Origin of the sequence: Bradyrhizobium sp. 137 (assembly GCF_023074095.1) — a bacterium.
Classification (GTDB): Bacteria; Pseudomonadota; Alphaproteobacteria; order Rhizobiales; family Xanthobacteraceae; genus Bradyrhizobium.
In genome coordinates this window covers 1-57,108 of sequence record NZ_JADPKU010000068.1, presented here as the reverse complement: position 1 = coordinate 57,108, position 57,108 = coordinate 1, and the positions used below count along the sequence as shown (strand labels likewise).

Genomic DNA, 57,108 nt, shown 5'->3' with positions numbered 1-57,108 from the left:
CGGATTGAAGCCCTTGTCGAGATTTGGCCGCGACGCCTGCTGGACGGGCGCGCGATCTGTTACGGCGCGGTCGAATGCTACATCGGTCATCTCTGGACGCCCCTTAACCTTCAGGTAAGGGTATTGTCCGCGATGGATTTGAAGGCTGGATGACAACCAAGGCGTGAAAGCCGCCTTCCTGCCAGTATTTAAGCAGCCCGTGCAGCCTTCTTCTGCAAGCCGGCCGCGATCTTCAAATCTTCGACAAAGCGCTGATATTCCAGCACCTTGGCCTCGGGATCGGGCAGCCGCAGCAGATAAGACGGATGCACCGTCACCAAAGCCTTGCGCCCGTCGGGAAGGTCGATCAACCGGCCTCGGTTTTTGCCGATGGGCGTGATCTTGCCGAACACGCTTTGCGCGGCGGTGGCGCCCATCGCGACGACGAGATCGGGCTGAACGGCCGCCAGCTCCCGCTCATACCATTGCCGGCACGCCCGGATCTCCGGCGTATTCGGCTTCTGGTGCAGGCGGATCTTGCCGCGCGGCACGAATTTGAAGTGCTTGACGGCATTGGTGACATAGACCTTCTTGCGATCGACGCCGGCTTCCTCGAGCGCGCGATCGAGCATCTGGCCGGCCGGGCCGACAAAGGGATGGCCGGCGAGGTCTTCCTTGTCGCCGGGCTGCTCGCCGACCAGCATGATGTTGGCGGACTTCGGGCCCTCGCCGAACACCGTCTGGGTCGCGTCCTTGTAGAGATGGCAGGCGCGGCAATGCGCGGCCTCCTCGCGAAGCGCGTCGAGATCGTCGGTTGTGGTTTTGCGTTTCATCGGAGCCTCCGGCCGCTTCTGAGGCTTGTGCGGATCGGTTGCGGCATTGGCGATCATGGCGCCGGTCATGCGCTCGGCGTCCTCGATCAAGGGCTTAATGATCGAAGCCTCGGGCAGGTTCCTCCAGTATTTTTTCGGCATCTCGGCCTGCATCGGCTTCACCTTGAGCCGGGCCGGATTGAAGATGCTGGCATAATAGCGCCGCCAGGTTTCCTCCAGACGGTCTTCGCCGGGCGCCTCGCTCTTGCTGACGCCCGGCGTGAACGAGAGTGCGTGGCCATCCCAATGCGCGCAGAGGTCGGGCGTCAGGATCGACCAGGGCATGTCGGCAAAGCGCTTGGCGAAAAATGGCGCGGCGAGCTCGACGATGTGATGTTCCGGCTCGAACCAGGCGACGTAATGCGCCTGGCGTTCCCTGCCGATTTCGCGGAAGCGCACGAAGGCATGCATCTTGTGCTCGTCGCGGTAGACTGCCTTCGCCATGGCCGTGACTTGCGCGACATCGGGATCGGTTGCGACCTCGATGAGATCGTGATTGTCCTTCAGCCGAAATAGCAGGCGATAGAGGATCGCAAAGCGTTCGCGGTCGCGGTGCAGGATTGCCGCTTTGGCGAGCTCGACGAATTTCGCGGAGACGTTGAAGGTGCTATCGCTGCCCTCCGGCAGCAGAGACGGCGAGGGCGGCGCGAACAGCTCCGCTTCGCCTCCCTGCACGGCCCAGGTGACATCGGCTGGCCTGACGCGGTGAAGCACGAGGCTACGTGCGGCTTTGCGCCAGCCTTCGAAATCGGTTTCATGATCGAGAGTGATGAATTGCATCAGAAGCCAAATCCCAGTTGCGTCGCCTTTGGCTTGAACCGCTCGATCAGCCGCGCCTCGTCGAGACAATGCGGTGAGGGGCGGTGATCGCTGAGGACGATGAACGGCAGCGCCTTGTGCCGGGGCACGTGCAGCCGCGCGAGATCGGCGAGGCGGATCATTGTCGTGCGCCGCGTCGCGATGATGCGTTCGACTGCTTTGGTGCCGAAGCCCGGCACGCGCAGCAATTCCTCGCGGCTGGCGCGGTTGACATCGAGCGGAAAGCGGTCGCGGTGGCGCAGTGCCCAGGCGAGCTTTGGATCGATGTCGAGCGGCAGCATCGCGCTGTCGTCGACGATCTCGCCGACGTCGAAGCCGTAGAACCGCATCAGCCAGTCGGCCTGATAGAGGCGGTGCTCGCGCAGCAAGGGCGGCGCGCGCAAGGGCAGGGCGCGGCTGGCGTCGGGGATCGGGCTGAACGCGGAATAATAGACGCGGCGCAGGCGGTAGGCGCCGTAGAGATTGGCGCTGGTGTGGAGAATGGTGTGATCGGAGGCCGTGTCGGCGCCGACGATCATCTGCGTGCTTTGCCCAGCCGGCGCAAAGCGCTGCGGCTTGGCCTTCGTTTTCGCGCTGCGGCCTTCCTCGGCTTCATCGAGCTTGAGCCGCAGCCGGCCCATGGTGCGGCGGATCGCGCGCACGTCCTTCTCCGGCGCGAATTGCTTGAGGCTCGTCTCCTGCGGCATCTCGATGTTGATGGAGAGACGGTCGGCATATTGGCCGGCTGCTGCGATCAGCGCATCGTCGGCTTCGGGAATCGTCTTGAGGTGGATGTAGCCGCGGAAGTGATGCTCCTCGCGCAGTTTTCGCGCGACGCTGACCACTTGCTCCATGGTGTAATCGGGACTGCGGATGATGCCGGAGGAGAGAAACAGGCCCTCGATGTAATTGCGCCGGTAGAAGTCGAGCGTCAGCTTGACGACCTCGTCGATGGTGAAGCGGGCGCGCGGCACGTTGGAGGAGGCGCGGTTGACGCAATAGAGGCAATCGTAATTGCAGGCATTGGTCAGCAGCACCTTGAGCAGGGAGATGCAGCGTCCATCCGGCGCGTAAGAATGGCAGATGCCCATGCCCGGCGCGGTCGAGCCCATGCCCTTGCCGTCGCTGGAATCCCGCTTCTCGGTGCCGCTGGAGGCGCAGGATGCGTCGTACTTGGCAGCATCCGCCAGGATTTCCAGCTTGCGTTGTACGTCCATGTTTGAATCTCTTTGATTCCACTCATGAATCCTAAAGCGCGCCAATTCGATTGACTCCCAGGGCGGCGTTAGCTTTATATTAGAACATATCATGAACAAATGAGCCAGCCGCTGGTTCTCTTTTTGAGAGCCACCGGCAATCACCCCTGAAGGAGCGGCGAGCATGAGCGGCGCACGCAGAAGCGCGCTTGCGACCTTGCGCAGCCAGATCGAGCGCATCGAGACGGCGGAGGTCGTGCATCAGCGCGATCGCGTCGCGCTCGGCCACAGCGAGGCGGACAGCGCGCTGAAGGGCGGGCTCGCACGTGCGGCGATCCATGAGGTGTTTTGTGAGGGCCGGCAGGGGACGGCCGCAACGGGCTTTGTCATGGGGCTTGCGGGCCGCGTTTCGGCGCGCCGGCCGCTGCTGTGGGTGCGGCAGGATTTTTCGGAAATCGAAACCGGCGCGCTGTCGATGAGCGGGCTCGCCGAGTTCGGTCTCGATCCGCGCCGCGTGGTGATGGTGCGCGCCGCTGATGTCGAGAGCGCACTGCGCAGCTCAGCCGACGCGCTTGCCTGCGATGCGCTGGGGGCCTTGGTGCTCGAGCTCTGGGGCGAGACCAGGCAGTTCGATCTCGTGGCGAGCCGCAAGCTGACGCTGGCCGCGCAAGCTTCCGGTGTCACCGGGCTCTTGCTGCGCATGGCGGCGCAGCCGCTGCCCTCGACCGCGGAAACACGATGGATGCTGCGCGCAGCGCATTCACCGCCGGGCCCGGTGTCGAGTGCCTGGGGCGCGCCGCGCTTCGATGCCGAGCTCTTGCGCAATCGTCATGGCCCATGTGGCCGGTGGACCATGGAATGGAAATGTGATGAGTGCCAGTTCAGTGAGCCGTCGACGTATTCTCAGCCTGTGGCTGCCACGCCTGCCCATCGACCGGATTCAGCGGTTCTTTGGGAACGTCGGACTGCATAAGAGCAATGATCCAAGCATCGTCGTCATCAAGGACAACAATGCGCTGGTGATCCATGCGCTCGACGAGGCCGCCGAGCGCCTCGGCCTGTATATAGGTCAGCCCTTGGCCAATGCGCGGGCGATGTGTCCGGACCTGAAAGTGTTCGACGCCGATATTGTGGCCGATGCGAAGACGCTGAGCGATGTCGCGGACTGGTGCGACCGCTTCACGCCGCTGGTGGCGCTCGATCCGCCGCACGGCCTGTTTCTGGACATCACCGGCTGCGCGCATCTATTCGGTGGTGAGGCCGCGTTGTTACGGACGTTGGTTCGCGCATTGGCCCGGCAGGGGTTTGCCATCAGCGCGGCGATCGCCGGCACCTCGATCTGCGCACGCACGCTGACGCGGCAGGCCACGGGCACCATCGTGGCCGATGGCGAGGAGGCGGAGGCGATCAGCCGATTTCCGATTTCCGCGCTCGGTGCAGGTGAAGTCATCACCACAGGCTTGCGTCGCGCCGGTTTGAAGACCATCGGCGACGTCGCCTCGCGCTCGCCGAGCGAGATCACGGCGCGGTTCGGCGCCCGGTTCTCCACGCTGCTGGCGCATGCGCTGGGGCAGGGCGATGCGCCGATCAACCCGCGAAAACCGCTGCCCGACTACATCGTGGAAAAACGTTTCGCCGAGCCGATCGCGACCGACACCATGATCGCGATGACGCTGTCGCGGCTTGCCGACACGTTGATCGCATCCATGGAGAAGCAGGGCAAGGGCGCGCGACGCCTGGAAGCCGCGTTCTTCCGCACCGACGGCGTGGTGCGCGCGATTACGGTCGAGACCGGGCGTCCGGTGACGCGCAGCGCGGTCATCGACCGGCTGTTTCGCGAGCGTCTCGATGCGCTCGCCGATCCGCTCGATCCTGGCTTCGGCTTCGACATGGTGCGGCTGTCGGCGAACCGTACAGAAATCGTGGTGCAGGAGCAGCGCGATCTCGATGCCCATGCCCACGACAATGACGAAATCGCCGCACTGATCGACCGCATTGCCGCGCGCATCGGCGGCAAGCGTGTCGTCGTGCACCTGCCGCAGGACACCCATATCCCTGAATGCGCGGTTGTAGCCGCGCCGGCGCAGCATCATCTCGCCGCCGCCATGCAGGCGGAATGGCCTGCGCGGGCCGAGAACGAGCCGCCGCTGCGTCCCTTGCGGCTGTTCGACAAGCCGGAGCCGATCAAGGTGCCATTTGCGACCGTGCCGGACGGCCCGCCGCATCAATTCACCTGGCGCCGCGCGCTGCATGCGGTGGTGCGGGTGGAAGGGCCCGAGCGCATCGCGATGGAATGGTGGCGGCAGGACGGCAAGCAGCTCACGCGGGACTATTTCCGCATCGAGGATGCCGAAGGCCTGCGCTTCTGGATCTTTCGCGACGGTCTTTATGAGGGGGAGGTGTTCGACGACGACGGCAAACCCGCTTCTCCCGGCTGGTATGTGCACGGTCTCTTCGCATGAATACGCCTGCCTATGCCGAGATCGGCATCACCACCAATTTTTCCTTCCTGCGCGGCGGCTCGGATCCGCGCGCCTATGTGCATCAGGCCAGCATCCTCGGCATTCCCGCGATCGGCATCGCCGATCACAACACGCTGGCCGGCGTGGTGCGCGCCTACAAGGAGCTCGACAATGCCGAGGTGCTGCACAAGCCGAAACTCCTGATCGGTGCGCGCATCGTCTTCATCGACGGCACGCCGGACATTCTGGTCTATCCGCGTGACCGCGGGGCCTATGGTCGGCTGTGCCAGCTTCTCACCAAGGGCAAGCGCGGCGACGACATCACGCGGATCGAGAAGGGCGAGTGTCGTCTCACCTTCGCCGACCTCATCGAGTTTTCAGAAGGCCAGCTCCTGGTCCTGACGCTGCCGCATCGTTTCGAACCCGCACAGGCGCTGGATGTTCTTGCAAAACTCAAGGACAGCCGCGCCGAGGGCGTGTGGCTGGCGGCGAGCCTGATCTATCGCGGCGACGACCGGCGCCGGCTGGCGCGGCTCGATGATCTCGCGGCAAAAGCAAGAGTGCCGTTGCTCGCGACCAACGAGGTGCTCTATCATCATCCCGCGCGCCGTCCTCTCCAGGACGTGCTGACCTGCATCCGGGAAAAGACCACGATCGAAGCGGTCGGACGGAAGCTGGAAGCCAATGCCGAGCGGTTCTTGAAGGCGCCGCAGGAGATGTCGCGGCTGTTCCGCGATTTCCCCGAGGCGATCGCGGAGACCATGCGCTTTGCCGATGCAATCGACTTCTCGCTCGATCAGCTCAAATACCAATATCCGGACGAGCCGGTGCCGCCGGGCAAGACCGCGCAAGGTCATCTTGAGGATCTGACCTGGGCCGGTGTCGACAAATATTTCGGCGGCATCACCAAAATCGACGAGAAACTGTACGCTACGCTGAAGAAAGAGCTCACGCTGATTGCCGAGCTGAGATACGCGCATTACTTCCTCACCGTGCACGACATCGTGCGCTACGCGCGCAGCCAGAATATCCTGTGCCAGGGGCGGGGATCGGCGGCGAACTCGGCCGTGTGCTACGTGCTTGGCATCACCTCGGTCGATCCGACCAAGGTCGATCTGTTGTTCGAGCGCTTCATCTCCAAGGAGCGGCTGGAGCCGCCCGATATCGATGTCGATTTCGAGCATTCGCGGCGCGAGGAGGTGATGCAATATGTCTATCGTCGCTACGGCCGCCACCGCGCCGCGATCATCGCCACCGTCATCCATTATCGCCCGCGCAGTGCCATTCGCGACGTGGGCAAGGCGCTGGGCCTGACCGAAGATGTCACTGCCGCGCTCGCCGACACCGTCTGGGGAAGCTGGGGCAAGGGTCTTAACGACATGCAAGTCAGGCAGGCCGGGCTCGATCCCAACAATCCCATGATCAACCTCGCGGTCGAGCTCGCAACCGAACTGATCGAATTCCCGCGCCATCTCTCCCAGCATGTGGGCGGTTATGTGCTGACGCAGGACCGGCTCGACACCTATGTGCCGATCGGCAACGCCGCGATGGACGATCGCACCTTCATCGAATGGGACAAGGACGACGTCGACGCGCTCAGCATGATGAAGGTCGACGTGCTGGCGCTGGGCATGCTGACCTGTATCCGCAAGTGTTTTGATTTGATCGCGGAGCATAAGGGCGAGCGCTGGGTGCTGGCGAGCGTCCCGCAGGACGACCCCAAAGTCTATGACATGCTTTGCGACGGGGAATCGCTCGGCGTGTTCCAGGTCGAAAGCCGCGCACAGATGAACATGCTGCCGCGGTTGAAGCCGCGGACGTTCTATGATCTCGTCATCGAAGTCGCGATCGTACGTCCGGGCCCGATCCAGGGCGATATGGTGCATCCTTACTTACGGCGGCGGAACGGCCTGGAAAAAGTGAGCTATCCCTCGCCATCGCCCGAGCATGGTCCCGCGGACGAGCTCTACAAGGTTCTGCATAAGACCAAGGGCGTCCCGCTGTTCCAAGAACAGGCGATGCGCATCGCGATCGAGGCGGCAAAATTCACCTCCGAGGAGGCCAATGGCCTGCGCCGCTCGATGGCGACCTTCCGCAATATCGGCACCATCGGCAAATACGAGGACAAGCTGATCGGCAACATGGTCGCGCGCGGCTACGATCCCGACTTTGCCCGAAGCTGCTTTGATCAGATCAAGGGTTTTGGCTCTTACGGCTTTCCGGAGAGCCATGCCGCGAGCTTTGCGCAGCTCGTCTACATTTCTTCATGGCTGAAGCATTACCACCCCGACGCCTTCTGCTGCGGCCTCTTGAACTCGCAGCCGATGGGCTTTTATGCCCCGGCGCAGATCGTCGGGGATGCTCGCAAGAACGGCGTCGAGGTGCGCGACATCGACGTGTCCTACAGTTTTGCGCAGAACACGTTGGAGCAGGGGAGAGGCAAATACTGCGCCGTGCGCCTCGGCTTCCGCCAGATCGACGGCTTTCACTGGTTGGACGAGGATGAGGAGAGGCTAAAGTGCTCTCAGTCGTCATTCCCCATTGCGCAATTGCGCAATGGGGACGCGCCACTTGGCGCGAGCCCGGAAGCCGTCGGGCCGCATACGCCTGACGTAATGGATTCCGGGCTCGACGCCGCCGCATCGCGCCGGAATGACAGGAGAGAGGACTGGGCCGACCGCATCGTCGCCGCCCGCAACCGCCGTCCCTTCACCTCGCTCGAAGATTTTGCGCGCGACACCGGCCTGCCCAAGCGCGCGCTGATCCTGCTGGCGGATGCCGATGCGTTCCGCTCGCTCGGGCTCGACCGCCGCGAGGCGCTATGGCAGGTGCGGCGGCTGCCCGACGACGTGCCGCTGCCGCTGTTCGAGGCGGCCACCGCGCGCGAGCAGCCGGACGAGCACGCAAGGCCGCTGCCAGTGATGCCGCGCGCCGAGCAAGTGGTCGCCGACTATCAGACCATCCGCCTGTCGCTGAAGGGCCACCCGATGGAATTCCTCCGCGAGATGTTCTCGCGCGAGCGCGTCATCGCCTGCAAGGATGTCAGCCATGAGAACGAGCGGCGCCGCGTCCGCTGCGCCGGCGTGGTCTTGGTGCGGCAGCGGCCGGGCAGCGCCAGCGGCGTCGTGTTCATGACGCTAGAGGACGAAACCGGCATCGCCAATGTCGTGGTGTGGCCCAAGATCATGGAGCAATACCGCAAGGAGGTGATGGGCGCGCGCCTCATCCTGGTTGAAGGCTACATCCAGAGCAGCCCTGAAAAGGTGACGCATCTCATCGCTCAGCGCATGATCGACCGCTCGCACGATCTGATAGGTCTCGCCAACGATGCCTTAAGCCGCAAGCATCCGGTGCCGGCAGGCACCGCCCTGGTCGAGCCGCTCAACGACGATCCCCGTGCTCACGCGGATAGCCCGGCGCAGAAAATCCGCCACCCCCGCAACGTCCGCACCCTGCCGCCATCGCGGGATTTTCATTGAGATGTGACGCGAGATGCCGCCACACGCTTACTGCCGTCGGGTGGCAAAGGCGCGTAAGCGCCGTGCCCACCTTCCAGCGGCTGTCGCGAAAGCGGTGGGCACGCTTCGCTTTGCCCTCCCTACGAGTTCTTCGATGATGATGCCGTGCCCTAAAAATTCACTCGGTTCGAAATCGCGCCGTCCACGACGAGATTGGACCCAGTGGTGAACCCTGACACCGGGCTTGCCAGAAACACCGCGGCGCTCGCGATCTCCTGCGGCGTCGCCATGCGGCCGGTCGGGTTGCGGCTCATCGCATCCTTGTAGCGCTCCGGCATGTTCTGCTCGATCATCTCCCAGACGCCGCCCTTGAAATAGACCGTGCCGGGCGAGACCACGTTGACCCGGATCTTCTTCTTGGCATATTGCCGCGCTAGTCCCTTGGCCATGTGGATCAGCGCCGCCTTGATCGGGCCGTAGGAGCTGGCGGTGTCCGCTTGCGCCGCGGAGATCGACGAGATGATGACGAAGGCGGCGTCGCCACTGCTGGCGCCGCCTGTCTCCAGGAACGGTCGCGCGGCATCGAAGGCATGCACCGCACCGAGCACGTCGAGCCGGAAATTCTGCTCCCAGGACGCGGGGTCGTGCCCTTGCGCCATCGCGCCGGCATTGGAGAACAGCATGTCGATGCCGCCGAGCTCCTTTGCGGCATTCTCGATCCAGGCTTTCAGCGCCGCGCCGTCGGTGACATCGACTGGACTGCCGGTCGCACGGATTCCGCTCGCCTTCAGCTCGGCCACGGTGGCCGCAACCTGATCGGCGTTGCGCGCGCAGATAGCGACATTGGCGCCTTCACCGGCAAGTGTCGCCGCGATCGCCCGCCCGATGCCGCGCGTGCCGCCGAGCACGATGGAGTTCTTTCCTTTGAGACCGAGATCCATTGTCTGGTTTTCCTTGTTGTTGGTGCCGGGAGTGTAGCTCTTTTGGGAGATATGCTGAACTCTCCAATTCGTCACTGCGAGCGCAGCGAAGCAATCCAAAAATGCATCCGCGGAAGCACTCTGGATTGCTTCGTCGCAAGGGCTCCTCGCAATGACGCGGAGAGAGGCGGGGCCCATTCACTCCAGCGCCGCTCCCACCGGCGGGCCGCCGGGCGGGCGGTGCAGGAAGGTCAGCGAGACGTAGGCGCCGACCCAGGAGCCGATCGCGGCGAACGCGACGTAGAAGGCGTTCTCGGTGTAGCTGATCACGGCGTAAGACGAGAGCAGGTACCAGATCGCGCTCCAGGTCGCGGCGGGCACGCGCTTGCGCGCGACCACGGCCGAGGTGAACATCACGTAGACCGCGTCCGTCGCCGCCGTCGCGACGAACACGGCACCCGCGGTGAGGGGATCGACGGCGGCCATTGCAATCCTTTCTGTGATCATGACATGGTCGCGAAAAGTACAGCAAACGAGCAGGGAGAGAAGCGGCCATGCAAAGCCCGGCCGATATTCTCAAGAGCATCTGGACCTCCGCAGGCGGCGAGGCCGCCGCGCTCGACCGCGTGCAGCTGACCGGTGAGGAGCCGCAGATCCCATCCTCCTTTCGCGTCGCCGTCGCCGGCCAGACGACGATCGCCGCCGCCGGCCTCGCCGCCGCGGAGATCTGGCGACTGCGCAGCGGTGAGGCGCAGGACGTCTCCGTCGACATGCGTCATGCGGTCGTCGAATGCCGATCCGAGCGCTATTTGCGCGTGGACGACAAGCCGCCGCCCCCGGCCTGGGACGCCATCGCCGGCGTCTACAGAACCGGCGACGGCCGCTTCGTCCGCTGCCACACCAATTTCCCGCATCACCGCGAGGCCGTCTGCAAGGTACTCGGCTGCGTGCCCGAGCGCGAGAAGGTGCAGGCGGCGCTCATGCAATGGAAAGGCGAGGATTTCGAGGCTGCGGCTTACGCCGCGGGCGGCGTCGTTGCCCTGATGCGCAGCTACGACGAATGGTCGGCGCTGCCGCAAGCGTGGGCGCTCGCCGAACTACCGCTGGTCTCGATCGAGAAGATCGGCGAGGCCCCGGCGAAACCGTGGCCCCTGGGATTGTCGAACAGCGATCGTCCGCTCGCGGGCCTGCGCGTGCTCGATCTCTCCCGCGTCATCGCGGGCCCTGTCGCAGGCCGCACGCTCGCTGCGCACGGCGCGGACGTGCTGCTCGTCTCAGGGCCCGAACTACCCGCCATCCCCTGGCTCACCATCGACACCGGCCGCGGCAAGCTTACCACCTTCGTCGAACTGAAAAGCGAGGCGGGCAGGGCGCAATTGCGCGCCCTGTTGCAAGACACCGACGTCTTCTCGCAAGGCTACCGCCCGCGCGCGCTCGCCGCCCTCGGCTTCGCGCCGGAGGACGCAGCGCAAACCAATCCCGGCATCGTCTATGTCACGCTGTCGGCCTATGGCCATGCCGGTCCGTGGGCAGAGCGGCGCGGCTTCGATTCACTGGTGCAGACCGCGACCGGCTTCAACCAGGCGGAGGGACAGGCCGCCGGCATCGACGGTCCCAAGGAATTGCCGGCTCAGATGCTCGACCACGCCACCGGTTATCTGATGGCGTTCGGCGCCATGATGGCCAAAGTGCGCCAGGCTCGCGAAGGTGGCAGCTGGCACGTCCGCGTGTCGCTGGCGCAGACCGGACGCTGGCTGTGGAATCTCGGCCGGCTTGACGGCGGACTGGACACCCCGGATCTTACGGGGGAGGCCATACATGCTGCGTTCATCGAGAGCATGCCATCTGGCTTCGGCATGTTGAAGGCGGTGCGCCATTCGGCGGTGCTATCGACGACGCCGGCACAATGGAGTCGTCCGGCGATGCCGCTCGGCAGTCATCCGGCACAGTGGCCGGCGCGAAGCTGACATGAAGCTGACACATCGCGAAATTTTAACGTCGACCAAGAGGCGCCCAGCGTTTTTTAGGTTGTTTGAAATCGGAATTCAGCACTATTAGCGCGACCGATAAGGCAGTCATTTGCCGAGATCGTCGCAAACACGACCGGGCTCAATGGTGGTTGAAAATACCAAGCGATTGCAGGTGCTTACAAAACAACGGATGATCACCTCCGTAGTTTTACTAGCGCTCGCCGGTGCCGGGGCCTACGGCTTCCTGTATTCGGGATCTAAGGAAAAGAAACACTCCGAAATCTCGAGCCAATCGCGCAGGAATGCGCAGACCTTCACACCGACGCCGTCCGAATGGGCGACGCTGACGATCGAGCCGGTCAAGGCCAAGAGCTTCCGGGCCGAGTATGTCACCGAGGGCAAAGTCGCGGTCGACGAGGACCGTTCGACGCCGGTGTTCTCGCCCTATGCGGGCCGGGTCACCAAGCTGCTCGCCAAACCGGGTGAGATGCTGAAGCAAGGCCAACCGCTGTTCACGATCGAGGCCGCCGACACTGTGCAGGCTCAGAACGATTTCGTCGCGGCCATGACCTCGCAGAACAAGGCAAGGTCGGCGCTTGAGCTCTCCGACATCCAGTTCAAGCGCGCTAAGGACCTCTATGAGGGCCATGCCATTCCGCTGAAGGACTATCAGCAGGCGGAGGCGACCCAGGTTCAGGCGCAGAACGACATGCGCTCCTCGATGACGGCGCTAGAAGCGGCGCGCAACAAGCTGCGCATCCTCGGCTTCACCGACGAGACCATCAAGGCGTTCCAGGAAAAGGGCGTCATTAATCCGGAAATCACGATCTATTCGCCGATCGCGGGCACGGTCGTGCAGCGCAAGATCGGCCCTGGCCAGTACGTCAGTTCCGGTGCCAGCGATCCGGTCTTCGTGATCGGCGACCTCTCCACGGTCTGGCTCACCGCCTTCGTGCGCGAGAGTGATGCGGCCGCGGTGTGCATCGGTCAGGACATCACCGTCAACGTGATGGCGCTGCCCGGGCGGCCGCTGACCGCCAGGATCAACTACGTCGCCGCCGCGATCGATCCCAACACCCGCCGCCTCCTGGTCCGAGCCACCATCGACAACAAGGACGGCTTGCTCAAGCCGGAGATGTTCGCCAACGTCACGATCTACTCGGCCGGCGACCGTGCCGCGCCGGCGGTGCCGAAGCAGGCTTTGATCTATGAAGCCGACAAGGTCCGCATCTGGGTCGCGCGCGAGGACAAATCGGTCGAGCTGCGCCAGATCAAGATCGGCCTCATCAACGGCAACCTCGTCGAGGTCACTAGCAATCTGAAACCTGGCGAGCAGATCGTCACCAGGGGCAGCCTGTTCATCGACCGCGCGGCGTCCGGCAGCTGATCGACGACCCAAGAAAACTGAAGACCTGATGGATCGTCTCGTTGCCCTTGCCGTCAATCGGCGCTTTCTGATGGTCGGCATGTTCGTCGCCGTCATGATCGGCGGTCTGATCGCGTTCAACCAGCTCAACATCGAAGCCTATCCCGATCCGACCCCGCCGATGGTCGACATCGTGACGCAGAGTCCGGGCCTCTCGGCAGAGGAGATCGAGCGCTACATCACGATTCCGATCGAGACACAGGTCGCGGGCCTGAAGAACCTCACGACTATCCGCACAATCTCGCTCTACGGCCTCTCCGACGTCAAACTCCAGTTCTCCTTCGCCTATACCTATGACGAGGCGCTGCAGCAGGTGCTGAACCGGCTGGCGCAACTCGCGCCGCTGCCCGGCAACGTGCAGCCGCAGATATCGCCACTCAGTCCGGTCGGCGAAATCTTCAGGTATCGTCTCGTCGGACCGCCGAACTACAGCGTGCTTGACCTAAAGACCATCCAGGACTGGATCCTGCAGCGCCGCTTCCGCGCCGTGCCGGGCGTCATCGACGTCACCGGCTGGGGCGGCAGGAGCAAGACCTACGAGCTCCAGGTCGATTTCAACAAGCTGGTCGCCAACGGCTTGACGCTGCCGCAATTGCTCCAAGCGGTCGGCAATTCCAACGTCAATGTCGGCGGCAACACCGTCAATATCGGCCAGCAATCGGCGGTGGTGCGCGGCGTCGGCCTGATCCGCTCGATCGATGATCTCGCCAACACCATGGTGGCGCAGTCCGGCGGCAATCCGGTGCTGGTCAAGGACGTCGCCACCGTAACCGTTGGCCAGAAGCCACGTCTGGGCATTGCCGGCATCGACGATTCCGATGACATCGTGCAGGGCATCGTCCTGATGCGCCGCGGCGAGCAGAGCTCGCCGACCATCAAGCGCGTCCACCAACTCGTTCAAACCATCAACAACTCCAGCATCCTGCCGCCAGGCGTGCGCATCGAGCGGATCTACGACCGCGGAGACCTGATTGAGCTCACCACCCACACCGTGCTGCACAACATGGTGGTCGGCATTCTGCTCATCGTGCTGTTGCAGTGGATGTTCCTCGGTGACTTGCGCAGCGCGCTGATCGTCGGCGCCACCATTCCGTTCGCGCTTTTCTTCGCCGTTATCATCCTGGTGCTCCGCGGAGAATCGGCGAACCTGCTGTCCGTCGGCGCCATTGATTTTGGCTTGATTGTCGATGCTACCGTCATCATGGTGGAGGCGATCTTTCGACGCCTGACCCAGACCACGCCGATGTCGGAAGCCGAGCAGATGTCGCATGAGACGCTGTTCGGCATGAAGAGCCATGCCATCCTCAGCGCTGCGGCCGACGTTTCGCGCTCGATCTTCTTTGCAGCGGCCATCATCATCGCGGCCTTCCTGCCGCTGTTCACGCTGTCAGGCGTCGAGGGCAATATCTTCGGGCCGATGGCGCGCACCTACGCATATGCGCTTGCGGGCGGGCTGCTTGCGACGTTCACCGTCACCCCGGCGCTATCGGCGATCATCCTGCCCGCCCATGTCGAGGAAACCGAGACCAGGATCATGCAGATCCTGCACAGGCTTTACTCGCCGCTGCTGCATTGGGCGGTCGCCAATCGAAACATCGTGCTCGGCGGCGCCGTCGGCCTCGTGCTGATGACGGTTGCGCTCGGCCGGCTGCTGGGTCTCGAATTTTTGCCCAAACTGGAAGAGGGCAATCTCTGGATCCGCGCCACGCTGCCGCCGACCATCTCGCTCCAGGAAGGCAATTCTTACGTCAACGAGATGCGCAAGGTGATCCGCGCCCGGCCCGAGGTCGAGTCCGTGGTGTCGCAGCACGGCCGTCCCGACGACGGCACCGACGCCGCCGGCTTCTTCAACGCCGAGTTCTTCGCGCCGCTCAAGCCCGCGAGCCAGTGGCCCGGCACGCGCGACAAGGAAGAGCTGACCGCGCAACTGTTCAAGCAGCTCGACGACCGCTTCCCCGGCGTCGAGTTCAACTTCTCGCAATATCTCCAGGACAATGTCTCCGAAGCCGTTTCCGGCGTGAAGGGCGAGAACTCGATCAAGCTGTTCGGCAGCGACCTCCAGGCGCTGACCGACACCGCCAACAAGATCAAGTCGGTGCTGGCCACCGTGCAGGGCGTCACCGATCTTGCGGTGTTCACCTCGCTCGGGCAGCCGACTATCCAGATCGACATCGATCGTGCCAAGGCTGCGCGCTATGGTCTCGCCCCCGGCGACATCAACGCCACGATCAAGGTCGCAATCGGCGGCGACACTGCGGGCGATCTCTATGAGCCTGGCAGCGACCGCCACTTCCCGATCATCGTGCGCCTCGCGCCGGAATACCGCAGAAGCGCGGAGGCGATCCAGAATTTGCGGATCGGCGCGCCGGGACCGAACGGCACCGTCACGCAGATCCCCCTGAGCGAGGTCGCCAACATCAGCCTCGTCTCCGGCGCCGCCTACATCTATCGCGAGCAGCAGGAGCGCTATCTGCCGATCAAGTTCTCGGTACGCGAACGCGACCTCGGCAGCGCGATCCGCGAGGCGCAGCAAAAGATCGCCGAGCAGGTGCAGCTGCCCCCCGGCTCGCGCATGGAGTGGGTCGGCGAGTTCGGCAACCTCCAGGATGCGATCCGGCGGCTGTCGATCGTGGTGCCGATCTCGCTGGCGCTGATCGGCGTCCTGCTCTGGTTCAATTTTGGCTCGATGACCGACACGCTGCTCGCGATGAGCGTGATCCCGATGGCGATCTTCGGCGGCGTGCTGGGCCTTTTGATTTCCGGCACGGCCTTCAGCGTCTCCGCGGCGATCGGCTTCATCGCGCTGTTCGGCATCGCCGTCATGGACGGCATCATCATCCTGTCGCAGTTCAACCAGCTCATCGAGGAAGGCATGGACCGCATGAGCGCGGTGGTGCGTACCGGCGAATTGCAGCTTCGGCCGGTGCTGATGACCTGCGTCGTCGCCGGCGTCGGCCTGTTGCCGGCGGCGCTGTCGGACGGCATCGGCTCGCAGGTGCAGAAGCCGCTCGCGGTCGTGGTCGTCACCGGCATGATGCTGGCGCCGGTCGTGATCCTCGTGACCTTGCCGGTCCTGATCTCCTTTTTCTCCCGCCCGCGCGCTGATCGTCAGAACCCGTAGAGACGCGCCGGATTGTCGACCAGGATCTTCTTGCGCACGTCCGCATCTGGCGCCCATACTGGCAGCTGATTGAGCAGACGTCCGTCGTCGATCTGATAGAGCGGCGCGATGTCGGTGGGCTTGCGTCCCTCGACGCGGCTGGAATCGGGATGCGGCCAGTCGGTGCCCCAGACGATGCGATCCGCGTTCGCCGCGATCAGCGCCTTCGCGAAGGGCACCATGTCCTGATAGTCGGGTGCGAGCTTTGATGACCGGTAGGCGGCCGAAATCTTGACATAGGCCTTGCCGGATTTCACCAGCGCGACGAGATCGGAAAAGCCCGGCTGCTCCAGGCCCCGCGAGGCTTCGAGACCGCCAAAATGGTCGAACACGACGGGCACCGGCGCCGTCTCGACGAGGTCCTTGATCGCCGAGATCATGGCGAGCGTGGTGTAGAGTTGCACGTGCCAGCCGCGCGCCTTCATCCGTTCGACGGCGGCAGTGAAGCGCGGTCGGCCGACATTGGGGTCATTGACGCCGCCGGTCGCAAGATTGAGGCGGATGCCGCGGAATCCGTCCTGATGCATCGTGTCGAGTTGGGCCTCGGTGGTCTTGTCGTCGATCACGGCCACTCCGCGCGCGGTCGCGCCGCGTGCTTTCATGCCGAACAAGGTCGATGAATTATCGGTGCCGTAGACGCTTGGTGTCACGATCACCACTCGCTCGATATGCAGCGCCTTGTGCAGCGCGGCCATTTCTTCGGGGCTCGCCGGCTCCGGCGTGTAGACGCGCCCTGCGAAGAACGGAAACTTTTCGACATCGCCATGGATGTGGGTGTGGCAGTCGCAGGCATGCGCCGGGACATCGAAATTGATCGGCGTCTCAGGCTGCGCCGCACGGGCGTTGGCTCTGTTGGTCATGGCTACTCCGGCGGCAAGCGAGGCGAACAGGACGCCGCGTCGGCTGAGCATGGTTTCTCTCCCTGTAATACGATCTTTGGCAATAGGGCTGGGACAGTATCACATCAGCCCGGAAGCCGCTCCACTTCGCTGCATAGCTGCTCAACAAGGTCCGCAAGCGGGCGTGAGCCGTCAACACGCACGACCGGGTACGTCAAGACGGGCGAGCAGGGCAGCGCGCTGGAGATCCTGCGTCGCCGGCTGCTACTGCCCCGACGGCGTGCGCAAGCCGTGCCAGGCGTCGCGGACCTGGTGGTAGTGCACCTCGGGCAGGTAATCCGGCGTGTTCAGGTTCAACGTCTTGACATCGAGATGGCCGACCGCGCTGAGCAGCGTGTAGGAGGCGATGACGCGGTCGCGGTTGGCGCTGATGAGGCGCGCCTTGGCCTGGATCAAGTCGGCTTGCGAGTTCAGCACGTCGACCGTCGTACGTTGTCCGCCGGCGGCCTCACGCTGCACGCCCTGGAGCGCGACGGTAGCCGCCTTCACTTCGGACTCCGAGGCCGAGACCGTGATCTTGGCGCCTTCATTGGCAACCCAGGCGCTGACTGCGGCCGTACGCGCCTGGTTGCGCACCTGGTCGAGCACGAGCCGGCTCTGCGCCGTGATCTCCTTGGCCTGCCGGGTCTGCGCCGCGGCCTGGCCGCCGTCGTAGATCGGGGCGGTGACGTTGGCGACAATCGAGGCCTGATCCTCGGCGAAGGTGCCGAGCGTCGGGTCGTTGTTGCGGCTCTTGCTGGCGCTGCCCTGGATGCTGGCGCTCGGCAGCAGCGTGCCTTCGGCGATGCGGATGTTGGTGGAGGCGACGTCGACGTCGAAGCTTGCGGCCGTCACCGCCGGATGCTGCCGGATCGCCATCGTCATGGCATCCTCGCGGCTCTTCGGCAGATAGCGGTCGACGGCTTCGGCGGGCCGAAGCTGCGACGGCGCGTTGCCGATCACTTGCGTATAGGTTGCCTGGCTCACGGCGAGCGCGACTTCCGCCGCGTTGAGATCGGCAAGGCCGCGGTTGAGGCGCGCCTCGGCCTGGGCGGTGTCGGTCGGTGTGACATCACCGGCATTGAGGCGGCGCTGGGTCACGGCGAGTGTTTCGCGCAGGAAGGCGACGTTGGAGCGCTGCGCTTCGACCAGCGACTGGTTGGCGAGCACGTTGGTGTAGGCGGTGACCGCGTCGAGCAGCACGCCCTGGCCGACATTACGCAGCGCCTCGCGGCCCGACTGCACCTGGAGTTCGGCGGCGCGCACGCTGTTGGCGGTGCGGAAGCCGTTGAACAGGGTCTGCGTCACGGTGACGCCGATGATCCAGGGTTTTAGATTGGCGGTCTGGATGGTGTTGTCGGGCAGCAGATTGCGCACCGATTGCAGGCCGGCGCTGAGGCTGGCCACGATCTGCGGTCGATAGCCGGCAAGTGCCTGCGGCACGTTCTCGTCGGTCGCACGCTGCCGTGCGCGCTCGGCATTGAGCTGGGGGTTGGTCTGGTAGGCCTTGGCGAGCGCCTCTGGCAGGGCCTCGGCCCACGCTGGGGAGGAAAGGACGCACGAGAGCGCCAGCATGGTCCATGTCGCAAGCACGGGAGCCACGCCCGATCGATGCCGCGTCATCACGCGACCAGCTCTGGCGGTACGCCCAATCATGTAATCCCGCAAAATCCTGGCTGTCCGCCCCCGCCGACGGGGCCCTCTTAACTGTTTAACCAGCGCAGGTCCCGCAGGCAAACTGCCGCGGGGAAAACCCCCATGAAATCCGTGCTTGTTGCAGCTTCGTCACAGGGTTTCGGCGAGAACGCGGCAGAGCCTTACACCAGCCTGATGGACTTGTCCCTCACCGGTTCTTGTTCACCGGCTTGCGCTTCTCGATGAACGCGGCCATGCCCTCGGAGCGGTCTTCCAGCGCGAAAGTCGCGTGGAACAGGTTGCGTTCGACGCTCATACCCTCGGCGAGCGTGGTCTCGAAGGCGCGGTTCACCGCTTCCTTGGCCATCGCGGCGGCAGGGCGCGACATGGCCACGATCTTCTCGGCTGCCGCCATCACCTCGTCCATCAGCTTGTCGGCCGGCACGATGCGGCTGACGAGGCCTCCGCGCTCAGCCTCCGCCGCATCCATCATGCGGCCGGTGAGGCAGAGGTCCATCGCCTTCGATTTGCCGATTGCGCGCGTCAGGCGCTGGGTGCCGCCGATGCCTGGAATGGTGCCGAGCGTGATCTCGGGCTGGCCGAACTTGGCGGTATCGGCGGCGATGATGAAGTCGCACATCATGGCGAGCTCGCAGCCGCCGCCGAGCGCATAACCCGCGACTGCCGCAATGGTCGGCTTGCGGCAGCGCGCGACGCGGTCGCCGCCGATCGCGGCAAAATCCTCGGAGAACATGTCGATGAAGCCTTTCGGCTGCATCTCCTTGATGTCTGCGCCGGCGGCAAAGGCCTTCTCGCTGCCGGTCACGACGATGCAGCCGATGGCCTCATCGGCCTCGAGATCGTCGACGGCGGCCGCAATCTCGCGGAAGACGCCGAAAGAGAGCGCGTTGAGCATCTTCGGCCGATTCAGCTTGATGATGCCGACCGCGCCTTTGCTTTCGACGATGATGTGTTCGAACGTGCTCATGGTCCACCCACGCTTCTGATTGGGTGGGCAATGTGCCCGCTGGCGCGGTGGGCTTCAAGGGGCCGGACGCAGGACTCGCGGGGCCGTGCGTCCTGGCGGAACTGACGGTCAGGCCATGAACATGCGCGCAGCTGAGGCCAGCGTCAGAAACGTGCCGACACCGATGAAGATCTTGCCGATCAGGGAGCTCTGGTCCCAGGCCGAGCTCTGCTGGCTGCTTGCCATCACCGGCGTGGGGCGCGGCTGCGCTTCGGTTGCAGCGACCACGGCCTTCTGCGCCGGCGGGTTGTCCTGTTGCACGGCGCGGTCGATGTCGTTGAGCTGATCGGGGGCCACCACCTGGGTCTCGGCCGCGGTGTTATTGGCGGTGTCATCGGCCGCCGCCGCCTGGACGTTGTCGTTGGCACGGCCCGTCATCGCAGTGGCCGCAGCAGCGGTCGGCATATCGGTGGCGGTGAGCTGCGCATGCGCGTTGGCGACTTCCGGCGGCATCTGGCTTGAGGCCCTCCCGTCGATGCCGGCCTTGGCCTCGGAGGTATTTGCCGCAGCGTCCTTCTTGTCGGTCTTTTGCGCCGTCTTGCTGCTGGCGCGGCGCGACTCATGGTGCCGCTGCTTGCTCGGCTTGGCCGCGTCGGCCTGATTGCCTGCGCTGTCGGATTTGCTGCTTTCGGCTGAGTTCGGCGCCGCCTGTGCAACGCCGCCAAACACCAAGAAAAGCCCGGCCACAAGGATCAGGGCCGCGCGCCCGCTGGCTTTGATCATGTTGACGATCTCCCCAATTCCGCCCGTCCCAAGAACGAACAGAGACCCTGGGGCGTGACGACAGCGGGGCAGAAAATGGGATTCTTCGGGCTCCACAGGGCGAAAACGGGGCAAACCGCCCCTCGCCGCCGGCCGCCGGATGCGGGCCGGATTGATAGGTGTTATGAGGCGTCGCGGGCTCTTACGGCCGCAGCGGAGAGGAGGCTCGGCGTCGATCACGAGTTCGTGATCACGCGGGCGCAGGGGTAACAAATTGAAAGAGCGGCCGAATTGCATGGTGAGGGGCGCGCGTGCGCGGACGTGAGGATGAATGGACCGGCCTGATGCGGTCGGCCATGGCGGGCGATAATGCGGCGTATCATCGCCTGTTGAAGGCGGTTACGCCGGTGCTGCGCGCTGCTGCAAGACGTGGGCTGGCGCGGGCAGGCCAGTCTCCCGACCAAGCCGAGGATATCGTGCAGGAGATTTTGTTGGCGGTGCATCTGAAGCGGCACACCTGGGATAGCGAAGCCCCCTTCGCGCCTTGGCTGTTCGCGATCGCCCGCAACAAGCTGATCGATACGCTGCGGCGGCGCGGCAGGCGCGTCTTCGTCAACATCGACGATTTCGCCGAGACGCTGCCGGGCGCGGCGCCGCAGGAGACGGCTTCGGTGGGCGAGGTCGCCGCCCAGCTGAGCACCCTGCCGCAGCGCCAGCGCGACGTTTTGCAGTCGATCGCGGTCGAGGCCGCCTCGATCAAGGATACGGCGGCAAAGTTTGCGATGAGCGAAGGTGCGGTGCGGGTTGCGCTGCATCGTGGACTTGCTGCACTGACTGCCAAACTGCGGGACCACTAGGCATGGATACCGATCAACTCATTCGCTCGCTCGCGGCCGACAACGTTCATCGCGCGCCGCGCGTCGGCACCGTCCTGACCATGGCACTGCTGGTGGCCGCGCCGCTGTCGATCCTGATCTTCGCGACGTTCCTCGGTGTGCGTCCGGACATGATGAGTGCGATGCGCAACCCGTTCTTCGACATGAAGTTCGCGGTGACGCTGTCGCTCGCGATTCCCGCCATCATCGTCAGCCTGCATCTGTCGCGTCCCGAAGCCCTGCTGCGCGGCTGGGGCTGGCTCTTGCTGCTTCCCGTCGGACTGCTTGCTGTGGCGATCGGCAGTGAGGCGATGATGGCGCCGGCCATGCCGATGACGATGCGCTTGATGGGCAAGAACTCCAGGGTGTGCCTGTTTGCGATCCCCGCGATGGCGCTGCCGCTGCTTGCGGGAGCGCTGTTCGGCCTGCGCCACGGTGCGCCGTCGCGCCCGGCGCTCGCCGGCGCGCTCGCCGGGCTGTTGTCTGCCGGGCTGGCCGCGACGCTCTACGCTTCGCACTGCACCGACGATTCTCCGCTGTTCGTCGCGACCTGGTACACGCTCGCGACCGCGGTGGTGACCGCGATCGGCGCGGCAGTGGGCTCGAAAGTCCTGCGGTACTAGCGCGCCGGGCTTCACGACGCCGGCGTCGTGCTCTGCTGCATGCGGTAAAACCGCAGTACCTGCTGCGCGGTCGATGAGCGCAGGGCCTCGTAGGTGTCGCGCCGCGTCAGCGTGTCAGTCTGCGAGCCGCCGGAGAGCTTCTCGCGCATGGCGATGATGGCGCGCACGCTCGACCATGACATGCCCGCGATCTTGGCGAGGATCATCACGCCCTCGGTCCGGCTGTCGATCATTATGGTCTCGGCGGTCTCGATCGCGACGCCCGCGAGTGCTGCGAGTCCCGCATTGGTCTCGTCGAACTTGCCCTGCTCGGCGAAAGTGCTGACCTGAAATTCGTTGAGGCGACCGTCCTCGTGCAGCGACTTCACCAGCGCGCGCGCCGTCTCGGTCTGCCTGGTCGTGGCGGCGGCGCGGACCCGCTGGGCGGCTTCCTGGACGACGCTCGACACTTCCTCCGCGAGCCCGGGGTGTGCGGCCTCTAACTTCTTGCGCACGCTCAAGGAAGCCTTTGCAATCAGCTTCAAATAGTGATGACGCGGCAGGTCGGGTCGCAGACCGATGCAGGTGGCGAGGTCATCGTCGCGTTCGGCGCGGTTGACGAGGTCGGTGAGACTTCCCTCCGACAGGCGCGCGCCCGGATTGCTGACGGTCGACTGCACCACGTCCTCGTTGCCGCGCGTCACCAACACGTCGGTCAACGCCTCCGATAGCACCCGCCGCAGCGAGATCGCCTTGAGATGCGCCTGGCCTCTGCTTCGCGCGATCTCGATCAGTGTCGCTTCGTCCAGCCGTTCCGATTTCGACAGCACGGGGCCGGAGACTTCGATCACCTCGTCGAGCGCGAGCGTACGGATGATCTTGGGCGGCGCGGACGCGATCGGTGCGAGGCGGTCAGCGAGCAGCGCCCTGGCCGAAACCTCGATCTGCTCGATCAGGCACTGGAACACGTCGTCGAACACGCGGACGTGGTCGTCGGAATAATCCACCGCGTTGCCCACGAAGAGATCGGTGACGCGGCGCAGCGTCTCGACCCGGCGCGCAACGGTGCCGTGGGAGAGCGCCGCCTGCAATTCCTCGAGCAGGTTCTCGGATGACGTTGCGGATTTCGATCTCATGGCCCTGTCCTGGAGCGTTCGGTCCGGCGCCGTCTTCTCACGCGTCGGAAAAAAATGAATTGGTCAGTCCGTTATAACGCGGTTGCGCCCTTGCGCCTTGGCGGAATAGAGCGCGCGGTCGGCGCGCACGAGAAACGTGTCGGCAGTATCGTTGTCGCGCAGCGTCACGACGCCCGCGGAAATGGTCACGCGCATGCCCGGAGAAAATGCATTCCAGTCGAGATCGGCGACGATTTGGCGCAAGCGGTCGAGCATGCGCGATGCCGCCCCGCCATCCGCTCCGGGCAGCAGCAGCAGAAATTCCTCGCCGCCGTAGCGGCCGAAGCAGTCGGCCGGGCCGATGTTGGCAAAAATGGTGATGGCGAAGGTGCGCAGCACCTCGTCGCCGATGGGATGGCCGTGGGCATCGTTGATGCGCTTGAACCAGTCGAGATCGATCAGCGCGATCGCGCAAGGCGTTGATGCGTGCCGTGACTCTTCGATCGCGGTGTCGAGAAGCCGCATGATGCAGCGGCGATTGTAGGAGCCAGTGAGTTCGTCGAGCTCGGCCAGCTCCTCGATGCGCTGATAGGCGGCCTTCAGCTCGATGCTGCGCCGGTACAGGATCTTGCGCAGCGTTGCGCCAAACAGGCCGAGGGTGGCGCACTGGCCGATCACCAGCACGAAGCACAGCATCGAGGCGGTCCGCTGCAACCGGGTCGTAACCGGCAGGCCGATCGGCAGGTCCGAGCCCAGAAAGACCACGACGAGCCCGCAGGTGGTAAGACCCCAGGTGACCATCGCCTGGCTCGACGTCATCCGCAGCGTACCAAACGCGAAGATCAGAAACAGCACGGCAAGGAAGGCGACCCCGACCGTCGGTACCGCGAGCAGGAACACCACTTGCAGCGCCGTATGCGCAGATATCTGGAAGACGGTGAGGTAATGATCTTCGAACCGATCACCGAAGCCGGCTTCCGACAGCACGGTGAACGTACCGATGATCAGGAGGCCGCCGAGCCAAAACAGCGACGGCACGCCCATGGAGATCGCGCCGTCATAGGCGTACAGCAGCAGGACCGAGGCCCCGAGCGAGTAGCTCGCGACCTGGCCGATATACATCTGGCGGCGCTGCCGGGCCCGGCGCGCCACGACTTCCGGAGCCGCCGCTTCGCGCGCGAAGACGAGATCCGCGACTTCAGCGGCATTCCTCTCCGGAAAGGACGTCGCGGCCGTGTTCATTATCCTGCCGATGGTGGATGTCAGCCCAAAAATCTACGTGGCAAGCCTTTAGGTTTGGTATCCTTCGGAACCGAATCCGTGTGGGGCGTTCCGGTCATGGAACATCGGTGGCAGGGACATCTGCCGGCGATGAGGCAGGGCGATGCGGTCGAGCCAAAACGGGGGGTCGTGAGACATATGGCGTGCAGAACTGCTATGGATCCAGACTTGGCCGCGCTGGCTGTGCTGGACCGGCTTTCTGCTGAGGACATATTTCAGTACTATGCTACCGATCTGGACCGAAATGGCCGACCGCCACGGGCGAATATGAAGAATGCACGTATGTGGGGTAGATCACACAGGCTCGCGTATGACTGCGGTAAGTTGAAGAATTTCGCCTTTTCGGTCGAACCGTCCGCCGCATCGACCCGACCAATCTTGCGAGACGGCCTTTGAGCGTGACACAGGCGGCTTCGGACGAGGTCCTCATCGCCAGGATCGCTCAAGGCGACCGGCTCGCCATGCAGGTGCTGTACGGGCGGCACCATGTCAGGGTTTACAGGTTCGGGCTCAGGCTCGTGCGGAACGAGCAGGCGGCGGAAGACCTCATCAGCGAGGTGTTTCTCGACGTCTGGCGTCAAGCCGGCAAGTTCGAGGGTCGATCCGCCGTTTCCACCTGGCTGCTGGCAATCACCCGATTCAAGGCCCTGTCTGCGCTTCGGCGCAGGAAGGATTTTGAGTTGGACGAAGAGGCCGCCAACGCGATCGAGGATACGTCCGACGATCCAGAAACGCTGGTGCAGAAGAAGGATACCAGTGAGGCGTTGCGGGAGTGTCTGACGGGTCTCTCGCCGGAACACCGGGAAATCGTCGATCTCGTCTACTACCACGAGAAGTCCGTGGAAGAAGTGGCCGAGATCGTCGGGATACCGGAGAACACTGTGAAGACGCGCTTGTTCTATGCGCGCAAGAAATTGGCCGAACTGCTGAAGGCAGCCGGCGTTGAGCGAGGCTGGCCATGATGGCGTTGAGCAAGAAGATGCTGGAGCAAGAGCCCAGTGAAATTGAACTGCTGCTGCCCTGGCACGCCGCCGGCACGCTGAACGCGCGCGATGCCCGCCGCGTCGAGGAAGCCCTGGCGCGCGATCCGGAGCTCGCGAAGCAATATGCCGCGATCCGCGGCGAGTACGAAGAGACCATCCATCTGAACGAGAGCCTGGGGGCTCCGTCCGCGCGCGCGCTGCAGAAGCTGTTCGCCGCGATCGATGCCGAGCCGGCGCGGGCGACCGGTTCGCTGCCGCTGTCGGCGCGCATTTCGACCTTCTTCGCGAGCTTGTCGCCGCGGACGCTGGCCTGGTCGGCGAGCCTCGGCGCCGTCGCGCTCGTGCTGCAAGCCGGAATCATCGGCGCCGTGCTGATCAAGAACCAGCCGGCGACCTTCCAGACGGCTTCGCTCTCGACCAGCGCGCCGATCACACGCGAGCTTGGAAGCACGGCCGCGCCGGCGCGTGCGCTGGTGCGCTTCACTCCCGAGGCGCGCATCGCCGACATCACCGCGCTGCTCGACAGCTTTCAGGCGTCGATCATCGACGGAGCCAAGGGCGGCATGTTCCGCCTCCAATTCAACAAGGCGATGAGCCAGGACGAGCTCGCCTCGCTGCTCGGCAAGATGCAGCGCGAGAAGTTCGTCAATCTGGCCGTCGCGACCCCCTGACCGCGCCGCTGAACCGATGACGCGCCAGTCGGAGAGCAGGGTACACGCCGGGGCCTACGTTTCGTCGGTCGGAGCCGCGCTGCTGCTCAACAGCCTGTCTCGGCGTCGAGGTTGCGCAGGCGCAGGCGATCATGCGTACGCCCACGATCAGCGTTCCCTCGCGCACGCCGACCATCTCTCCGAGCATTGCCCCGCGTGTAAGCCCCGGTGTCGCGGCGCGCGCGGTCAGCGTCGGCCGCGGCCCGCGGACGATCGCGGCCATCCCCCACACCACGTCGTCCCGCATACGGCCGACGCCGGTAATGCCCTATGCGCGCTATTCGCCGAACCTCTATCCGGCCTGCACCGCACCCTATCGCGATGCCGGGGGCGAATGCCTGGCGCAGCCGAACGCAGGCGGCGAGGGCGGTGGAAAATCAGTCAAGAAGAGCGCCGGCAAGGGGCGTGGCAACAGCACGCCGGCCGCGGTCACCTCGCGCAGCTTCGCCAAGGAGCTCATCGCCGAGATCGACGGTGCGCTCTCGCCGGCCGAGGCCGACGAACTCGCCCGTCGCCACGGCTTGACGCGCGTTGCCTCCGAGAATTTCCCGCTGATCGGCGCCACTTTCGGCCTGTTCCGCATCACCGATGGCCGGGCATACGAGACGGTGCGGCGCGAACTCGCGGCCGAGGGCAGTGTGCGCTCGCTTCAGCCGAACTTCCGTTATGTGCTCCAGGACCAGAAACCGTCGGGGCCGACCGAAGGCGATCCTGCGCAATATGCACTGACAAAGCTCCGCCTGCCGCAGGCGCATACGCTGGCGCACGGCGCCAACGTCACGGTTGCCGTGATCGATTCCGGGATCGACGCCAGCCATCCCGAACTCGCTGATTCCATCGCCGACAATTTCGATGCGCTCGGCACCACCGAGGGACCGCATGTTCACGGCACTGGCATCGCGGGTGCCATCGTCGCGCATGGCCGGCTGATGGGCAGCGCGCCCGAGGCGCGCATCATCGCGATCCGCGCCTTCGGCGGCCCTGCGGGCGGGGCCGAGAGCTCGTCCTACATCATCCTGCGCTCGCTGAACTATGCTGCCGAGCACGGCGCGCAGATCGTCAATATGAGCTTTGCGGGCCCCAAGGACGCCCTGATCGAGCGGGCCATCGCCGCGAGCGCCGCGCGTGGCCTCGTGCTGATCGCGGCCGCCGGCAATGCCGGGGCCAAATCGCCGCCGCTCTATCCCGCCGCCAATCCCAACGTGATCGCGGTCAGTGCGACCGACCAGCAGGACCGGCTGTTCACCGCCTCCAATCGCGGCAACTACATCGCGGTCGCAGCTCCCGGCGTCGACATCTTCCTGCCGGCGCCTGACGGCAAATACCAGATGACGTCCGGAACCTCCTTCTCCGCCGCCTATGTCTCCGGCGTCGCGGCGCTGCTGCTCGAGCGCAACCATGCCTTGAAGCCGGAAGCGCTGCGCACGACGCTGGCGAAGACCGCGCGCGACCTCGGTTCACCCGGCCGTGATGATCTGTTCGGCGACGGCGAGGCCGATGCGTTTGCCGCGGTCATGGCCGTTCCGGCCGACAGTGCGACGCCGGTTGCGGCGGCATCCGGTACAACAAAACGTGAAGATGCCGGGAAGCGTCCCGACGAGCCCGGCATCCGCGCCATCGAGCAACCCTCGTTGTCGAGCGCAGACGAAAAATCCGCGATTTCTCAGGCGGATAGGCCGGCGCCGCGGTAGCGGCTGCGACAAGACGCGCGCGCCCGCCGAAGGTCAAAAAAGCGAATGCCGCGTTGAACGTTCAGCCAGCTGCCACGACCAAATTATGTGGGAGCGGTCATCCCTCCCCATCGGTCATATCAGGCGCGAGCGCCCATCCACCCCAAGCGCCCATATGGCTCGACCCGTCCGGTTGTCCCCCCGGACGGGTCTTTTCTTTGTGGGCATCCAATTTTAAAGCCTCGCGATCGTTCAGCTTCCGGTTGAAGGACCGCACCCGCGTCCGCCGCGTCGCTCGCGCGGCACGCCGCAAGCCGGTCATGCTTGTGCGAAGCTTGACTCGAAAACATAGCAAATCTCCGCACGATTACGGTGCTCGATGGCGGACGCGGTGTCGTTGCTGGACAAGTCAAAACTTTTCCACAAAATAATCATGTCGCGTCTAAATTGATTCGTGTGCGTTGCGTCCCCGCGTCCGTGTTTTCTCCTGACGGGCTGGTTCATGACACATCGCCAAGAAGTCGTTCGCGACGTGGCCGTTAGCCGCGACATTGCGGCACGCTGGTGCGCTCTCGCGGAGCAGCGGCTGCAACATCTCTCCGAAATGTTCGAGACCGGACGCTGGCGCCGCTACCACTCCGAGATCGCATTTCTCGAAAATATCCAGGAGGCCAAGCGTGCGGTCCAGACCTGGCGCGCCCTTGCAACGGGCGCGGACGTCGCTGCGGCAGCCGCCAGCGTGACGCCCGCCTTCGGCTGGTCGCCGGCAACGATGCCGCGCGTATTTCCGCGCGACCAACAGGCGCAGACCGTGCAGCCGAAGGCCGTCCACATCGCGCCCGAGACCGCGGTGCCGGTCAGGCTCGATCCCACGCCGGACGTTCTCGCCGACGTTACCGAAGCCCCGATCGCACCGCTCTCCGCGCCACCCGCGATGGCATCGCGCACGGCACCTGCCGTTATGGCGCCGGCCACGGCGGCAACGCTACTGCCGCAATTCTCCCCACCTCCCGCCGAAATCGTCGCCGCCCCCGAGCGCGTCGTCGAATTCACCTTCAGCCTCGATGGCCTGGAGGCCAAATACCCGCTGCTGCGCAACGCGTTCTAACGCCGCACCGCATTCCCGCCGACCACCACCTGCGCGAACCGCTGCGCACCGTCGGCTGACAGGTCGGACGTCACGGCGCGCGCGTGGTCCAGCCCGACCACGGCGCCGCGCGGGGTCTCCGAGATCATGTTGTTGTTGACGAGCGCGGTGCCGGCACCGGGCATCACGGAGACGCCGATGCCTGCCAGCGCCTTGCGGATCACGTTGCCGGTGATGGCGACGTCGCGCAGATACTTGCCCCAGCCCGCGACGATGCCGTAGGACGGCGCGTTCTCGATCACGTTGCCGGTCACCGAGGAATCCGCCTCGATATAAATGCCGACGCCGGCATCGTCGTCCGGCGCGGTGCCGATCGGCCGTTTCGGGATCAGGTTGCGGATGATGTTGCCCTGGACCACGGCGATGCGGCCACCCTCGTTGAAATTGCAGACGGAGACACCGACGGCGGCGCCATCGACAATGTTGTTGGCAATCACCGCGGCCTCGAACGCGAACTCCGAATAGAGCGCGACCTCGCGCACGTCGCTGACGCTGTTGCCGGTGATATGGATGTTCGAGGCGGAGTTGCCACGCACGGCGGAGTAATCGCAATTCCTGATGCGGTTGCCGCGCACGATCACGTTGCCGGCGCGAAAGGCATTGATGGCGTTGCCGTACTGGCCGGAGCCGCCGGGGCCGGCCTTGATGTCCTCGATGCGGTTGTCAGCGACCAGCGTGCCGTCGTCGCCGATCGCGGTGCGCAGGATCTCGATGCCGTTATCGTTGGTGCCGGTGATGGTGTTGCGGGAGACGCTGAGGCCCCGGGCATCGAACGAGACGACCGCCGTCACTGCGACATTGGAGAAGATGTTACCGGAGATGTCGCCTGAGACCTGCTCGAGCCAAATGCCGCTGCCGCCGGAGCCGATGATCATGCAATCGGTGATGCGGACGTCGCGGCCGCCGAGGACGTGGATCAGGCCGCGCCGCGTCGGCAGCGGAATGTTGCCACCATCGAACGTGATGCCGGTGAGGCCGATGGAGTCAGCGCCGTCGCTCTGGATCGCCGACGCGCCCCCAGTGAAGACGAATTTCGTCGCACCGCGCACGCCGATCAGCTGCGCGCCGCTCGGTAGCCGTAATAGTCCAGTGCGGTAGATGCCGGGCGGCAAGGCGAGCGGCATCTGCGTCCGCGCGCTCTCATCGATCGCACGTTGGAGCGCGCGGGTCTGGTCCTCGCTGGCGCCGGGCCGCACACCGTATTGCGTGGCGTCGCGGCCGAGCAGGGACGTCAGCGGCGCCGCGCGCGCAGCATCGGCCGGCACGGCGAGCGCGCCGGCGATGCCCGCGGTCGAGGCTCCGATGAGGTGACGGCGATTGAGGTCCATGACGCGTCCTCCGGCGGACGCGGGACGTGTCCGCGGGGACTAGGTAGCTCAGGACGGCCGGTGGCGTGAGGATTGTTCGCGGTAGGGTTAAATGTTTACGTAAGCAAGGTGCGGTAGGGGTTACGGCCCCAGCGTGTTCCGTTCCTTCCGCGCCAATCGCACCATCTCCATCAGCATCGCTTCGCCCGCATCCACCAGTTCCTCCAGCGTGATCCGGGGTGCGCCCTTGCGGCGCACCGCGCCGCTGCGCGCGAGCAGCGGGATGTGGATGAACGCCGCAAGCCTGGGCCCGCCCGCTCTCACATTCTCGATCGCGCGCCAGCTCAGATAGTTGCAGAGGTAGGCGCCGGCATCGCGCGAGGCGCGCGCATCGATGCCGGTGAGGCGTGCGGCGCGCAGCAGCCTTGCGGTGTGCGGACCGAACGTCATCGCGTCCGCATCGCCGGCGATGCCGCGCTTGCTCGAGCGGGTGTTGGCGGCATCCGGCCAGAGCATGGTGACCGCATTGCGGGCGCGGGTCTCGATGCGCAAGTAAGGCGTGCGTGCGGCGAGGCCGAACATCAGAAGTGCATCCGGCTTCACCTTCGCGAGCACGTCAGGCAATTGCCGGTCGACCGCAGCATAGGTGACCGGGAAGATGTGGCTTGCGATCGCAACATTATCGAGCGCCGGGCGGCGCAGCTGCGCCAGCCGCGCTATCAGCGGCTGGGTCGGGTTAAACGGCGCGCCGGGAAACGGCCCGAAGCCGGTGAGGAGAATGCGGAGCCTTTCGCTCATTGCAGCAACTCCAGCATCTGCTCCGCGGCGAGGGCCGGCGTGAGATGGCCGTCGGCGACCTCGGCCTCGATCTTCCGGACCTTGGTCCGCACCGACGCCTCGCTGCGCAGCCGCGCCAGCATGCGCTGCTCCAGCATCGACCACATCCATTTCACCTGCTGATCGCGCCGCCGCGCGGCAAACTCGCCGGATGCGCTCATCGCCTTGCGGTGATCAAGGATCCTCTGCCAAATTCTCGCGATTCCGTCGCCGGTGAGCGCCGAATAGGTCTCGACCGGTGGGTGCCAATGCTCGGACCGCGGCGCGAGGATGTGCAGCGCGCCGCGGTAGTCAGCGGCCGTGATCTTGGCGCGCTTGAGGTTGTCGCCGTCGGCCTTGTTGATGGCGATCATGTCGGCGAGCTCGACCAGGCCCTTCTTGATCCCTTGCAGTTCGTCGCCGCCGCCCGGCAGCATAAGTGCGAGGAAGAAATCGGTCATGTCGCAGACCGCCGTCTCGGATTGGCCGATGCCGACGGTCTCGACCAGCACGACGCCGAAGCCTGCGGCTTCGCAAATCAGCATTGCCTCGCGTGTCTTGGCCGCGACGCCCCCGAGCGTGCCCGAAGACGGCGAGGGGCGGATGAAGGCATCGGTGGAGGCCGACAGCCGCGCCATCCGGGTCTTGTCGCCGAGGATCGAGCCGCCGCTGCGCGCTGAGGACGGATCGACCGCGAGCACTGCGACCTTGTGGCCTTGTTCGATCAGATACGTGCCGAGCGCGTCGATCGTGGTGGACTTGCCGACGCCCGGAGAGCCGGTGATGCCGACGCGCACCGCCTTGCCGGTGTCGGGCAGCAGCATCTGCACCAGTTCGCGCGCCAGCGCCTGATGGTCGGAGCGCCGGCTCTCCACCAGCGTGATAGCCCGCGCCAGCGCCGCGCGGCTGCCGGCGCGCACGTCGCGGGCGAGGGATTGGGTGTCCGGCGAGGCCTTCTTCTCAGTCATGCCCTGCTTTACAACGGCCCGGCTGGGCAGGCGAGGGCGCTCGCCTGCAAATCACCGGGATGTTGCCGCCGCCGCCTGGGGCGGTTTCATCTTGCGCCACACCCACACCATTACCGGCCACAGCAGGGCGCCGATTGCCATCGCGGCGAGGATCGCCGCGACTGGGCGCTCGAAGAACGGCAGGATGCTTCCGTCCGACTTGATCAACGAGGTGACGAAAGCCTGCTCGACCATGGTGCCCATGACGATGCCGAGCACCATGGCTGCCACGGGATAGCCGTTCGCTTCCATGATATAGCCGATCACGCCGAAGGCGGCGACGGTGACGACGCCAAACATGTTGTTGCCGATCGCGAACGAGCCGACCGCGCAGCACAGCATGATGATCGGCATCACGGTGGAGCGTGGCGCCAGCAGGATGTAGGCCGCGACCCGGATCATGGCGATGCCGAGCGGGATCATCATGATGTTCGCGATGATGAACATCAGATAGATCGCGTACATGCTCGACGCCTTCTCGGTGAACAGCGTCGGGCCGGGATTGAGTCCCTTCATGTAGAGCACGCCGATCGCGATCGCGGCGATGGTGTCGCCGGGGATGCCGAACAGCAGCGATGGCACCCAGCCGGAGGCGATGCTGGCGTTGTTGCTGGCTCCGGCCTCGACCAGGCCTTCGACGTGACCGGTGCCGAACTTTTCAGGCTCCTTCGAGAAGCGCTTCGACATCGCGTAGGAGACCCAGGCGGCCATGTCGGCGCCGGCGCCGGGCAGCACGCCGATGATGATGCCGACGATATTCCCGCGCGTCATCTGCCAATGATACTTCTTGGTCAGCTTCCACTGGCCGGCCATGATGCTTCCGAATTTTCGTCGCGGCAGCGGTGGCGGCTCGGGCGTCAGCATCGCGCGCATCACCTGCGCCACCGCGAACACGCCGACCAGCGCCGGGATCGGTTCGATGCCGCCGAACAGATCGGTGAGGCCGAAGGTGAAGCGCGGGACGCCGCCGGGATTCTCGATGCCGATGCAGGAGACCAGCAGGCCGATGAACATGCCGGCGATCGCCTTCACGGGCGAGGAGCGCGCGACCAAAGTGGCACACATCAGGCCGAGCAGCGCCAGCCAGAAATATTCGAACGTCGAGAACGACAGCGCGATCTCGGCGAGCGGCGGCGCCAGGATCATCAGCGACAGCACGCCGGCGATGCCGCCGACCGCGGAGAACCAGACGCCGGCCCCGAGCGCGAGCTCGGCCTGGCCCTTGCGGGTCATGGCATAGGCTTCGTCGGCATAGGCGGCGGAAGCCGGCGTGCCGGGAATGCGCAGCAGCGCGCCGGGAATGTCGCCGGAGAAGATCGCCATCGAGGACGCCGCGACGATGGTCGCAATCGCCGCGATCGGCGACAGGTAAAAGGTGACGGGGACGAGCAGGGCGGTCGCCATCGTCGCCGACAGGCCCGGCAGCGAGCCGATCACGAGCCCGTACACGGAGGCCGCGAACATCGCGATGATGACCTCCCAGGTCGAGATCAGTGCGAACGCATCAATCAGGGTTTTCAGCATGGGATTACCAGGGCGTCGGCAGCAGGCCGGCAGGCAGCGGCACGCGCAACAGCTTGCCGAAAATGAGGTGAATGGCGAATGGCGAGAGCGCCGCGAGCGGCAGCGCCAGCTTCCACTTCGCCCCCAACGCGGTCGAGGTCACGTAGACCATGATCGCGGCAGCGAGGATGAAGCCGAGCCGGTCGGCGGCAAAGACGTAGAACAGCAGCAGCGCCGGCGGCAGCAAGGCGCGAAGGCCGTAGAGCTTGCCCTGCGGCGGCGGGCTGGCGGCCTGACCGTTCTCGAGCGGGACCAGCTCTTCCTCCTCCTCGAAGGAATGGCCGATGCCGAACACGATCGCGAGCCCGCACAGGGCGAGCCCGGTGCCGATCACCAGCGGAAACACGTTGGGGCCGACCGGCTGGCCCGGCACCGGCGGCAAGATCCAACCGCCATAGGCGGCGGCCGCGCCGAGTGCGACGAGAAACGATCCCGTGACGGAGTCGGGAAGACGCATGGGAGAGTCCTATGAGAAGTGCACTCCCTCTCCCCGCGTGGGTTGGGCTAGCGCATATGATGAAGCTGCTCGGCCTGCATGGTTCGAGACGCCCGCTTTCGCGGGCTCTTCACCATGAGGGTTTGATATCTCGCCGCAAAACGCGACCTCATCCTGAGGGCCCGCCGTAGGCAGGCGTCTCGAAGGATGGGCTGCAAGCGAGCTACTCGCCACGTTCTTCATATGCGACAGCCCTGCCGCTCGCGCGGAGAGGTGAAAATCACGCCTTGCTCAGGCCCGCCGCCTTCATCGCCTCGCCCATCTGGGCGTCGCCCTTGTCCATGAAGGCGGCGAAATGGGCGGCATCGCCCCACACGGTGCCGAAGCCGCGATTGCTCATGAAGTCCTTGAACTCGGCTGAGTCGTAGACCTTCTTCAGCGCTGCGGTCAGCTTCGTTGCGATCTCCGGCGGCAGGTTCTTCGGGGCGCCGATGCCGCGCCAGGCACCGGTCGCGTAGTCGATGCCCATCGCCTCCTTCAATGTCGGCACGTCCTTGAAGATCGGGTTGCGCGCCGGCGCCATGATGGCAAGGCTCCTGGCCTTGCCAGCCTCGATGATGGCGCGCGCTTCCGGCACCGAGCAGGTGGTCAGGTCGAGGCCACCGGCGGCGAGATCCTGCATCGCGGGCGCTGCGCCATTTGACGGCACCCAGGCGACCTGGTTGGCAGGCAGGCCCATCGCCTGCATCCAGCCGACCAGCGCCAGATGCCAGATGCCGCCCTGGCCGGTGCCCGAAGCCTTGAACTTGCCCGGAGGCGCCGCCTTGATCGCGTCGGCGAGCTCCTTGACCGTCTTGTAGGGCGAGGAGGAGGAGACCTGGATGCCGGGCGGATCCTCGTTCATCAGCGCCAGCGGCGTGTAGCTCTTTGGCGTCAGCTCGGTGAGGCCTTGCCAGTGCATCATCGAGATTTCGACCGTGAGCATGCCGATCGTGTAGCCGTCGGGCTGCGCGCTCGCGATCGCGCTATGGCCGACGACGCCGGAGCCGCCGGTGCGGTTGACCACGTTGAAGGGTTGGCCGAGATCCTTCTCCAGCAGCGCCGCGACGATGCGCGCGGTCGCATCGGTGCCGCCGCCCGCGCCCCAAGGCACGATCACGGTGACCGGACGCGCCGGATAGGCTTGTGCGAGTGCCGGCTTGAACCCGAAAGCGGCGGATGCCGCGACCGCGGCAGACGAGGCCGCAAAGGCGCGGCGGGTGATCTTGGACATTGAATGCCTCCCAGCGGCGCCCGCGACGTCGAGCGCTCTTGTCAACGGCGGCATTCTAGTCGGCTTTGCGGCGGCGCCGCAAGGTAGCGCTACCAGCGAGATCGCCGTTTGTGTGAAACCATCGGACGGGCAGTCGGAAATCGGGTGGGTTTTGCCGGCGCAAGTCGCCAACCTCAGCGCGCAACAAGTGCCAAAGGCAAGCCATGACCCAAGCCTATTACAGCACGGTGCTGGATCACCCGCTGGACGAAGTCTGGTCGCTAATTCGCGACTTCAACAACTATCCCGTTTATATCGACGATAATCGTCGCGGACGTGCGAGCTGAAGATGGAGAGCTTCGATACGCCCTTGCCTTTGATGGCATCCGCGTTCTTGCGTATTGCAGCAATGATTTCGTCAGGTGTCATGGACACAACCTGGCCGGGCGCACGACCAGTCCATCACTACTCCGCCGCCTCGCTATGCCCAAGCCGGACGTTCAGCTTGCGGATCAGTTCCTCCGCCGCATCGGCGATCACGGTGCCCGGCGGGAAGATGGCTTCGGCGCCGGCCGCGTACAGCGCGTCGTAATCCTGCGGCGGCACTACGCCGCCGACGATGATCATGATGTCGTCGCGGCCCTGCTTCTTCAGCGCGGCCTTCAGTTCCGGCACCGCCGTGAGGTGGGCGGCGGCGAGCGAGGAGACGCCGAGGATGTGCACGTCGTTCTCGACCGCCTGCCGCGCAGCTTCGTCGGCGGTCGCGAACAGCGGCCCGATGTCGACGTCGAAGCCGATGTCGGCGAAGGCTGACGCGATCACCTTCTGGCCGCGGTCATGGCCGTCCTGGCCGATCTTGGCCACCAGGATGCGCGGGCGGCGGCCTTCCGCCTCCTCGAAGGCGTCGATCAGCGCCTGAACCTTCTCGACCTGGTTTCCCATGCTGGAGGCCTCCCGCTTGTAGACGCCGGTGATGGACTTGATCTCGGCGCGATGCCGGCCGAACACCTTCTCCATCGCCTCCGAAATCTCGCCGACGGTCGCCTTGGCGCGCGCCGCGTCGATGGCGAGCGCGAGCAGATTGCCGTTGCCTTCTCTGGCCGAGCGCGTCAGCGCGGCGAGGGCGGCATCGACGTCCTTCTGATTGCGCTCGGATTTCAGCCGCGTCAGCTTGTCGATCTGCAAGCGGCGGACATTGCTGTTGTCGACTTTGAGGATCTCGATCGGCGCCTCATCGGTCGGCTTGTACTTGTTAACGCCGATCACGGCCTGCTTGCCGGCATCGATGCGGGCCTGTGTCTTGGCCGAGGCTTCCTCGATGCGCAGTTTCGGCACGCCCGCCTCGATCGCCTTGGCCATGCCGCCGAGCTCCTCGACCTCCTGGATGTGGCTCCAGGCCTTGGCGGCGAGGTCGCGCGTGAGCCGCTCGACATAATACGAGCCGCCCCAGGGATCGATGATGCGCGTGGTGCCGCTCTCCTGTTGGAGGAAGAGCTGGGTGTTGCGAGCGATGCGCGCCGAGAAATCGGTCGGCAGCGCCAGCGCTTCGTCGAGCGCGTTGGTGTGCAGCGACTGGGTATGGCCTTGGGTGGCCGCCATCGCCTCCACCGTGGTACGCATGACGTTGTTGAAGACGTCCTGAGCGGTCAGCGACCAGCCTGAGGTCTGGCTATGCGTGCGCAGCGACAGCGAGCGCGGGTCTTTCGGATTGAATGGCTTCAGCAGCTTCGCCCAGAGCAGGCGCGCGGCGCGCAGCTTGGCGACCTCCATGAAGAAGTTCATGCCGATCGCCCAGAAGAACGACAGGCGCGGCGCGAAGCGGTCGACGTCGAGGCCTGCAGCGAGTCCGGCACGCAGATATTCGACGCCATCGGCGAGCGTGTAGGCGAGCTCGAGGTCCTGCGTCGCACCGGCCTCCTGCATGTGATAGCCGGAGATCGAGATCGAGTTGTATTTCGGCATCCTCGTGGAGGTGTAGGCGAAGATGTCCGAAATGATCCGCATCGATGGCGCGGGCGGATAGATATAGGTGTTACGCACCATGAATTCTTTCAGAATGTCGTTCTGAATGGTGCCCGAGAGTTTTTCCGGCGGCACGCCCTGTTCCTCGGCGGCCGCGACATAGAGCGCCAGGATCGGCAGTACCGCGCCGTTCATGGTCATGGACACGCTCATCTGATCGAGCGGAATCCCTGCGAACAGCGTGCGCATGTCGTAGATGGAATCGATCGCGACGCCGGCCATGCCGACGTCGCCGCCGACGCGCGGATGATCGCTGTCATAGCCGCGATGCGTGGCGAGATCGAAGGCGACCGAGAGGCCCTTCTGTCCAGCGGCGAGATTACGGCGATAGAACGCGTTGGAATCCTCTGCCGTGGAGAAGCCGGCATATTGCCTGATGGTCCAGGGCTGGTTGACATACATGGTCGGGTAGGGACCGCGCAGAAAGGGCGCGATGCCGGGATAGGTCTCGAGGAAATCGAGGCCGGCAAGATCGGCCTCGCCATAAGCGGGTTTTACGAGAATGCCCTCGGGCGTCAGCCACGGCTCGGCGCTGCCTAATGGCGCTGTGGTTGCGGTCCGCTCGAAGGCGACATCGGCGAAATTGGGAATGCGGCTCATCTCTTGGAATCCTCAAAGCTGCGATGATGCTCGATCAGCCTTTGCACATTCTTCTTGTAGACCGGATCATCCAGCCGGCTCTCAGTCATCGCTCAAGTCCCGCTCCGCGGCAAGCGCGCGAAAAGCTCGACAAACTTCCATTCTGCGAGACCTAGCAAGCTTTGTCCGAGCAGCTGAAACACCGGACGGCCTCAATCATGATCCGGATGCTGATAGCTGACGATGGTCGCCATCTTCTCCGGTCCGTAATTCTGCTGGGTGGTCTGGCTCGGCAAATTGGAGATGCCGACTACCCAGCCGAGGCGAGATTCGGTGCCGAACTGCCGCGTTGGGACAACGTGGTCGGGGCGGTCGAACGTGCCTGTCATGATCTCGATCCGGTCGCCGTCGATGCGGCCAAAGCTCAGCGGCGTGCCGCAGGCGGCGCAAAAGCCGCGCTCGGCGATGGAGGAGGAGCGGAAGAACGACGGCCGTCCCTTGGTCCAGGCAAAGTCCGTCTTGTTGATGTCGGCGAAGGAGGCGAACGGGGCGCCAGCCGCCTTCTGGCACATCCGGCAGTGGCAGATCGAGACCTTGGTCGGTGCCGTCGTGACTCGAAAGCGCACGGCCCCGCATTGGCAGCCGCCGGTGAGAACGGTTTTGCTGGTTTCGGTCATGGCTGCTCCATCCGCCGGTAGGCGTCTTGCAGCGTCGCAAGCGCATCGCCTCCGGCGAAGACGAAACCGGTGACGCCGGCCGCACGCAGCGCCGCCTCGGCATCGGTCGGGCGGCCTGCCAGATAGATATGTCGGGCGCCGGCCGTTTGCAGGGCCCGGGCGGCGGGTTCCGCGTGACCGGCATAGACCTTGTCGCTGGAACAGAGGCAGGCAAGCTCCGCGCCGGAGGCCTTGAACGCGGTAGCAAGCTTGGACGGATCGGCAAAACCCTCGCTGTCGAGGGCCTGGATGCCGCCAGCCTCGAAGAAGCTCTTGGCAAACGTCGCCCGCGCGGTGAAATCGGCGGGCGTGCCGAGATTGGCCAGGAACACCTTTGGCCGGGCGCCACGTGCTTTCAACGCGGCATCCGACTTGTCACGCAACGCCTCGAACGGTTCCGCCAGCCGGATCGGCGACAGTGCATCGAATTTGTATTTTTGCTCACCGTAAGGCGGAAGCGCGATTGGCGTCACCTTCAGCACGGCCGTCTCGCTCTCATGCAGGTTCGGAAACTCGCTGGCGCCGGTCAGCACGTCTCGGCGTTTTGCGATGTTGGCCTCGCGCGCCTTTCGCGTAGCCGCTACTTTACTTTGAAAAATACCCTGCTGAAGCGCGGCAAAGGCGCCGCCGGCTCTCTCGCTCTCCTGGAACAGCGCCCAAGCGGCCTCGCAGAGCTGCGCGGTCAGCGTCTCGATGCCGCCGGCGCCCGCCGCGGGATCGCTGACCTTGGCGAGATTGCTTTCTTCCAGCAGCAGGGCTTGCGTGTTGCGCGCCACGCGTCGTGCGAACGGATCGGGCAGTCCGAGCGCCAGCGTATGCGGCAACACGGTGATCGCGTTGGCGCCGGCAAGCCCGGCCGCAAAGGTCGCGATGGTCGCGCGCAGCATGTTCACGTAAGGGTCGCGCTGCGTCAGCATGCGCCAGGCCGTGTCGGCAGCGATGAACAGCGGTTTCGGCGTCAGGCCACAGGCCTGCTCGATGCGCGCCCACAGCAGCCGCAGCGCGCGGAATTTGGCCATGGTCAGGAACTGGTCGGCATCGGCGGAAAGCCGCGCATAGACCATGTCCTGCGCCTGCTGCAGCGCAATGCCGGCATTTTCGATCGCGCGCAGATAGGCAACGCCGCAGGCGAGCACGAAGGCAAGCTCCTGCACTTCCGAACCGCCGGCATCGTGGATCACGCGTCCGTCGGCGGAGGCGAATGGCCCCTTGAAGCCGAGCCCAGCGAGACCCTTGATGGCGCCGGTGATGGCTGGAACGATCTCCTCCCAAGTATAGGGGCTGTGGCCCCACACCGCGCCGGCCGCGAGCGGATCAAGCCCGAAGCGGATGTTGCAGGCGGCGGGATCGAAGCCTGCGCTCTTCACATATTCCGCGACATGGATCGCGGCCATCCGCGATTGCGGACCGATCTGAAGCTCGAGGCCGATGCCGGCATCGAGATGGATGTCCTTCAAGACTCTTGCGACCGCATCGGCTGACGGTTCCAGGCCGAAGCCGTGGGCGCCGCTGCCGCCGGCGAACACCAGCGCGAGCCCCGTCGCGCCGTTCTCGAGATCGGTCAGCGCCTGCGCATTCGCGGCAGCCGCATCGGGATGGTCGATCCGCTGCATGATCTGCCAGGGCGCAGCTGGCGGCCGGCCCACCACGGGCGCAAGGCCCTTGGCGCGTGGGTAGAGCGGCTCGATCTTCAGGCCATCATAGGTCTTGCCGACCAGCTTCTCGAACGGCGCGCCCTTCAGCACGCCGTCAACCAGCTTGCGCCAGTCTTCGATCGTCGCCTTGGGGAAATCCGCCGCCAGCGGCAGGTCGTCAGTCACGGAGGTCATGCGGCGAGGGGCTCCCGAAATCTTGTTATTCGCAGGCGAAATTGCCACGGCGGACCGCCCCTGCAAACGGTTGTTTTTGGTTAACCGGTATCCGGAAGCCGCTCAATGCCTTGCGTCGAGACGCTGGCGAGCCCGTCACGCACACGAACGCCTGATATGAGGCGGTCGGGCGCGATTTCGGCCAGCGGCACCAGCACGAAGGCGCGCTCGAACAGGCGCGGATGCGGCAGGGTCAGATCGGGCTTCTGCAAGCTGACATTGTCATAGGCAATCATATCGAGATCGAGCGTGCGCGGGCCCCAGCGCCGCTCCTTGTCCCGCGTGCGGCCGAATTTCTGCTCGATCTTCTGGAGCACGAACAGCAGTGCATGCGGATCAAGGCTGGTCTCGATCTCGATGCACGCGTTGATGAAGGGCTCCTGGTCCTCATCGCCCCAGGGCGGCGTTGCATAGTCGGACGAGCGCGCGATCAGCGCGGCTTGCGCCATGCCGCAGATATGCGCGATCGCCTTGCGGAATGTCGCGCGGACATCGCCGACATTTCCGCCGAATGCGATCAAGACGCTCGCCATCTTATGGATGCCGCGAGCGCGTCAGCATGATGCCGACGTCGTCGAAGATCGCGGCGATCGGCGCATGCGGCTTGTGCACGGTGATCTTCACGGCGCGGATGCGCGGGAAATGCGACAGGATGGCATCGGCCACCGCGCCGGCGGCGCGCTCCAAGAGCTTGTAATTGGTGTTCTTGAACGCCGCCGTGGTGGTCGCCACCACTTCGGCGTAGGACACGGTATCGGCGAGCCGGTCGCTGCGCGAAGGCTCCGACAGGTCGGTATAGAGTTCGAGATCGATGACGAAGCGCTGGCCGACTTCGGTTTCGTGATCCATGACGCCGTGGCGCGCGTGGATCGACAGGCCGGTGACGAAGATCGTATCGGTCATGGCTTGCTCTCGATTGCTGCTGCTACACGCAGGGCCTGCAAGGTTTCGGCGACGTCATGGGTCCGAATGATTTTTGCGCCGCGCTGCGCGGCGATGACGTGCGCGGCGATCGATCCGGCGAGTCGCTCTTTCGGCTCCGACGGCGACACCGCGGCGATGAAGCGCTTGCGCGAGGCGCCGACCAGGATCGGCAGGCCGAACATGTCGAGTTCGCGCAGCCGCGCCAGCGCGATCATGCTCTGCTCGGCCGTCTTGCCGAAGCCGATGCCGGGATCGAGTACGATTTTGTCCCGCGCGATACCAGCCTTGGCCGCGATATCCAGCGAGCGCAGGAAGAAGGTTTTCATGTCCGTGACGATGTCGATGGTGGGGTCGGCATTGTCGCGGTTGTGCATCACGATGACCGGAACGCCTTTAGCCGCGACCAGCGGTGCCATGGCGGCGTCGCGTTGCAGGCCCCAGACGTCGTTGACGATCGCCGCGCCCTGGTCGAGCGCGAACGCCACCACCTCCGCCTTCATGCTGTCGATCGAGACGGGCGCGCCAAGCGCCACGACGCCAGCCAGCACCGGCTTCAGCCGGGCGAGCTCGCGTTCCGCTGTGACCGGCTGGGCGCCCTTGTAGGGCCGGGTGGACTCCGCGCCGATATCGATGATGTCGACGCCATCAGCGATCATCGTCCGGGCACGCTCCAAGGCCTGCTCGGGCGCGATGAACGCGCCGCCGTCAGAGAAGGAATCCGGGGTGACGTTGAGCACCCCCATCACCGCCGGAAGCGGCCGTTCCAACAGCGTCCGCAGCACGTCGGCCCCGGCCGAGCCGGCCGGCGGGACGGATGGGGAGGGCGAGGCGCTCATGCGGGTGGCTTTAGCGGTCGGGGAGGGGGAGTTCAAGACCAACCCCTCGTGTCATTGCCCGCGAAAGCGGGCAATCCAATACTCCGAGGCATTGCGACAATGTGGAGGAGGCGCGGCGTACTGGATACCCCTTCGCGGGGTACGACGGAGAGAGTGTGTGGCTAATACGTAATCTTCGGCGGCAGCTTCTTCGCCTTGGCGATGATCTCGCCGACCGACTTCTCGGAAGGCAGGATGCGGAGGAGCTTCTTCTTCTCGTTCGCGTCCCGCATGCTCTGCGCGAGCCTTGCCGGATTCCGATAAGCGAGCTCGCGCACCGTGGTGACGCCGGCAGCGCGGACCAGGCCGACCTTGGCCCGGCCCATGCCGGGGATGCGCATGTAGTCAGAGACGTTGGCCCATTCGAGCAGCAGCTGCTCGCTGATGCCGGTCTTGGCAGACAGCGCCTTGCGGCCTTTCACGGTGCCGGCAGCCTCGAGCAGCGCGTCGGTGGTGCGGATTCCCTGCGCCTTCAACTTGTTGGCGGCAAAGGCCGACAGGCCCTCAATCTCGGAGATGGGATATGTCATGATTCTCGATATGAAATGCGAAAGCTTCAGGCGAATTGGCTGAGGCCCGGCGTCCCCGCGATGATCTTGCCCATCTGATCGGCTCCGATTTTGTCTCGGCCGAAGCGAAAAAGTTCACGGGCGATGTTTTGAATCTCCGACATGCCGAGTCCGAGGCCCATCAGGCGTGAGCCGACGGCCATCAGGCCACCGCCCATCAGCCGCGACAGTCCGCCGCCGCTCCCGGACGTCTCGATCACGGCTTCCGCACCGGGAATCTGGTCGATCAGGGCCTGCACGCTGTCGGAAGGACCCTCGCTGCGGAGGAAACCCAGGATAATGCCGACAGTCTTTTCAGCGACAGCACTATCTATGCTGGCGTTTGTTGCCAGCCGCCCGATCAGCTCGTCCATATGGCCTGCCCCTCAGCCGGTTCACATGCCGGAGTATTGCTTTCGAAAATGATCTTGAGCCGGTGCGATGTGAAATACAAGCGATGAACGCGACCAACGTTTCGAACGCGCGAAAAGTGTTGCAGCGATGCAAGAGCGGAGATGGAATCAGCAAGAAAATACCGCGGTGCGAATGCACCTTTCCGACTTTCGGCTGATGTTTCCGACGATGTCGCATGTCCGGACCACGTTGAATGGTTTCAATCGGCTCGCGACATGCGTTAAACTCCGGAACTGGTGTATTCGAGTTTCGATACGCGAAACTGCAGAGATCAGAGACCATAATGACCGCACAGGACAGCAAGCTCGGTGACACCGACGAGAAGATCTTCGTCGGCAAGGGAAACGAGCAGGCATGGCTGACGCTGGCGCTCGCCAATCGCCATGGCCTCGTCACCGGTGCAACCGGAACCGGCAAGACCGTGTCGCTGCAAGTGATGGCGGAAGGATTTGCGCGCGCCGGCGTTCCGGTCTTCGCAGCCGACATCAAGGGCGACCTCTCCGGCATCTCCGAGGTCGGCGAACCAAAGGATTTCATCGTCAAGCGCGCCACCGAGATGGGGCTGACGTTCCAGCCCGACCAGTTCTCGACGGTGTTCTGGGACGTGTTCGGTGAGCAGGGCCACCCGGTGCGGGCGACGGTCACCGAGATGGGACCGCTGCTGCTCGCGCGCATGCTCGACCTCAACGACGTGCAGGAAGGCGTGCTCAACGTCGCCTTCCGCGTCGCCGACGACAACGGTCTCGTCCTGATCGACATGAAGGACCTTCGCGCGCTGCTCGACGCCATCGTGCCCGATAGCGGGAAGAAGGGGCCGGACGCGGCGGCGGATCCGCTCGCCGCCATCCGCAAGGCCGCGCAGGGCTTCGGCAACGTCACCAAGGCGACCGTCGGCACCATCCAGCGCCAGCTCCTGGTGCTGGAGAACCAGGGCGGCTCCAAATTCTTCGGCGAACCGGCGCTGACGCTGAAGGACTTCATGAAGACCGACCGCGACGGGCGCGGCATGGTCAACATCCTCGTCGCCGACAAGCTGCTCCAGAGCCCGCGGCTTTATGCGACATTCCTGTTGTGGATGCTGTCGGAGCTGTTCGAGGAGCTGCCCGAGGTCGGCGACCTGCCCAAGCCGAAGCTCGTGTTCTTCTTCGACGAGGCGCATCTGTTGTTCAACGATGCGCCCAAAACGCTGATGGACAAGATCGAGCAGGTGGTGCGTCTGATCCGCTCCAAGGGCGTTGGCGTCTACTTCGTGACGCAGAACCCGGTCGACGTGCCCGATCGCGTGCTCGGGCAGTTGGGTAACCGGGTGCAGCACGCGCTGCGCGCTTTCACCCCGCGCGACCAGAAGGCGGTCGCCGCCGCAGCCCAGACCTTCCGGCCCAACCCGAAGCTCGACACCGCCAAGGTGATCATGGAGCTCGGCAAGGGCGAGGCGCTGGTGTCCTTCCTCGAGGGCAACGGCACGCCTTCGATGGTCGAGCGGGTGATGATCCGGCCGCCGTCGGCCCGGATTGGACCGATCACGCCGGAGGAGCGCAAGGCGATCATGGCTATAAGCCCGGTCAAGGGCAAATACGACACCGCTGTCGATTCCGAGTCTGCCTACGAGATTCTTCAGAAGCGCATCGCCGGCACGGCGGCAACGGCAGATGGTTCGGCAGGTGGAAGCGGTGGCGGCATCCTCGGCCAGATCGGCTCGATCGTCGGCTCTATCTTCGGCACCAACGTCAAGCGCGGCCGTCTGTCAACCGGCCAGGTCATCGCGCGCGACGTGACGCGATCGGTGACCAACCAGGTGATCGGGGGGATGGCCGCCAATATCGGCAAGTCGGTCGGCGGCCAGCTCGGCGGCTCGATCGGCCGCACCCTGGTTCGCGGCGCGCTCGGCGGATTGCTGCGGCGCTAGAGCGTGATCCGGAAAAGTGTGAAGCGGTTTTCCGAAAAGATCATGCTCAAACAATAACCTGAAGCGCGATGACGATTCATCCCGATCTCGTCGCGCCTTAGGCAGCACGCCCGGCCATCACGCCGCCGGAGGTTTAGCGGCCATCGGGAGGCCATCACAGCGCACAAATTCCGGTGAGGGGCTCTCCAAGCATCCGCCCGTCTGCTACGTGGTAGTCCGCCGCCGACTGGACTCCACCGTGACCTCCACCGCCCCGTTAGCCAAACCTGATGCGCCGAGACGCCTGTCGCTGCGCGCGCCGCTGGACCTGCTTTTCCTGTTCTGCTGCGTCCTCCTGACCGCCGATGTGCTCATTCCCGAGATCTTCGGCCACGGCAAGACCAAGGATTACGGGCTGTGGTACTGGGCCGGGCAGCAGATCCTGGAGGGACGCTCGCTCTATCCCGGCGATATCAGCGACTACTTCGAATTCATCTATCCGCCGCTTCCGGCGATCATGTTGGCGATCCCGAGCTGGTTCGGCAAGATCCCGCTCTATACCGTCCTGTCCATCCTGAATGCAGTGGCGTGGTGGTACACCGGGATGTTCTCCCAGGTCCTGGCTGGCTCGGACCGCAAGCCCGGTCCCTGGCTGGAAGCATTGCCCGCCTTCGTCACCGTCACTTTCGTGTTCGACATGTTCGACCTCGGCCAGCCGAACCTCGTCCTGTTGGCGATGATGCTCTACGGCTTCTGGAGCTTGCGGCATCAGCGCCCCTGGCTTGCTGGCTTCATGTTTGCGCTCGCGACGGCCATCAAGGTGTTTCCGATCGCGGTGCTGCCCTACCTGATGTGGCGGCAGAAGTGGGCGGCCGCCGTCGCTACGGTCGCCTTCACCGGCATTCTTCTTTACGTCGTGCCGGCGCCGATCCGCGGCTTCGAGCGCAACGCAGCCGAACTTGCGACCTGGTACCAGGCCATGGTCGGTACCAACTCGGAACAAGGCTTTGGCCAGCGCGGCGAGCAGAATTGGTCGTGGGTCAACCAGTCCCTCATTGCTGTCACGCATCGCCTGGTCCGGCCGATCAATTACAATCTGGAAGACCCCAACAAGCCGCCGCGTACGATGAACGTCATCGACGTCGACTACAGCACGGCGAACTGGATCGTGCTCGCGCTGTCGGCGGTGCTCGGGCTCGGCTTCGTCGCGATCATGCCTCGGCAAGCGCGGCGAACGGCGCGCTCCGACGCCGAGGAGCTCGGCATCCTGTTCTGCCTGATGACGATTGCCTCGCCTCTGGCGCGGCAATACTACTTCATGTGGCTGTTCCTGCCCATGACGGTGCTGATGCATCGGGCCACCCTCGACGCGCGGGCGAATGTGCGGCTGGGAACCTGGCTCGCTTTGGGTGCCGCCGGCATCCTCATGCTGCTATCGCTGCCGTGGTTTCCCAATGTCATCCAGGCCTGGGGCAATAATCTCGTTGCGACCGCCATCCTTGCCGGCAGCCTCGCATGGCACATCTGGCATCCGCCGGCTGGTCCCGAGGCCGCGCCAGCGCTAAAAGCGCAGACACCTTGAGACCAACAATCGGGAATACGACCATGGCCAATGCGCAGCTTCAATCCGTGCTCGACCACATCGACAAGGATTTCGATAACAGCCTGGAGCGTCTGTTTTCGTTGTTGCGGATCAAGTCGATCTCCGCGGATCCGGCCTTCGCCGCCGATTGCAAGGCCGCGGCCGAGCACCTCGCCAAGGACATCGCAAGCCTCGATGTCGCCACCGAAGTGAGGCCGACCGCCGGACATCCCGCCATCGTCGGCAAGGCCAGGGCGGGCGGACGGCCGCACGTACTGTTCTACGGCCATTACGACGTGCAGCCGGTCGACCCGCTCGATCTCTGGGATCGTCCGCCGTTCGAGCCTGTCGTCACCGACCATGCCGATGGTCGCAAGATCATCGTCGCGCGCGGTGCCGAGGACGACAAGGGCCAGGTCATGACCTTCGTCGAAGCCTGCCGCGCCTGGATGAAGGTGACGGGCTCGCTGCCGGTCGACATCACCTTCCTGATCGAAGGCGAGGAGGAGGTCGGCTCGAAGAATTTCGTGCCCTTCATCGAGGCCAACAAGGACGAGTTCAAAGCCGACTACGTGCTGGTCTGCGACACCGGCATGTGGGATCACAACACGCCGGCGATCACGACATCGCTGCGCGGCCTGCTCTATGAGGAGCTGAAGATCACCGCCGCCAATCGCGACCTGCATTCCGGCGTCTTCGGCGGCAGCGCGATGAACCCCATCCGGGTCCTCACGAAAATTCTGGGCAGTCTGTTCGACGACGACAACCGCATCACCATTCCCGGCTTCTATGACGGGATCAAGGACACGCCCCCTGACATCTTGGTGCAGTGGAAAAAGCTCGAATTCACGCCGGACACGTTCCTCAAGCCGGTGGGCTTGTCGATCCCTGCCGGCGAGAAGGGGCGCTTGCTGATCGAGCAGGCCTCCTCGCGTCCGACCTGCGACGTCAATGGCATTTGGGGTGGCTATATCGGCGAGGGCTCCAAGACGGTGATCCCGTCGCACGCGTCTGCCAAGGTCTCGTTCCGTCTGGTCGAGGGGCAGGACCCCCAAAAGATCCGCAAGGCGTTCCGCGACTACGTGACCGCGCGCATTCCGGGCGACTGCAAGGTCGAGTTCGGCGACCATTCCGCCGCGCCCGCAGTCGCGCTCGACTGGAATATGAAACCGCTCGCCGCCGCCAAGAAGGCGCTGACCGAGGAATGGGGCAAGGAGACCGTGCTGATGGGATCGGGTGCCTCGATCCCGATCGTCGCCGATTTCAAGCGCACGCTCGGCCTCGATTCGCTGCTGGTCGGCTTCGGCCTCGACGACGACAACATCCATTCGCCGAACGAGAAGTACGATCTGCGCAGCTTCCAGAAGGGCATCCGCTCCTGGGCCCGCATCCTCGCCGCGCTGGCGGAGGTGAAGTGACCGCGTAGCGGTCATTCCGCGGCGCCTCGAAGAGGCGAACCCGGAATCTGGAGATTGTTGCGCGAGATTCTCAGGTGCGCAATTGCGCACCTTAGTTCGCGCTTTTCGCGCGCCCCGGAATGACGGGCGTGGGGAGTTACCCCTAAATAAAAACGCCGCCCGGAATTGGGCGGCGTTTCATTCCAAAAGGCGTAGAGGTTCGTTGCACGCTACCCTACACCAAATCCCGAAAATCTCAAGTCCGATAGCCCGGATTGACGCGGTCGAGCTTGCGTAGCAGCGGCGGCCACACGAGATTGGTGGCGCGCAGCTCGGCGCGGTCGCGGTTCGACAGTAGCTCGGTATTCTTGTCGATCGCGACGTCGTCGACTGGATAGATCGGCGTACCCAGCGCGCGCGTGCGCACCTGCATCGAGCAAGCGCGCTCGAGGTGGTACATGCGCTCGAAGGCGGAAGCGACCGAGCGGCCGACCGTCAGCGTGCCGTGATTGCGCAAAAGCATGTGGTTGTGGTCGCCGAGGTCCTTCTGCAGCCGCGGCCGCTCGTCATGGTCGAGCGCGATGCCTTCATAGTCGTGATAGGCGAGGTCGTGGGTGACGAGCTGGGCGGTCTGGTTCAGCGGCAACAGGCCTTCGGCGCTGCTCGACACCGCGGTGCCGTCGAGCGTGTGGAGATGCAGCACGCAGATCGCGTCCTCGCGCACCTCGTGGATCGCCGAATGGATGGTGAAGCCGGCGGGGTTGATGCTGTATTCGCTCTCGGAGAGCTGATTGCCATGCAAATCGACCTTGACGAGGCTCGACGCCGTGATCTCGTCGAACATCAGCCCGTATGGGTTGATGAGGAAGTGATGGTCGGGGCCGGGCACGCGCGCGGAGATGTGCGTGTCGACCAGATCGTCCCAGCCGTACAACGCGACGAGGCGATAGCAGGCGGCGAGATTGACGCGTTGCTGCCACTCGGCTTCCGTCATGTTCGACGGCACTTCCTTCAGGCGCGCTTCCGCTGGCGACATGGCTGATCTCTCCGAACATCGTTGTTGCGGAGAAGGAGCCTAGTCTTGGGTGAGGCGGGCAGCAAGGCGCGGCCAGCGCGCGGCAGTTCAGCGTTGCCCGCATGAGCGAAGCGATATGCGGGCAGCTCCAAGGTGGCCCCGGATGTCGCTTCGCTCATCCGGGCTTCGAGTTGGGAGAAGATTATTACGGAGCCGGGATCGACAGCAGGCTGGAAATGCTGCGGCCGCGGATATCGTAGACGCGGGCGAACACCACGTCGTCGCGCTTGATCTCGACCATGACGGGTGCGGTGAGGCCCTTGCAGTAGAATTCGCCCAGCGTCATCGCGAAATCGGCCGCGTTGGAATCCCAGCCGATGGTGAAGTCGGGGCCGAGCGCGACCTGGGCCGGTCGCTGCGGCCCGCACACCGCGACCTTCCATTTGCGATTGCTGGGCGGCACTTCCTGGCGCTCGACCAGCTGCTCGCGCAGCTCGTCCGAGGCCTGCTTCAGCGCCAGGCCCCAATAGTCGAGCATAAAGCGGTCGTCGGCGCCGCGCACGGTGCCGGCGATGTGGTTGAAGTGCGTGTATTGATAGGGATGCAGCCGGATCATCTCGGCGAGCGACAGCGCAAGACCGAAGCAGAAGGTGGCGAGCACGACCGGCTGCCAGGTGCGGTGATTGGAGCGCAGGCGTTCCATAGTCCAGCCGAAGGCGACGCCGCCGAGCACCGCCATTGGCGGGATCACGAAGACGAAATGGCGGATGCCGTTGTACAGTGCGGGACGCTTCACCATCGCGATCGCGAGCGGCAGGGTCGCGGCCAGCGTCAGCATCAAGAGGATGGTTTTGCGGCGCGCGGGAACCTCGCGGCGCGGCAGCATGGCGAAGGTGCTGACTACGGCGCCGCCCATCAGCACCAGCATCACCTCGGGCAGCTGCAGCGCGAACAGCGTCGGCAGATAGGACCAGGGCATGTCGGGCACGGACACGATCGCGCCATCGAACATCTCCTTCCACGGCTTCTCGAAGAAATGCGAGAAGTAGGTCAGCGCCTCGAAAGGATTGCCCGGCTCCATGATCGACCACGGCCAGATCAGGCCCATCACGAGATAGCCGAACGCAAGGCCAGGCAGCAGCACATAGACGACATGGGCGAAGCGGCGGACCGCCTCGCGCAAGCCCTCGCTGCGCAATTCCTCCAGGAACAGCGGGACGAAGCCAAGCATGGCGTAGACCAGCGCGAGACCGCCGAGAACGCGGCAGCCCAACGAAAGGCCGGCACCTAGGCCGACGATCAGGACCGTGCGCGGCGAAGGCTGCGGATATTCCTCCGCGAGGCGGACGAGGCCCAGCATCAGGATGATCATGGCCACCGCGAAGGGCGCATCCTTCGGGTTCATGAACATGTGGCCGTAGAAGATCGGGCAGAGCGCGAGGAGCAAAAGTGAGGCAAGACCGGCGAGGGCCCCGCCGATGCGGCGCCCGAGCCGCCACGTCACCGCAAGCCCGATCACGCCGACGATGGCACCGACCAGACGTCGTGTCTCGAACAGTTCGAGCGGAATGATCTTGTGCAGGAGAGCGGCGATCATGTCGAAGCCGCCGCCATACATGTACAGATTGGCGAACGAGAGCGCCGCGGTATCCCTGAAGCCGGAACCGAACATGCGCAGCAACAGATCAGCATATTCAGCGTGGGTGTAATCGTCCCAGCCGAGCCCGTAGTCGCGGAAGGTCAAACCTGCAATGACGGCGACCGCAGCCAGCACCAGCATGGCGAGATCGTCGCAAGTCCGTTCGACCGAGCGCCGCAGAGGCGTATCGATCGCCGAAGTCGTGATGGATGTCATGGCTATTGGTGACCCGGAATCCCCTCTCGACCCTGCTGGCGCGCGCGGGCCTGCTCCCCGGGATCCCTATAGCGCAGTTCCATTACCAAGTAATTGGGCATTATGGCTAAATTCCTGATGCGGCGCAGCAAATGCGGAAACTTGGAGTACCGGTAGCAGTAGTGAGCCGCAGCTGAAGGGAATGTGAATAAGTCCCTGATTTCCTTCCCTTTGGGAACACCGCCCATAATTGGCCGTTGGCGTGGAACACCGGATGACGGTATCGTGGCGTGACGAGTGTCGCATGTGGATGCGCGGTCGGGGGTGAGTTCGATGACCTTGGCATTGCTGATCGTGGGGATTTTCGCCGTTCTGGCGGGCCTCCTTGCGATCCTGTTCGGCTACACCGTCAGGGAATTCAGCGTCGGCAGCACTCTCATAATCTCCGGAACCATCGGCGTCTGCACCGGAATGTTACTGGTCGGCCTGCATCTTCTGCTCCTTGAGCTGAGGGGCATCGCCCGCCGGTTGGCGGCCGGATCTGCCGCATCGTCCGAGGTTCGCGTCAGGCCCGTGCTCCCGGGCCTCGCAATGCCGGGTGCGCCTGCGCCCGAGCCGGCGCTTGCCTCGCCTGCGAAGACCGAGCCCGGGCCACCACCGCCACCACCAGGCCCTCCGCCGTGGCAGAGCGAAGCCGCCGTGCGCGAGCGTCCGCGCGCCGAGGCGCCCGAACCACTAGCGCCTCCTGCGGCTCCGGAAGCGCCGCGCCGCCGCAACCTGTTGTTCGCCTCGACCTCGCGCAAGGAGCGTGAGCGCGCGGAGGCAAAGCCCACGGAGGGCCCGCAGCCGTCTCATGAAGAACCCGCAGCCCCGGACGTTCCGCCTGCCAGTTTCGACGATGCCTGGCCGAAGCCGGAACGCATGCGCCCGCCGGAGCCGCCGATCACCTCCCGCCGCCCGCCGCCGCGCTCGCCCTCGACCTTTGCGGAAGCCGCTCCCCCGCCGCCGCCGCCTGCACCTGAGCCGGCGCCTTCACTTGAGCCGGCGGCTGCGGCCGAGCAGGCGCCCGTGACCGTGCTCAAATCCGGCGTTGTCGATGGCATGGCCTATTCGCTCTATTCCGACGGTTCGATCGAAGCGCAGATGCCGGAGGGCATGATGCGCTTTGCCTCCATCGACGAGCTCCGCGCGCATCTCGACCAGCGGGGCTGAGGCCGCTGTTTGGAAGTAAAGCGCCGCCCTTCGCCAGTAATTAGCTCTTCGTCCTCAGTCGTCGTGGTTCAGCCCAACGTATTGTTGACACGGAATACTCTGACGTCGTCAATCCCATGAGACGCAAGGTGGAGAAGGGGCGGGCGCATGTCGGATGCTGGGAATAAGAATTTCATCGAGCTGACGGCGAGCATCGTGTCGGCCTATCTCAGCAACAATCCGACACCCGCGGCCGAGATCCCGAGCCTGATCAGCCAGGTGCATGGCGCCTTGGTGCGGGTCTCGTCAGGCCGCACCGAGACCGCGCCGCTCGAGCCGGCCAAGCCGGCGGTGTCGCTGAAGAAGTCGATCGCGCCGGATTATCTGGTGTGCCTGGAAGATGGCAAGCGCTTCAAGTCGCTGAAGCGCCATCTGCGCACCCAGTACAACATGACGCCGGAACAATATCGCGAAAAATGGGGACTACCGGCCGACTATCCCATGGTCGCGCCGAACTATGCGGTGGCCCGCTCGCAGCTGGCGAAACAGATGGGGCTAGGACAGCAGCAGCGGAAACGGAAGTAAAATTCTTACGAAGCTTCCGCGAGCGCCTCTTTGGCGTCGGTCTTGATGCGCTCGACCATCGAGCGCAGTCCGTTGGACCGCTGCGGCGTCAGATGATCGCGAAAGCCGAACTCGTTGAACACCGCGATCGCATCGGTATCCAGGATCTCCCGCGGTGTGCGGCCTGAATAGAGCGCGAGCACGATCGCGACCAGACCACGCACGATATGCGCGTCACTGTCGCCGCGATATTTCAGGACCGGCGCGCCATTGCTGCGCTCTACCAGCTTCTGGAGCCAGACCTGGCTGACGCAGCCTTGCACCTTGTTCTCGGCAGAGTGCTCCGCCTCCGGCATCGGTTCCAGGGTGCGGCCGAGCTCGATGACGTACCGATAGCGGTCGTCCCACTCGTCGAGAAGCTCGAAATTGTCCCTGATTTCGTCGATCGTCGTCATGCTGGCCCATGGTTCCCGTTCAGGCCAATATAGGGACGCGAAGCCGTGAAATCGATAGGGTTTGGGCGCTAATTGACGGGGCGGGCCTAATTCGCCGTGGCAGGTCCGCGCCATTCCAGCGCGAGGTCGTCCTGGGTCAGGGTGTCGCGCGGCGCCTCGCTCGCGGCAATGTCGCCTTCGCCGGCCAGCGCGATCGAGCCGGTGTGGTCGGGCGCCTTCTTGTCGGTCTTGTCGTTCTTCTCGTTGGTGTTCTGCTCTTTCTTGTCGTTGATGATCTGGTAGATCTTGCGCGCGCCGTCCTGGGCGCGCTGGCCGATGATGGTTGCGGCCTGTCCGCCGACCTCGCAGGCCGCCGGCTGACGCTTGCAGAACTGGGTCACGTCGGAGACGGCCGCGGTCGCAGCCTGCACTGCGTCGGCGGCGCCGATCTGCGGCAGCTTCTCCGATTCGGGCGTCTTGTCCCGCGGCAGGAGAACCAGCACCAGTCCGAGCCAGAATGTGATGCGGAGCAGAAAGCGCATCTTGCGACCTGTACGTTCGATCCTGCCGCGGCGATTTCCGCGGATATCGGACCTAGCAACGCTCGATAAATCGCAAGTGATTGCCTTGAGCTTAATTCGCGAAAAAATTGCGCAAAAATCTTCGCGCGATCGACGATCTCGTAAATTTTCAATTGACGCCCGCGCCCATGATTCTGCTGGACCCCGCATCCACCAATTCGAAACCATGCCGAGGGATGTGAAACCCCGTGTTCACCATCCGCAGCGAAGACGCCGCCAAATCATCTAAAAAGCCGCGCGATGACGCGGTGTCCGGCCGCATGCCACGCCGCCTTAGCACTCGTTTAAGGTCGCTCTGACACGGTGGCTCAACGACAAGGAGGCGTTCCGGCACGTCTTCTCAGACGATTGAGCCGAAGCGCGAGACCCGTGACAGTTTTGAGTACCATCCGCGATTGTCTCGATGCACTGCTGCATCCCTCCGCGCGTTACGATGCGCTGACGGGAGCGCGCCATCGTGCCTTCATGGCGCCGCGGCTGCTCGGCAGCCTGGCCGCCTTCGCCGCATTCCCGATCTATCTCGTCCTGCGCGGCGCGCCGAGCGCGATCGAGGTCACCGCCTTTGCCTGGCTGATCGCGCCGATCCTGTTGTCGTGGTTCCTGTCGCGCACCGGCCGCTATGAGGGCGCACACGTGCTGTCGTCGCTGGCGCTTGCCGGCCTGATTATGGCAGTGGCGGCCACCACCGGCGGCATCGAATCTTTCGCCGCGATCTGGCTGGTCGTGGTTCCGCTCGAAGCCGCGCTGTCGGCCTCGCGCCGCGTTGCGGCCTTCGCGTCGCTGCTCGCGCTGTCCTGTGCCGGGATCCTGATCCTCGTCAGCCAGTTCGGCTGGCTGACGGTCGAGGAGCCGGGCGCTGCAGCGCGCGGCGTGCTGATGGCGCTCGGCGTCGCTTCGGCGACGCTCTACGCCGCCGGCCTCGCCTTCGGCGCGGAATCGCTCGCGCGCACCAGCGTTGCGCTGCTATTGCGCGAGGAAGAGCGCTATCGTCTGCTCGCGCGCAACATGAGCGACGTCATCTCGCGGCACCAGCGCAACGGCGCGGTCGAGTTCATCTCGCCGGCGGCGGAGGCCATGCTCGGCATGCCCGTCACGCAACTGCTCGGCCACGGCCTGTTCGACCGCGTACACGTCGCCGACCGTCCGGCCTATCTCACTGCGTTATCGGATGCGGCGCGCGGTGACGTGTGCAGCGTCGAGTTCCGGTTGCGGCGGGAGCCTGCTGGCTCCGAGCGCGGCCAGATCGATTTCATTTGGGTCGAGATGCGCTGCCGCCCGCTCGAACAGGACAGGGCCCATGACGTCACGGGCGAGGCCGAAGTCGTTACCGTGATGCGCGACGTCACCGATCGCAAGCTTTCCGAGCAGGCGCTAGATCAGGCCCGCAGCGCCGCCGAGGCGGCCGATGCTGCCAAGACGCGCTTCCTCGCCACCATGAGCCACGAATTGCGCACGCCGCTCAACGCCATCATCGGCTTCTCCGAGATGATCGCGCAGGAGCAGACCTTGATGCTGGGTGCGGCCCAGCGCAAGGAATACGCCCAGCTCATCAACGATTCCGGCCAGCATCTGCTGTCGGTCGTCAACGGCATCCTGGACATGTCCAAGATGGAATCGGGCAATTTCGAGATTGCGTCGGAGCCGTTCGCGCCGCGCGCCGCGCTGCTGCATTGCTGCAATTTGCTGGCGCTGAAGGCGCGGGAGAACGGCATCGACCTTATCACCGATGCGCCGCAGGATCTGCCCGTCATGACCGGTGATCCCAGGGCCTTCAAGCAGATCGTGCTCAACCTCGTCGCCAACGCCATCAAGTTCACCGAGCGCGGCGGTCAGGTCACCGTGACGGCGGCAGTGTCGGGCGCGCAGCTTGCGCTGCGCATCAGTGACACTGGCGTCGGCATTGCGCCCGACGATCTCAAGCGCATCGGCGCGCCGTTCTTCCAGGCCGGCAAGACCTATCAGCGCCGCCACGAAGGCACCGGCCTCGGACTTTCGATCGTGAAGAGCCTCATAGCGTTGCATCTCGGCGAATTGACGGTACAAAGCAGGTTAGGCGAGGGCACCACCGTCACCGTCAAGCTGCCGCTCGTTTACACGCCGCCGCAGGTCAAGCCGGCGGAGAGCAAGGTCGCGACGCTGACGCCGATGTTGCGCCAGGAACCTCACGACCAACTTCACGAAGAATCTCACGACCAACCTGCGCTGGTGAAGAAAAGTGCCTAAGAAGTCTGCAAAGGACGAAGCTGCTCCGCGCCGTCGTGGTGCCAAGGCCGCGGTCATCGATGTCGAGACCGAGCGCAACCTCGTCATGCGCGTGCTGCTGCACAGCCCCAAGGATACGCTGGCCGGCCTCGTCGCCGCCGCCGCCATCGGTGCGATCGTCGCCAATGCGCTGTTCCTCCAGACCGGCCGGCACCCCGCGCCGATGTTCGGCACGGTGATCAATCTTCCTGCGCCGTCATCCGTGTCACTGTCGAACCCCTTGCCGCGTCCGCGCCCCGTTGGCGCCGACACTTCGCCGCTCGAGCCGCGTGCGACGGAGTTTCGCACCGAGCCCAAACCTGTCGAGCGCGTCGCCGAGAAGACGCCCGAAAAGCCCGTCGAGGCGACCGCCTCGACGCGCCCGAACGATCCGATGACCAATCTGGTCAAGGCCACGACCTCGACGTCGCCCTCGGTCGTGCGCCCGCCGGCGCCGATCCCGGTGCAGAGCCCGGCCGTGCGACGTATCGCCGGCGTGCAGCGCGCGCTGTCCGAATATGGCTACGGCAATTTGAAGATCACGGGCACGATGAGCGGCGAGACCCAGTCCGCGATCCAGAAATTCGAGCGCGAGCACAAGATGCAGGTCACCGGTCAGGTGTCGGACCGGCTGCTGCGCGAGCTCGCGGCCGCTATCGGCCATCCCGTCGAATAGTCTTGGCGCCTGCACGGAGGCTGGTGCTGATTGCAGCACTGGCCTATCGTTCGGCTCATGCGTTTGAAATCCAACATATGGGTGGCCGCCTATTTGCGTCGCTGCCAGACCGAGGGCGTGTTCGGCGCGGTGCGCCGCCGCGGCGCCGAGGAGGCGGGCGCGGTGTTCGTGAAAGTATCGCTACTCGACGGCCATGCGATGCTGTACGCCCCGGCGCCGCAGACCGTCTATGACGACGGCCGCCCCGTCGATCGCTTCTTCGTACCGGTCGCGCCGCAGCCTTTGCCGGAACAAACCATCGAGGAACGGCTGGCGAAGGAAATCCGCTTCGACCCGGACGCCTGGATCGTCGAGACCGAGGACCGCGCGGGCCGGCATTTTCTGGAATTGGCGAAGACGTAAGCCGGCGTCATTGCTGTCGATGTTCAATAATTCGCTGATTGGATCGCGGTGGTCTTGGTAGCGGCGAAGGCCTTGGGAGTTTGTCCTGCCAAGGCCTGATGGGGTCTGTGGTT

The 57,108-nt window shown here is 64.7% G+C and carries 49 protein-coding genes and 1 pseudogene (1 of these 50 only partly in view); 21 read left to right on the top strand and 29 right to left on the bottom strand.

The features are described from left to right. The 3 genes from IVA78_RS22885 to IVA78_RS22875 form a co-directional block, all read right to left on the bottom strand. A protein-coding gene (locus IVA78_RS22885) for an inorganic phosphate transporter (RefSeq protein WP_247468090.1) crosses the window boundary here: on the bottom strand, positions 1-90 show its start. The gene continues 1,539 nt to the left of window position 1, outside the view; 90 of the gene's 1,629 nt are visible here — the first part of the coding sequence; its start codon is at positions 88-90; its stop codon lies beyond the left edge, outside the window. A gap of 98 nt (positions 91-188) precedes the next feature. After that, complete coding sequence (locus IVA78_RS22880) at positions 189-1,631, bottom strand: UdgX family uracil-DNA binding protein (protein WP_247276681.1); 1,443 nt, start codon at positions 1,629-1,631, stop codon at positions 189-191. Continuing rightward, a complete protein-coding gene (locus tag IVA78_RS22875; RefSeq protein ID WP_247276680.1) occupies positions 1,631-2,866 on the bottom strand; it encodes a putative DNA modification/repair radical SAM protein in 1,236 nt (411 codons plus the stop codon). Before IVA78_RS22875 ends, IVA78_RS22880 begins: the two co-directional genes overlap by 1 nt. A gap of 163 nt (positions 2,867-3,029) precedes the next feature. Between IVA78_RS22875 and IVA78_RS22870 the strand changes: the two genes are divergently transcribed. Genes IVA78_RS22870 through IVA78_RS22860 form a run of 3 tightly spaced genes read left to right on the top strand, consistent with a single transcriptional unit; the run spans position 3,030 to position 8,786 of the window. Then, positions 3,030-3,818 carry a DNA repair protein gene (locus IVA78_RS22870; RefSeq protein WP_247276679.1) on the top strand — a complete coding sequence of 263 codons (789 nt, stop codon included), beginning with the start codon at positions 3,030-3,032 and terminating at the stop codon, positions 3,816-3,818. Further along, positions 3,715-5,307 carry a DNA polymerase Y family protein gene (locus IVA78_RS22865; RefSeq protein ID WP_247276678.1) on the top strand — a complete coding sequence of 531 codons (1,593 nt, stop codon included), beginning with the start codon at positions 3,715-3,717 and terminating at the stop codon, positions 5,305-5,307. Before IVA78_RS22870 ends, IVA78_RS22865 begins: the two co-directional genes overlap by 104 nt. Continuing rightward, positions 5,304-8,786, top strand: a complete 3,483-nt coding sequence (locus tag IVA78_RS22860) for an error-prone DNA polymerase (RefSeq protein ID WP_247276677.1) — start codon at positions 5,304-5,306, stop codon at positions 8,784-8,786. Before IVA78_RS22865 ends, IVA78_RS22860 begins: the two co-directional genes overlap by 4 nt. 149 nt (positions 8,787-8,935) lie before the next feature. Here the strand turns inward: IVA78_RS22860 and IVA78_RS22855 are convergent, their stop codons facing one another. Together IVA78_RS22855 and IVA78_RS22850 are read right to left on the bottom strand one after the other, a co-directional pair. Then, positions 8,936-9,706 (bottom strand): SDR family oxidoreductase, encoded by a 771-nt coding sequence (locus tag IVA78_RS22855; RefSeq protein WP_247276676.1) that lies wholly within the window; start codon positions 9,704-9,706, stop codon positions 8,936-8,938. A gap of 177 nt (positions 9,707-9,883) precedes the next feature. After that, entirely contained in the window at positions 9,884-10,171 is a 288-nt protein-coding gene (locus IVA78_RS22850; RefSeq protein WP_247276692.1) for a hypothetical protein, read from the bottom strand. A gap of 68 nt (positions 10,172-10,239) precedes the next feature. Between IVA78_RS22850 and IVA78_RS22845 the strand changes: the two genes are divergently transcribed. The 3 genes from IVA78_RS22845 (at position 10,240) to IVA78_RS22835 (ending at position 16,202) form a co-directional block, all read left to right on the top strand. After that, positions 10,240-11,652 carry a CoA transferase gene (locus tag IVA78_RS22845; RefSeq protein WP_247468088.1) on the top strand — a complete coding sequence of 471 codons (1,413 nt, stop codon included), beginning with the start codon at positions 10,240-10,242 and terminating at the stop codon, positions 11,650-11,652. Between the two features lie 145 nt (positions 11,653-11,797). Next, positions 11,798-13,042, top strand: coding sequence for an efflux RND transporter periplasmic adaptor subunit (locus IVA78_RS22840; RefSeq protein ID WP_247419285.1), 1,245 nt, complete (start codon positions 11,798-11,800; stop codon positions 13,040-13,042). 28 nt (positions 13,043-13,070) lie between these two features. Then, positions 13,071-16,202, top strand: coding sequence for a CusA/CzcA family heavy metal efflux RND transporter (locus IVA78_RS22835; RefSeq protein ID WP_247419284.1), 3,132 nt, complete (start codon positions 13,071-13,073; stop codon positions 16,200-16,202). Here IVA78_RS22835 and IVA78_RS22830 read toward each other — a convergent pair. The 4 genes from IVA78_RS22830 to IVA78_RS22815 all read right to left on the bottom strand — a co-directional run bounded on the left by IVA78_RS22830 (position 16,190) and on the right by IVA78_RS22815 (position 20,504). Further along, on the bottom strand, positions 16,190-17,152 hold the full coding sequence (locus IVA78_RS22830) for an amidohydrolase family protein (RefSeq protein WP_247276672.1): 963 nt from the start codon (positions 17,150-17,152) through the stop codon (positions 16,190-16,192). The genes IVA78_RS22835 and IVA78_RS22830 overlap by 13 nt on opposite strands. A 192-nt stretch (positions 17,153-17,344) precedes the next feature. After that, positions 17,345-18,694, bottom strand: a complete 1,350-nt coding sequence (locus IVA78_RS22825) for a TolC family outer membrane protein (protein WP_346015545.1) — start codon at positions 18,692-18,694, stop codon at positions 17,345-17,347. A gap of 268 nt (positions 18,695-18,962) precedes the next feature. Further along, positions 18,963-19,742, bottom strand: a complete 780-nt coding sequence (locus tag IVA78_RS22820; protein WP_247276671.1) for an enoyl-CoA hydratase — start codon at positions 19,740-19,742, stop codon at positions 18,963-18,965. 108 nt (positions 19,743-19,850) lie between these two features. Continuing rightward, positions 19,851-20,504: a hypothetical protein gene (locus IVA78_RS22815; RefSeq protein WP_247276670.1), complete on the bottom strand. Its 654-nt coding sequence runs from the start codon at positions 20,502-20,504 to the stop codon at positions 19,851-19,853. 290 nt (positions 20,505-20,794) lie between these two features. Here IVA78_RS22815 and IVA78_RS22810 point away from each other — a divergent pair, with 290 nt between their 5' ends. Both IVA78_RS22810 and IVA78_RS22805 read left to right on the top strand, forming a co-directional pair. After that, positions 20,795-21,340, top strand: coding sequence for a sigma-70 family RNA polymerase sigma factor (locus IVA78_RS22810; RefSeq protein WP_247276669.1), 546 nt, complete (start codon positions 20,795-20,797; stop codon positions 21,338-21,340). Positions 21,341-21,342: 2 nt separating this feature from the next. Continuing rightward, entirely contained in the window at positions 21,343-21,981 is a 639-nt protein-coding gene (locus tag IVA78_RS22805) for a DUF1109 domain-containing protein (protein ID WP_247276668.1), read from the top strand. A gap of 11 nt (positions 21,982-21,992) precedes the next feature. Here IVA78_RS22805 and IVA78_RS22800 read toward each other — a convergent pair whose 3' ends face one another. Both IVA78_RS22800 and IVA78_RS22795 read right to left on the bottom strand, forming a co-directional pair. After that, positions 21,993-23,096 carry a DUF2336 domain-containing protein gene (locus tag IVA78_RS22800; RefSeq protein WP_247276667.1) on the bottom strand — a complete coding sequence of 368 codons (1,104 nt, stop codon included), beginning with the start codon at positions 23,094-23,096 and terminating at the stop codon, positions 21,993-21,995. Between the two features lie 63 nt (positions 23,097-23,159). Continuing rightward, complete coding sequence (locus tag IVA78_RS22795) at positions 23,160-24,317, bottom strand: GGDEF domain-containing protein (protein ID WP_247468085.1); 1,158 nt, start codon at positions 24,315-24,317, stop codon at positions 23,160-23,162. 431 nt (positions 24,318-24,748) lie between these two features. On the opposite strand from IVA78_RS22795, the gene IVA78_RS22790 reads away from it, so the two are divergent. The 4 genes and pseudogenes from IVA78_RS22790 to IVA78_RS22775 all read left to right on the top strand — a co-directional run bounded on the left by IVA78_RS22790 (position 24,749) and on the right by IVA78_RS22775 (position 28,827). Beyond that, a complete protein-coding gene (locus tag IVA78_RS22790) occupies positions 24,749-25,318 on the top strand; it encodes a sigma-70 family RNA polymerase sigma factor (protein WP_247276665.1) in 570 nt (189 codons plus the stop codon). Further along, positions 25,315-26,010: a hypothetical protein gene (locus IVA78_RS22785; RefSeq protein WP_247468083.1), complete on the top strand. Its 696-nt coding sequence runs from the start codon at positions 25,315-25,317 to the stop codon at positions 26,008-26,010. Before IVA78_RS22790 ends, IVA78_RS22785 begins: the two co-directional genes overlap by 4 nt. A gap of 16 nt (positions 26,011-26,026) precedes the next feature. After that, positions 26,027-27,740: pseudogene (locus tag IVA78_RS22780) on the top strand (S8 family serine peptidase). 511 nt (positions 27,741-28,251) lie between these two features. Further along, entirely contained in the window at positions 28,252-28,827 is a 576-nt protein-coding gene (locus tag IVA78_RS22775) for a TIGR03809 family protein (RefSeq protein ID WP_247276690.1), read from the top strand. Here IVA78_RS22775 and IVA78_RS22770 read toward each other — a convergent pair. The 6 genes from IVA78_RS22770 to IVA78_RS22745 all read right to left on the bottom strand — a co-directional run bounded on the left by IVA78_RS22770 (position 28,824) and on the right by IVA78_RS22745 (position 35,268). Beyond that, positions 28,824-30,194, bottom strand: a complete 1,371-nt coding sequence (locus IVA78_RS22770) for a TIGR03808 family TAT-translocated repetitive protein (protein ID WP_247419280.1) — start codon at positions 30,192-30,194, stop codon at positions 28,824-28,826. The two genes, IVA78_RS22775 and IVA78_RS22770, sit on opposite strands and share 4 nt — an antisense overlap. A gap of 120 nt (positions 30,195-30,314) precedes the next feature. Beyond that, on the bottom strand, positions 30,315-30,971 hold the full coding sequence (locus IVA78_RS22765) for a pyroglutamyl-peptidase I (protein ID WP_247276661.1): 657 nt from the start codon (positions 30,969-30,971) through the stop codon (positions 30,315-30,317). Further along, positions 30,968-31,957 (bottom strand): methylmalonyl Co-A mutase-associated GTPase MeaB, encoded by a 990-nt coding sequence (meaB, locus tag IVA78_RS22760; RefSeq protein WP_247276660.1) that lies wholly within the window; start codon positions 31,955-31,957, stop codon positions 30,968-30,970. The genes IVA78_RS22765 and meaB overlap by 4 nt, the downstream gene beginning before the upstream one ends. 51 nt (positions 31,958-32,008) lie before the next feature. Then, the gene (locus tag IVA78_RS22755; RefSeq protein WP_247276659.1) at positions 32,009-33,520 is read right to left on the bottom strand and encodes a tripartite tricarboxylate transporter permease; all 1,512 of its coding nucleotides are present in this window, start codon (positions 33,518-33,520) and stop codon (positions 32,009-32,011) included. A 4-nt stretch (positions 33,521-33,524) separates the two neighbouring features. Then, complete coding sequence (locus IVA78_RS22750; RefSeq protein ID WP_247276658.1) at positions 33,525-34,016, bottom strand: tripartite tricarboxylate transporter TctB family protein; 492 nt, start codon at positions 34,014-34,016, stop codon at positions 33,525-33,527. A 259-nt stretch (positions 34,017-34,275) separates the two neighbouring features. Beyond that, entirely contained in the window at positions 34,276-35,268 is a 993-nt protein-coding gene (locus IVA78_RS22745; RefSeq protein WP_247276657.1) for a tripartite tricarboxylate transporter substrate binding protein, read from the bottom strand. 203 nt (positions 35,269-35,471) lie between these two features. On the opposite strand from IVA78_RS22745, the gene IVA78_RS34435 reads away from it, so the two are divergent. Beyond that, the gene (locus tag IVA78_RS34435) at positions 35,472-35,594 is read left to right on the top strand and encodes a hypothetical protein (RefSeq protein WP_256464535.1); all 123 of its coding nucleotides are present in this window, start codon (positions 35,472-35,474) and stop codon (positions 35,592-35,594) included. A gap of 118 nt (positions 35,595-35,712) precedes the next feature. Here IVA78_RS34435 and scpA read toward each other — a convergent pair whose 3' ends face one another. The 8 genes from scpA to IVA78_RS22705 form a co-directional block, all read right to left on the bottom strand. Further along, on the bottom strand, positions 35,713-37,869 hold the full coding sequence (gene scpA, locus IVA78_RS22740) for a methylmalonyl-CoA mutase (protein ID WP_247276656.1): 2,157 nt from the start codon (positions 37,867-37,869) through the stop codon (positions 35,713-35,715). Between the two features lie 191 nt (positions 37,870-38,060). Continuing rightward, positions 38,061-38,525, bottom strand: a complete 465-nt coding sequence (locus IVA78_RS22735; protein WP_247276655.1) for a GFA family protein — start codon at positions 38,523-38,525, stop codon at positions 38,061-38,063. Next, a complete protein-coding gene (locus IVA78_RS22730; protein ID WP_247276654.1) occupies positions 38,522-40,393 on the bottom strand; it encodes a methylmalonyl-CoA mutase family protein in 1,872 nt (623 codons plus the stop codon). Before IVA78_RS22730 ends, IVA78_RS22735 begins: the two co-directional genes overlap by 4 nt. 80 nt (positions 40,394-40,473) lie before the next feature. Next, the gene (gene folK, locus IVA78_RS22725; protein ID WP_247276653.1) at positions 40,474-40,965 is read right to left on the bottom strand and encodes a 2-amino-4-hydroxy-6-hydroxymethyldihydropteridine diphosphokinase; all 492 of its coding nucleotides are present in this window, start codon (positions 40,963-40,965) and stop codon (positions 40,474-40,476) included. Position 40,966: 1 nt separating this feature from the next. Next, a complete protein-coding gene (gene folB / locus IVA78_RS22720) occupies positions 40,967-41,335 on the bottom strand; it encodes a dihydroneopterin aldolase (protein WP_008553485.1) in 369 nt (122 codons plus the stop codon). Beyond that, the gene (gene folP / locus IVA78_RS22715) at positions 41,332-42,192 is read right to left on the bottom strand and encodes a dihydropteroate synthase (RefSeq protein WP_247276689.1); all 861 of its coding nucleotides are present in this window, start codon (positions 42,190-42,192) and stop codon (positions 41,332-41,334) included. The genes folB and folP overlap by 4 nt, the downstream gene beginning before the upstream one ends. 161 nt (positions 42,193-42,353) lie before the next feature. Next, positions 42,354-42,761, bottom strand: coding sequence for a DUF4332 domain-containing protein (locus IVA78_RS22710; RefSeq protein WP_247276652.1), 408 nt, complete (start codon positions 42,759-42,761; stop codon positions 42,354-42,356). Positions 42,762-42,787: 26 nt separating this feature from the next. Further along, complete coding sequence (locus IVA78_RS22705) at positions 42,788-43,153, bottom strand: DUF2267 domain-containing protein (RefSeq protein WP_247276651.1); 366 nt, start codon at positions 43,151-43,153, stop codon at positions 42,788-42,790. Positions 43,154-43,476: 323 nt separating this feature from the next. On the opposite strand from IVA78_RS22705, the gene IVA78_RS22700 reads away from it, so the two are divergent. From IVA78_RS22700 to IVA78_RS22690, 3 genes are all read left to right on the top strand, one after another. Next, positions 43,477-45,099: a helicase HerA-like domain-containing protein gene (locus IVA78_RS22700; RefSeq protein WP_247276650.1), complete on the top strand. Its 1,623-nt coding sequence runs from the start codon at positions 43,477-43,479 to the stop codon at positions 45,097-45,099. A 238-nt stretch (positions 45,100-45,337) separates the two neighbouring features. Next, entirely contained in the window at positions 45,338-46,660 is a 1,323-nt protein-coding gene (locus IVA78_RS22695; RefSeq protein ID WP_247448575.1) for a glycosyltransferase family 87 protein, read from the top strand. Positions 46,661-46,683: 23 nt separating this feature from the next. After that, on the top strand, positions 46,684-48,078 hold the full coding sequence (locus IVA78_RS22690) for a M20/M25/M40 family metallo-hydrolase (RefSeq protein WP_247276648.1): 1,395 nt from the start codon (positions 46,684-46,686) through the stop codon (positions 48,076-48,078). A gap of 235 nt (positions 48,079-48,313) precedes the next feature. Here IVA78_RS22690 and IVA78_RS22685 read toward each other — a convergent pair whose 3' ends face one another. After that, on the bottom strand, positions 48,314-49,093 hold the full coding sequence (locus tag IVA78_RS22685; RefSeq protein ID WP_247276647.1) for a class II aldolase/adducin family protein: 780 nt from the start codon (positions 49,091-49,093) through the stop codon (positions 48,314-48,316). A 184-nt stretch (positions 49,094-49,277) separates the two neighbouring features. Continuing rightward, positions 49,278-50,927, bottom strand: a complete 1,650-nt coding sequence (locus tag IVA78_RS22680; protein WP_247276646.1) for a glycosyltransferase family 39 protein — start codon at positions 50,925-50,927, stop codon at positions 49,278-49,280. Between the two features lie 312 nt (positions 50,928-51,239). On the opposite strand from IVA78_RS22680, the gene IVA78_RS22675 reads away from it, so the two are divergent. Then, positions 51,240-52,118 (top strand): DUF308 domain-containing protein, encoded by an 879-nt coding sequence (locus tag IVA78_RS22675; protein ID WP_247276645.1) that lies wholly within the window; start codon positions 51,240-51,242, stop codon positions 52,116-52,118. A gap of 147 nt (positions 52,119-52,265) precedes the next feature. After that, the gene (locus IVA78_RS22670) at positions 52,266-52,682 is read left to right on the top strand and encodes a MucR family transcriptional regulator (protein WP_247276644.1); all 417 of its coding nucleotides are present in this window, start codon (positions 52,266-52,268) and stop codon (positions 52,680-52,682) included. Between the two features lie 5 nt (positions 52,683-52,687). Here the strand turns inward: IVA78_RS22670 and IVA78_RS22665 are convergent, their stop codons facing one another. Together IVA78_RS22665 and IVA78_RS22660 are read right to left on the bottom strand one after the other, a co-directional pair. Then, a complete protein-coding gene (locus tag IVA78_RS22665) occupies positions 52,688-53,116 on the bottom strand; it encodes a SufE family protein (RefSeq protein WP_247276643.1) in 429 nt (142 codons plus the stop codon). Between the two features lie 86 nt (positions 53,117-53,202). Continuing rightward, on the bottom strand, positions 53,203-53,637 hold the full coding sequence (locus tag IVA78_RS22660; RefSeq protein ID WP_247276642.1) for a DUF5330 domain-containing protein: 435 nt from the start codon (positions 53,635-53,637) through the stop codon (positions 53,203-53,205). Positions 53,638-54,045: 408 nt separating this feature from the next. Here IVA78_RS22660 and IVA78_RS22655 point away from each other — a divergent pair, with 408 nt between their 5' ends. The 3 genes from IVA78_RS22655 to IVA78_RS22645 are packed head-to-tail and all read left to right on the top strand — an operon-like array spanning position 54,046 to position 56,995. Continuing rightward, on the top strand, positions 54,046-55,899 hold the full coding sequence (locus IVA78_RS22655; RefSeq protein ID WP_247276641.1) for a PAS domain-containing sensor histidine kinase: 1,854 nt from the start codon (positions 54,046-54,048) through the stop codon (positions 55,897-55,899). Beyond that, entirely contained in the window at positions 55,892-56,593 is a 702-nt protein-coding gene (locus tag IVA78_RS22650) for a peptidoglycan-binding domain-containing protein (RefSeq protein ID WP_247276640.1), read from the top strand. Before IVA78_RS22655 ends, IVA78_RS22650 begins: the two co-directional genes overlap by 8 nt. Before the next feature lie 57 nt (positions 56,594-56,650). Then, entirely contained in the window at positions 56,651-56,995 is a 345-nt protein-coding gene (locus IVA78_RS22645) for a DUF1491 family protein (protein ID WP_247276639.1), read from the top strand. Positions 56,996-57,108 lie beyond the last annotated feature (113 nt).

Coding starts and splice junctions, on each gene's coding strand:
- IVA78_RS22665 (WP_247276643.1), bottom strand. CDS start 53,116: ATGACGACGATCGACGAAATCAGGGACAATTTCGAGCTTCTCGACGAG.
- IVA78_RS22850 (WP_247276692.1), bottom strand. CDS start 10,171: ATGGCCGCCGTCGATCCCCTCACCGCGGGTGCCGTGTTCGTCGCGACG.
- IVA78_RS22670 (WP_247276644.1), top strand. CDS start 52,266: ATGTCGGATGCTGGGAATAAGAATTTCATCGAGCTGACGGCGAGCATC.
- IVA78_RS22645 (WP_247276639.1), top strand. CDS start 56,651: ATGCGTTTGAAATCCAACATATGGGTGGCCGCCTATTTGCGTCGCTGC.
- IVA78_RS22795 (WP_247468085.1), bottom strand. CDS start 24,317: ATGAACACGGCCGCGACGTCCTTTCCGGAGAGGAATGCCGCTGAAGTC.
- IVA78_RS22860 (WP_247276677.1), top strand. CDS start 5,304: ATGAATACGCCTGCCTATGCCGAGATCGGCATCACCACCAATTTTTCC.
- IVA78_RS22680 (WP_247276646.1), bottom strand. CDS start 50,927: ATGACATCCATCACGACTTCGGCGATCGATACGCCTCTGCGGCGCTCG.
- IVA78_RS22815 (WP_247276670.1), bottom strand. CDS start 20,504: ATGATCAAAGCCAGCGGGCGCGCGGCCCTGATCCTTGTGGCCGGGCTT.
- IVA78_RS22825 (WP_346015545.1), bottom strand. CDS start 18,694: ATGCTGGCGCTCTCGTGCGTCCTTTCCTCCCCAGCGTGGGCCGAGGCC.
- folB (WP_008553485.1), bottom strand. CDS start 41,335: ATGACCGATACGATCTTCGTCACCGGCCTGTCGATCCACGCGCGCCAC.
- IVA78_RS22745 (WP_247276657.1), bottom strand. CDS start 35,268: ATGTCCAAGATCACCCGCCGCGCCTTTGCGGCCTCGTCTGCCGCGGTC.
- IVA78_RS22770 (WP_247419280.1), bottom strand. CDS start 30,194: ATGGACCTCAATCGCCGTCACCTCATCGGAGCCTCGACCGCGGGCATC.
- IVA78_RS22785 (WP_247468083.1), top strand. CDS start 25,315: ATGATGGCGTTGAGCAAGAAGATGCTGGAGCAAGAGCCCAGTGAAATT.
- IVA78_RS22830 (WP_247276672.1), bottom strand. CDS start 17,152: ATGCTCAGCCGACGCGGCGTCCTGTTCGCCTCGCTTGCCGCCGGAGTA.
- IVA78_RS22700 (WP_247276650.1), top strand. CDS start 43,477: ATGACCGCACAGGACAGCAAGCTCGGTGACACCGACGAGAAGATCTTC.
- IVA78_RS22845 (WP_247468088.1), top strand. CDS start 10,240: ATGCAAAGCCCGGCCGATATTCTCAAGAGCATCTGGACCTCCGCAGGC.
- IVA78_RS22755 (WP_247276659.1), bottom strand. CDS start 33,520: ATGCTGAAAACCCTGATTGATGCGTTCGCACTGATCTCGACCTGGGAG.
- IVA78_RS22765 (WP_247276661.1), bottom strand. CDS start 30,971: ATGAGCGAAAGGCTCCGCATTCTCCTCACCGGCTTCGGGCCGTTTCCC.
- IVA78_RS22685 (WP_247276647.1), bottom strand. CDS start 49,093: ATGTCGCCAGCGGAAGCGCGCCTGAAGGAAGTGCCGTCGAACATGACG.
- IVA78_RS22705 (WP_247276651.1), bottom strand. CDS start 43,153: ATGGACGAGCTGATCGGGCGGCTGGCAACAAACGCCAGCATAGATAGT.
- IVA78_RS22870 (WP_247276679.1), top strand. CDS start 3,030: ATGAGCGGCGCACGCAGAAGCGCGCTTGCGACCTTGCGCAGCCAGATC.
- IVA78_RS22660 (WP_247276642.1), bottom strand. CDS start 53,637: ATGCGCTTTCTGCTCCGCATCACATTCTGGCTCGGACTGGTGCTGGTT.
- IVA78_RS22730 (WP_247276654.1), bottom strand. CDS start 40,393: ATGACCTCCGTGACTGACGACCTGCCGCTGGCGGCGGATTTCCCCAAG.
- IVA78_RS22750 (WP_247276658.1), bottom strand. CDS start 34,016: ATGCGTCTTCCCGACTCCGTCACGGGATCGTTTCTCGTCGCACTCGGC.
- IVA78_RS22805 (WP_247276668.1), top strand. CDS start 21,343: ATGGATACCGATCAACTCATTCGCTCGCTCGCGGCCGACAACGTTCAT.
- scpA (WP_247276656.1), bottom strand. CDS start 37,869: ATGAGCCGCATTCCCAATTTCGCCGATGTCGCCTTCGAGCGGACCGCA.
- meaB (WP_247276660.1), bottom strand. CDS start 31,957: ATGACTGAGAAGAAGGCCTCGCCGGACACCCAATCCCTCGCCCGCGAC.
- IVA78_RS22800 (WP_247276667.1), bottom strand. CDS start 23,096: ATGAGATCGAAATCCGCAACGTCATCCGAGAACCTGCTCGAGGAATTG.
- folK (WP_247276653.1), bottom strand. CDS start 40,965: ATGGCGAGCGTCTTGATCGCATTCGGCGGAAATGTCGGCGATGTCCGC.
- IVA78_RS22675 (WP_247276645.1), top strand. CDS start 51,240: ATGACCTTGGCATTGCTGATCGTGGGGATTTTCGCCGTTCTGGCGGGC.
- IVA78_RS22820 (WP_247276671.1), bottom strand. CDS start 19,742: ATGAGCACGTTCGAACACATCATCGTCGAAAGCAAAGGCGCGGTCGGC.
- IVA78_RS22735 (WP_247276655.1), bottom strand. CDS start 38,525: ATGACCGAAACCAGCAAAACCGTTCTCACCGGCGGCTGCCAATGCGGG.
- folP (WP_247276689.1), bottom strand. CDS start 42,192: ATGAGCGCCTCGCCCTCCCCATCCGTCCCGCCGGCCGGCTCGGCCGGG.
- IVA78_RS22875 (WP_247276680.1), bottom strand. CDS start 2,866: ATGGACGTACAACGCAAGCTGGAAATCCTGGCGGATGCTGCCAAGTAC.
- IVA78_RS22835 (WP_247419284.1), top strand. CDS start 13,071: ATGGATCGTCTCGTTGCCCTTGCCGTCAATCGGCGCTTTCTGATGGTC.
- IVA78_RS22880 (WP_247276681.1), bottom strand. CDS start 1,631: ATGCAATTCATCACTCTCGATCATGAAACCGATTTCGAAGGCTGGCGC.
- IVA78_RS22865 (WP_247276678.1), top strand. CDS start 3,715: ATGAGTGCCAGTTCAGTGAGCCGTCGACGTATTCTCAGCCTGTGGCTG.
- IVA78_RS22855 (WP_247276676.1), bottom strand. CDS start 9,706: ATGGATCTCGGTCTCAAAGGAAAGAACTCCATCGTGCTCGGCGGCACG.
- IVA78_RS34435 (WP_256464535.1), top strand. CDS start 35,472: ATGACCCAAGCCTATTACAGCACGGTGCTGGATCACCCGCTGGACGAA.
- IVA78_RS22840 (WP_247419285.1), top strand. CDS start 11,798: ATGGTGGTTGAAAATACCAAGCGATTGCAGGTGCTTACAAAACAACGG.
- IVA78_RS22710 (WP_247276652.1), bottom strand. CDS start 42,761: ATGACATATCCCATCTCCGAGATTGAGGGCCTGTCGGCCTTTGCCGCC.
- IVA78_RS22690 (WP_247276648.1), top strand. CDS start 46,684: ATGGCCAATGCGCAGCTTCAATCCGTGCTCGACCACATCGACAAGGAT.